Origin of the sequence: Flavobacterium sp. CBA20B-1, from assembly GCF_028473145.1 — a bacterium.
In the GTDB taxonomy this organism is placed as follows: domain Bacteria; phylum Bacteroidota; class Bacteroidia; order Flavobacteriales; family Flavobacteriaceae; genus Flavobacterium.
In genome coordinates this window covers 1,899,553-1,957,223 of the sequence record NZ_CP092370.1, presented here as the reverse complement: position 1 = coordinate 1,957,223, position 57,671 = coordinate 1,899,553, and the positions used below count along the sequence as shown (strand labels likewise).

Annotated in this window: 58 protein-coding genes and 1 tRNA gene (2 of these 59 only partly in view); 34 read left to right on the top strand and 25 right to left on the bottom strand. The window is 34.4% G+C overall.

The window, feature by feature from the left end; all coding sequences use genetic code 11:
- From MG290_RS09735 to MG290_RS09705, 7 genes are all read left to right on the top strand, one after another.
- Positions 1 to 533: the 3' portion of an OmpA family protein gene (locus MG290_RS09735; protein ID WP_264561117.1), read on the top strand. Its footprint begins 1,429 nt before the window's first position; 533 of the gene's 1,962 nt are visible here — the last part of the coding sequence; its start codon lies beyond the left edge, outside the window; it ends in the stop codon at positions 531 to 533.
- A gap of 404 nt (positions 534 to 937) precedes the next feature.
- The gene (locus tag MG290_RS09730; RefSeq protein WP_264561116.1) at positions 938 to 1,186 is read left to right on the top strand and encodes a hypothetical protein; all 249 of its coding nucleotides are present in this window, start codon (positions 938 to 940) and stop codon (positions 1,184 to 1,186) included.
- Entirely contained in the window at positions 1,162 to 1,521 is a 360-nt protein-coding gene (locus MG290_RS09725) for a helix-turn-helix domain-containing protein (protein WP_264561115.1), read from the top strand. Before MG290_RS09730 ends, MG290_RS09725 begins: the two co-directional genes overlap by 25 nt.
- A gap of 126 nt (positions 1,522 to 1,647) precedes the next feature.
- Positions 1,648 to 1,908, top strand: coding sequence for a winged helix-turn-helix transcriptional regulator (locus MG290_RS09720; protein ID WP_264561114.1), 261 nt, complete (start codon positions 1,648 to 1,650; stop codon positions 1,906 to 1,908).
- Between the two features lie 41 nt (positions 1,909 to 1,949).
- The gene (gene gltX, locus MG290_RS09715; RefSeq protein ID WP_264561113.1) at positions 1,950 to 3,464 is read left to right on the top strand and encodes a glutamate--tRNA ligase; all 1,515 of its coding nucleotides are present in this window, start codon (positions 1,950 to 1,952) and stop codon (positions 3,462 to 3,464) included.
- 203 nt (positions 3,465 to 3,667) lie between these two features.
- Positions 3,668 to 4,150, top strand: coding sequence for a hypothetical protein (locus MG290_RS09710; RefSeq protein ID WP_264561112.1), 483 nt, complete (start codon positions 3,668 to 3,670; stop codon positions 4,148 to 4,150).
- A 60-nt stretch (positions 4,151 to 4,210) separates the two neighbouring features.
- Positions 4,211 to 5,197, top strand: a complete 987-nt coding sequence (locus tag MG290_RS09705) for an SPFH domain-containing protein (RefSeq protein ID WP_264561111.1) — start codon at positions 4,211 to 4,213, stop codon at positions 5,195 to 5,197.
- Between the two features lie 25 nt (positions 5,198 to 5,222).
- Here MG290_RS09705 and MG290_RS09700 read toward each other — a convergent pair whose 3' ends face one another.
- The 3 genes from MG290_RS09700 to MG290_RS09690 are packed head-to-tail and all read right to left on the bottom strand — an operon-like array spanning position 5,223 to position 6,211.
- Positions 5,223 to 5,471, bottom strand: coding sequence for a DUF6327 family protein (locus MG290_RS09700; protein WP_264561110.1), 249 nt, complete (start codon positions 5,469 to 5,471; stop codon positions 5,223 to 5,225).
- Between the two features lie 5 nt (positions 5,472 to 5,476).
- Complete coding sequence (locus MG290_RS09695) at positions 5,477 to 5,821, bottom strand: hypothetical protein (protein WP_257500316.1); 345 nt, start codon at positions 5,819 to 5,821, stop codon at positions 5,477 to 5,479.
- A 9-nt stretch (positions 5,822 to 5,830) separates the two neighbouring features.
- Complete coding sequence (locus MG290_RS09690) at positions 5,831 to 6,211, bottom strand: YtxH domain-containing protein (protein ID WP_257500317.1); 381 nt, start codon at positions 6,209 to 6,211, stop codon at positions 5,831 to 5,833.
- Positions 6,212 to 6,369: 158 nt separating this feature from the next.
- On the opposite strand from MG290_RS09690, the gene MG290_RS09685 reads away from it, so the two are divergent.
- Together MG290_RS09685 and MG290_RS09680 are read left to right on the top strand one after the other, a co-directional pair.
- A complete protein-coding gene (locus MG290_RS09685; protein WP_264561109.1) occupies positions 6,370 to 7,806 on the top strand; it encodes a dicarboxylate/amino acid:cation symporter in 1,437 nt (478 codons plus the stop codon).
- A 12-nt stretch (positions 7,807 to 7,818) separates the two neighbouring features.
- Positions 7,819 to 8,889 (top strand): M48 family metalloprotease, encoded by a 1,071-nt coding sequence (locus MG290_RS09680; RefSeq protein WP_264561108.1) that lies wholly within the window; start codon positions 7,819 to 7,821, stop codon positions 8,887 to 8,889.
- A gap of 55 nt (positions 8,890 to 8,944) precedes the next feature.
- Here the strand turns inward: MG290_RS09680 and MG290_RS09675 are convergent, their stop codons facing one another.
- Together MG290_RS09675 and MG290_RS09670 are read right to left on the bottom strand one after the other, a co-directional pair.
- On the bottom strand, positions 8,945 to 9,298 hold the full coding sequence (locus MG290_RS09675) for a hypothetical protein (RefSeq protein ID WP_264561107.1): 354 nt from the start codon (positions 9,296 to 9,298) through the stop codon (positions 8,945 to 8,947).
- Positions 9,299 to 9,727: 429 nt separating this feature from the next.
- Positions 9,728 to 11,413 carry a glutamine--tRNA ligase/YqeY domain fusion protein gene (locus MG290_RS09670; RefSeq protein WP_264561106.1) on the bottom strand — a complete coding sequence of 562 codons (1,686 nt, stop codon included), beginning with the start codon at positions 11,411 to 11,413 and terminating at the stop codon, positions 9,728 to 9,730.
- Between the two features lie 108 nt (positions 11,414 to 11,521).
- Here MG290_RS09670 and folB point away from each other — a divergent pair, with 108 nt between their 5' ends.
- The 5 genes from folB (at position 11,522) to MG290_RS09645 (ending at position 14,661) form a co-directional block, all read left to right on the top strand.
- Positions 11,522 to 11,881: a dihydroneopterin aldolase gene (gene folB / locus MG290_RS09665; RefSeq protein WP_264561105.1), complete on the top strand. Its 360-nt coding sequence runs from the start codon at positions 11,522 to 11,524 to the stop codon at positions 11,879 to 11,881.
- Between the two features lie 62 nt (positions 11,882 to 11,943).
- Positions 11,944 to 12,014: transfer RNA gene (locus MG290_RS09660), tRNA-Cys, on the top strand.
- Positions 12,015 to 12,103: 89 nt separating this feature from the next.
- Entirely contained in the window at positions 12,104 to 12,487 is a 384-nt protein-coding gene (locus MG290_RS09655; protein WP_264561104.1) for a YbbC/YhhH family protein, read from the top strand.
- A gap of 37 nt (positions 12,488 to 12,524) precedes the next feature.
- Positions 12,525 to 13,076 (top strand): hypothetical protein, encoded by a 552-nt coding sequence (locus MG290_RS09650; protein ID WP_264561103.1) that lies wholly within the window; start codon positions 12,525 to 12,527, stop codon positions 13,074 to 13,076.
- A 112-nt stretch (positions 13,077 to 13,188) separates the two neighbouring features.
- On the top strand, positions 13,189 to 14,661 hold the full coding sequence (locus tag MG290_RS09645; RefSeq protein ID WP_264561102.1) for an amino acid permease: 1,473 nt from the start codon (positions 13,189 to 13,191) through the stop codon (positions 14,659 to 14,661).
- 179 nt (positions 14,662 to 14,840) lie between these two features.
- Here the strand turns inward: MG290_RS09645 and MG290_RS09640 are convergent, their stop codons facing one another.
- The 7 genes from MG290_RS09640 to MG290_RS09610 all read right to left on the bottom strand — a co-directional run bounded on the left by MG290_RS09640 (position 14,841) and on the right by MG290_RS09610 (position 21,183).
- Positions 14,841 to 15,359: a hypothetical protein gene (locus MG290_RS09640; protein WP_264561101.1), complete on the bottom strand. Its 519-nt coding sequence runs from the start codon at positions 15,357 to 15,359 to the stop codon at positions 14,841 to 14,843.
- Positions 15,360 to 15,465: 106 nt separating this feature from the next.
- Positions 15,466 to 16,017 carry a hypothetical protein gene (locus MG290_RS09635; protein WP_264561100.1) on the bottom strand — a complete coding sequence of 184 codons (552 nt, stop codon included), beginning with the start codon at positions 16,015 to 16,017 and terminating at the stop codon, positions 15,466 to 15,468.
- Between the two features lie 101 nt (positions 16,018 to 16,118).
- Complete coding sequence (locus MG290_RS09630; protein ID WP_264561099.1) at positions 16,119 to 16,634, bottom strand: hypothetical protein; 516 nt, start codon at positions 16,632 to 16,634, stop codon at positions 16,119 to 16,121.
- A 301-nt stretch (positions 16,635 to 16,935) separates the two neighbouring features.
- Entirely contained in the window at positions 16,936 to 18,060 is a 1,125-nt protein-coding gene (locus MG290_RS09625) for a hypothetical protein (protein WP_264561098.1), read from the bottom strand.
- A gap of 400 nt (positions 18,061 to 18,460) precedes the next feature.
- The gene (locus tag MG290_RS09620) at positions 18,461 to 19,129 is read right to left on the bottom strand and encodes a hypothetical protein (protein WP_264561097.1); all 669 of its coding nucleotides are present in this window, start codon (positions 19,127 to 19,129) and stop codon (positions 18,461 to 18,463) included.
- A gap of 36 nt (positions 19,130 to 19,165) precedes the next feature.
- Positions 19,166 to 20,146 carry an IS30 family transposase gene (locus MG290_RS09615; RefSeq protein ID WP_264561096.1) on the bottom strand — a complete coding sequence of 327 codons (981 nt, stop codon included), beginning with the start codon at positions 20,144 to 20,146 and terminating at the stop codon, positions 19,166 to 19,168.
- A gap of 446 nt (positions 20,147 to 20,592) precedes the next feature.
- Positions 20,593 to 21,183: a hypothetical protein gene (locus MG290_RS09610; RefSeq protein WP_264561095.1), complete on the bottom strand. Its 591-nt coding sequence runs from the start codon at positions 21,181 to 21,183 to the stop codon at positions 20,593 to 20,595.
- A gap of 633 nt (positions 21,184 to 21,816) precedes the next feature.
- On the opposite strand from MG290_RS09610, the gene MG290_RS09605 reads away from it, so the two are divergent.
- Complete coding sequence (locus tag MG290_RS09605) at positions 21,817 to 23,286, top strand: LPXTG cell wall anchor domain-containing protein (RefSeq protein ID WP_264561094.1); 1,470 nt, start codon at positions 21,817 to 21,819, stop codon at positions 23,284 to 23,286.
- A gap of 114 nt (positions 23,287 to 23,400) precedes the next feature.
- Here MG290_RS09605 and MG290_RS09600 read toward each other — a convergent pair whose 3' ends face one another.
- The 3 genes from MG290_RS09600 to rnr all read right to left on the bottom strand — a co-directional run bounded on the left by MG290_RS09600 (position 23,401) and on the right by rnr (position 26,875).
- Complete coding sequence (locus MG290_RS09600; protein WP_264561093.1) at positions 23,401 to 23,793, bottom strand: VCBS domain-containing protein; 393 nt, start codon at positions 23,791 to 23,793, stop codon at positions 23,401 to 23,403.
- 64 nt (positions 23,794 to 23,857) lie between these two features.
- The gene (locus MG290_RS09595; protein WP_264561092.1) at positions 23,858 to 24,529 is read right to left on the bottom strand and encodes a LysE family translocator; all 672 of its coding nucleotides are present in this window, start codon (positions 24,527 to 24,529) and stop codon (positions 23,858 to 23,860) included.
- A gap of 159 nt (positions 24,530 to 24,688) precedes the next feature.
- Positions 24,689 to 26,875: a ribonuclease R gene (rnr, locus tag MG290_RS09590; RefSeq protein ID WP_264561091.1), complete on the bottom strand. Its 2,187-nt coding sequence runs from the start codon at positions 26,873 to 26,875 to the stop codon at positions 24,689 to 24,691.
- 178 nt (positions 26,876 to 27,053) lie between these two features.
- Here rnr and rpiB point away from each other — a divergent pair, with 178 nt between their 5' ends.
- The gene (gene rpiB, locus MG290_RS09585; RefSeq protein WP_264561090.1) at positions 27,054 to 27,485 is read left to right on the top strand and encodes a ribose 5-phosphate isomerase B; all 432 of its coding nucleotides are present in this window, start codon (positions 27,054 to 27,056) and stop codon (positions 27,483 to 27,485) included.
- Complete coding sequence (locus MG290_RS09580; RefSeq protein ID WP_264561089.1) at positions 27,485 to 28,114, top strand: hypothetical protein; 630 nt, start codon at positions 27,485 to 27,487, stop codon at positions 28,112 to 28,114. The genes rpiB and MG290_RS09580 overlap by 1 nt, the downstream gene beginning before the upstream one ends.
- A 17-nt stretch (positions 28,115 to 28,131) precedes the next feature.
- On the opposite strand, the gene MG290_RS09575 is transcribed toward MG290_RS09580, so the two are convergent.
- Entirely contained in the window at positions 28,132 to 28,407 is a 276-nt protein-coding gene (locus MG290_RS09575) for a DUF1294 domain-containing protein (RefSeq protein WP_264561088.1), read from the bottom strand.
- Between the two features lie 51 nt (positions 28,408 to 28,458).
- On the opposite strand from MG290_RS09575, the gene MG290_RS09570 reads away from it, so the two are divergent.
- Positions 28,459 to 30,585 carry a Tex family protein gene (locus tag MG290_RS09570; RefSeq protein ID WP_264561087.1) on the top strand — a complete coding sequence of 709 codons (2,127 nt, stop codon included), beginning with the start codon at positions 28,459 to 28,461 and terminating at the stop codon, positions 30,583 to 30,585.
- 468 nt (positions 30,586 to 31,053) lie between these two features.
- Here the strand turns inward: MG290_RS09570 and MG290_RS09565 are convergent, their stop codons facing one another.
- Both MG290_RS09565 and MG290_RS09560 read right to left on the bottom strand, forming a co-directional pair.
- Entirely contained in the window at positions 31,054 to 31,248 is a 195-nt protein-coding gene (locus MG290_RS09565) for a twin-arginine translocase TatA/TatE family subunit (protein WP_264561086.1), read from the bottom strand.
- Between the two features lie 6 nt (positions 31,249 to 31,254).
- Positions 31,255 to 31,443 carry a twin-arginine translocase TatA/TatE family subunit gene (locus MG290_RS09560; protein ID WP_257500340.1) on the bottom strand — a complete coding sequence of 63 codons (189 nt, stop codon included), beginning with the start codon at positions 31,441 to 31,443 and terminating at the stop codon, positions 31,255 to 31,257.
- Positions 31,444 to 31,619: 176 nt separating this feature from the next.
- On the opposite strand from MG290_RS09560, the gene MG290_RS09555 reads away from it, so the two are divergent.
- The 16 genes from MG290_RS09555 to MG290_RS09480 all read left to right on the top strand — a co-directional run bounded on the left by MG290_RS09555 (position 31,620) and on the right by MG290_RS09480 (position 48,703).
- Positions 31,620 to 33,110, top strand: a complete 1,491-nt coding sequence (locus MG290_RS09555; RefSeq protein WP_264561085.1) for a GH3 auxin-responsive promoter family protein — start codon at positions 31,620 to 31,622, stop codon at positions 33,108 to 33,110.
- Positions 33,111 to 33,113: 3 nt separating this feature from the next.
- Positions 33,114 to 33,983 carry a carboxypeptidase-like regulatory domain-containing protein gene (locus MG290_RS09550; protein ID WP_264561084.1) on the top strand — a complete coding sequence of 290 codons (870 nt, stop codon included), beginning with the start codon at positions 33,114 to 33,116 and terminating at the stop codon, positions 33,981 to 33,983.
- A gap of 111 nt (positions 33,984 to 34,094) precedes the next feature.
- Entirely contained in the window at positions 34,095 to 35,780 is a 1,686-nt protein-coding gene (locus MG290_RS09545; RefSeq protein WP_264561083.1) for a DUF6909 family protein, read from the top strand.
- Positions 35,781 to 35,783: 3 nt separating this feature from the next.
- Complete coding sequence (locus MG290_RS09540) at positions 35,784 to 36,728, top strand: hypothetical protein (RefSeq protein ID WP_264561082.1); 945 nt, start codon at positions 35,784 to 35,786, stop codon at positions 36,726 to 36,728.
- 3 nt (positions 36,729 to 36,731) lie between these two features.
- Positions 36,732 to 37,934: a lipopolysaccharide biosynthesis protein gene (locus MG290_RS09535; RefSeq protein ID WP_264561081.1), complete on the top strand. Its 1,203-nt coding sequence runs from the start codon at positions 36,732 to 36,734 to the stop codon at positions 37,932 to 37,934.
- Positions 37,934 to 38,869: a glycosyltransferase family 2 protein gene (locus MG290_RS09530; protein WP_264561080.1), complete on the top strand. Its 936-nt coding sequence runs from the start codon at positions 37,934 to 37,936 to the stop codon at positions 38,867 to 38,869. Before MG290_RS09535 ends, MG290_RS09530 begins: the two co-directional genes overlap by 1 nt.
- On the top strand, positions 38,856 to 40,172 hold the full coding sequence (locus tag MG290_RS09525; protein WP_264561079.1) for a hypothetical protein: 1,317 nt from the start codon (positions 38,856 to 38,858) through the stop codon (positions 40,170 to 40,172). Before MG290_RS09530 ends, MG290_RS09525 begins: the two co-directional genes overlap by 14 nt.
- Entirely contained in the window at positions 40,153 to 41,286 is a 1,134-nt protein-coding gene (locus tag MG290_RS09520; RefSeq protein WP_264561078.1) for a glycosyltransferase family 4 protein, read from the top strand. Before MG290_RS09525 ends, MG290_RS09520 begins: the two co-directional genes overlap by 20 nt.
- Positions 41,273 to 42,511, top strand: a complete 1,239-nt coding sequence (locus MG290_RS09515) for an O-antigen ligase family protein (RefSeq protein WP_264561077.1) — start codon at positions 41,273 to 41,275, stop codon at positions 42,509 to 42,511. The genes MG290_RS09520 and MG290_RS09515 overlap by 14 nt, the downstream gene beginning before the upstream one ends.
- Positions 42,477 to 43,568: a glycosyltransferase gene (locus MG290_RS09510; RefSeq protein WP_264561076.1), complete on the top strand. Its 1,092-nt coding sequence runs from the start codon at positions 42,477 to 42,479 to the stop codon at positions 43,566 to 43,568. Before MG290_RS09515 ends, MG290_RS09510 begins: the two co-directional genes overlap by 35 nt.
- A 236-nt stretch (positions 43,569 to 43,804) precedes the next feature.
- Complete coding sequence (locus MG290_RS09505) at positions 43,805 to 44,506, top strand: CoA transferase subunit A (protein WP_264561075.1); 702 nt, start codon at positions 43,805 to 43,807, stop codon at positions 44,504 to 44,506.
- Between the two features lie 2 nt (positions 44,507 to 44,508).
- Positions 44,509 to 45,165: a CoA transferase subunit B gene (locus MG290_RS09500; protein ID WP_257500352.1), complete on the top strand. Its 657-nt coding sequence runs from the start codon at positions 44,509 to 44,511 to the stop codon at positions 45,163 to 45,165.
- A gap of 8 nt (positions 45,166 to 45,173) precedes the next feature.
- A complete protein-coding gene (locus MG290_RS09495; RefSeq protein WP_264561074.1) occupies positions 45,174 to 46,433 on the top strand; it encodes an AI-2E family transporter in 1,260 nt (419 codons plus the stop codon).
- Positions 46,434 to 46,531: 98 nt separating this feature from the next.
- Positions 46,532 to 47,701 carry a class I SAM-dependent rRNA methyltransferase gene (locus MG290_RS09490; protein WP_264561073.1) on the top strand — a complete coding sequence of 390 codons (1,170 nt, stop codon included), beginning with the start codon at positions 46,532 to 46,534 and terminating at the stop codon, positions 47,699 to 47,701.
- A gap of 103 nt (positions 47,702 to 47,804) precedes the next feature.
- Positions 47,805 to 48,212 (top strand): hypothetical protein, encoded by a 408-nt coding sequence (locus tag MG290_RS09485; protein ID WP_257500355.1) that lies wholly within the window; start codon positions 47,805 to 47,807, stop codon positions 48,210 to 48,212.
- A 113-nt stretch (positions 48,213 to 48,325) separates the two neighbouring features.
- Entirely contained in the window at positions 48,326 to 48,703 is a 378-nt protein-coding gene (locus tag MG290_RS09480) for a hypothetical protein (protein WP_264561072.1), read from the top strand.
- A gap of 88 nt (positions 48,704 to 48,791) precedes the next feature.
- On the opposite strand, the gene MG290_RS09475 is transcribed toward MG290_RS09480, so the two are convergent.
- From MG290_RS09475 to MG290_RS09445, 7 genes are all read right to left on the bottom strand, one after another.
- Positions 48,792 to 49,064 (bottom strand): hypothetical protein, encoded by a 273-nt coding sequence (locus MG290_RS09475; protein ID WP_264561071.1) that lies wholly within the window; start codon positions 49,062 to 49,064, stop codon positions 48,792 to 48,794.
- Positions 49,064 to 50,425 carry a TolC family protein gene (locus MG290_RS09470; RefSeq protein ID WP_264561070.1) on the bottom strand — a complete coding sequence of 454 codons (1,362 nt, stop codon included), beginning with the start codon at positions 50,423 to 50,425 and terminating at the stop codon, positions 49,064 to 49,066. Before MG290_RS09470 ends, MG290_RS09475 begins: the two co-directional genes overlap by 1 nt.
- A gap of 73 nt (positions 50,426 to 50,498) precedes the next feature.
- The gene (locus tag MG290_RS09465) at positions 50,499 to 51,596 is read right to left on the bottom strand and encodes an efflux RND transporter periplasmic adaptor subunit (protein WP_264561069.1); all 1,098 of its coding nucleotides are present in this window, start codon (positions 51,594 to 51,596) and stop codon (positions 50,499 to 50,501) included.
- A 75-nt stretch (positions 51,597 to 51,671) separates the two neighbouring features.
- The gene (locus tag MG290_RS09460; protein ID WP_264561068.1) at positions 51,672 to 52,940 is read right to left on the bottom strand and encodes an ABC transporter permease; all 1,269 of its coding nucleotides are present in this window, start codon (positions 52,938 to 52,940) and stop codon (positions 51,672 to 51,674) included.
- Between the two features lie 3 nt (positions 52,941 to 52,943).
- A complete protein-coding gene (locus MG290_RS09455) occupies positions 52,944 to 54,191 on the bottom strand; it encodes an ABC transporter permease (protein WP_264561067.1) in 1,248 nt (415 codons plus the stop codon).
- A complete protein-coding gene (locus tag MG290_RS09450) occupies positions 54,184 to 54,885 on the bottom strand; it encodes an ABC transporter ATP-binding protein (protein WP_257500363.1) in 702 nt (233 codons plus the stop codon). The genes MG290_RS09455 and MG290_RS09450 overlap by 8 nt, the downstream gene beginning before the upstream one ends.
- 89 nt (positions 54,886 to 54,974) lie before the next feature.
- Positions 54,975 to 57,671, bottom strand: partial view of an AAA family ATPase gene (locus tag MG290_RS09445; RefSeq protein ID WP_264561066.1) — the 3' portion only. The gene runs 342 nt beyond the window's last position; 2,697 of the gene's 3,039 nt are visible here — the last part of the coding sequence; its start codon lies beyond the right edge, outside the window; its stop codon occupies positions 54,975 to 54,977.

Below are 57,671 nucleotides of genomic sequence, written 5' to 3'. Positions count from 1 at the left end.
GTTATGTGTTCAACAACACGTTCAAATGTGGGGAAACCTACCGCTTAAAAGCGGAAAAAGAAGGCTATACGACCCAAGAAGACGTGGTGCTTTTGCCCAATGAAAGCGGTGTAACCGAGCACACCATTGTATTGGAACCGGCGAAAACCCCTGTAAAAGTAGGCGACGACTTGTTTAAAGTATTAAAACTGAATCCTATTTATTTTGATTTAGACAAATACAACATCCGTCCGGATGCAGCAGCAGAGTTGGCAAAAGTATTGGCGGTATTGGAAGAATATCCAACGATGAAAATCGATATTCGTTCGCATACCGACAGCCGTGCATCGCACAAGTACAACGACAGATTGTCTGAGAACCGCGCAAAATCGACCAGAGAATGGTTGATTGACCAAGGCATCAGTTCGTCACGATTAACCTCGAAAGGCTATGGCGAACGCCAATTAGTCAACGAATGTGCCGATGGCGTGAAATGTAGCGAAGAAGCACACCAAGCCAACCGTAGATCAGAGTTTATTATTGTGGAGATGTAAGAATTTTTTTACTTGAGTTTTTTTACTTGAGTTTTTTAACCTGAGTTAGCGTATTTTTTTAAGACTATCAAAAATGTCTGAGTTTATATCTAAGGAAAAGATAGAAAAAGAATACCTAACTCAGGTTATTTAAACAGATGAATTGTATATTTTTTCAATAAAATAAAAAAGAGATTGTTTTTTTAGTGTTTAAGATTATAGAATACCATACTATATTTTAATGAAATTCAATTTTAAGAATATAATTATAGGTCAGCTTATAGAAGCGCGTCTAAATGAATTAAATATTTCAACGGAACGGATTTGTAATTTTCTTAAATTAAAAGAACAAGATGTTTTAGAAATTTATAGAAGTTGTAGTATTAACACAGAAACACTTCTAAAGGTATCAAAGCTATTAAAGTATGACTTTTTTTAGAATTTATTCTAATCATATGGTATTGTATGCACCGCCTGCAAGTATTAATTACAAAGAAAATAATAGAAAGACAAAAGTTCTTCCAATTTTTAATAAAAACGTATATACAAGAGAACTTATTGAGTTTATAATTGATTTAGTAGAAACGGAGCAAAAAACACCAGCAGAAATCATTAAAGATTATAGAATTCCAAAAACAACATTGTTCAAATGGTTAAGAAAACACAAGAAGTAATCTCAAAACCCAATTATAGTAAGATATATCAGGATTTAATTACTAAGAGATTTCCTGAAAGATTAAAGGAATTTGATTTTTTTGGAGAAAAAGATATACTTACATCATTGGAAGTTATAGAGTTGAACGAGTTATTGTTTAATAACAATAGAACAGAACAGCATTTTTCTGAACAGCGTTATAAAGCATATGACAAACAGACTATACTCCGCATTCTAAAGTACCAGCACAAAGAAAAAATAAATAATAAGGAACTTGCTGCCCACTTTAAATTGAGTATAAATACTATAAAAAACTGGCGAAAAGTATTTGCAGCTCACTTAAATACTTTCTAGCTTTCAATACTTTTGATTACTACTATTATTAAGCTTTTTTTGGTAACAAAAAACCGCATCAGTTTTATATTTGATGCGGTTTTTAATTTATTGATAGCAGTGCTTCGCGTTTAACCTCGAAAGGCTATGGCGAGCAACCACTTCGTCAACGAATGTGCCGATGGAGTGAAGTGTAGCAAATTAAAATTCTTCTTACACCGTGAAGTGTTTGCACAAGTACCACCGAAAGGAATTTACACCTTGACGGAAAAAGGCGAAAGTTTACGACCACTTTTCAGTATGCTAAGCCAATGGGGAATTGAACAAGTTTTAGAGCCGAGAAGGAAGTCTGAAAATGAAATTTTTTTCTTAAAGCTACGAATAAAAACAAAAAACATGTACCAATAAACGCCAACAACTTTTTATCTTTGGAAAAAATTACGAAGAAGATGACAAAACCAGTACGTGTTCGATTTGCCCCAAGTCCCACCGGTCCGCTGCATATAGGCGGTGTGCGAACTGCGCTATTTAATTATTTATTTGCCAAGAAAAACCAAGGTGTTTTTTATGTGCGGATAGAAGATACCGATCAAAGCAGGTTTGTGCCAGGTGCGGAAGCATATATTTTTGAAGCTTTAAAATGGTTGGGAATTGAACCCGATGAAACCGTAGGCGTAAACGAACAATTTGGACCTTATCGCCAAAGCGATCGCAAAGATTTATACCAACAATATGCACTTGATTTAGTTCATAAAGGTTTTGCTTATTATGCTTTTGATACTTCTGAGGAATTGGACGCCCTTAGAAAAAATGCCGAAACAAACGGTAACACTTTCATTTATAATCATTCGGTTCGCGAAACTTTAAACACTTCGCTGAATATGACCAATGAAGAATTAGAAGCACGATTGTTTAACAACGATCCGTATGTGATTCGTTTTAAAATGCCCATCGATGAAAAATTAACTTTAAACGATATGATTCGGGGAGAAGTTACTTTTGATACCGGTTTGCTAGACGATAAAGTGCTTTATAAATCTGACGGTATGCCCACGTACCATTTGGCCAATATTGTGGATGATCATTTGCAACAAACATCACATGTGATTCGAGGAGAAGAATGGTTGCCTTCTTTGCCATTGCATTACTTATTGTATCGTTCTTTTGGATGGGATGCACCCGAATTTGCACATTTACCATTGATATTAAAGCCCGTAGGAAACGGCAAATTATCTAAGCGAGATGGCGATAAATTGGGATTCCCTGTTTTTCCGTTAGATTGGGAAACAGCTTCTGGCGAAAAATCAATGGGATATCGGGAACAAGGTTTCTTTCCGGAAGCAGTTGTGAATTTTTTAGCACTTTTAGGTTGGAACGATGGCACCGACAAAGAATTATTTTCAATGGATGAATTAATCAAATTGTTTGATTTATCGCGTGTAAATAAATCGGGTGCAAAGTTTGATCCTGAAAAAAACAAATGGTTCAACCATCAATACCTCATTGAAAAAGAAAACGCAGACTTATTGCCTTATTTAAAAACGGTTTTAAACGAAAAACAAATTGTAGTTGACGATCATAAAATCGAAAAAATCATTGGATTAATTAAAGATCGTGCAAATTTAACTACTGACCTGTTTCATTTAAGCGATTTTTTCTTTGTTACACCTAAAAAATACGAAGAAAAAGCAGCTAAAAATTGGAAAGAAGATACTTCTGACTTCATGCAACAAATTATTTCTGTGATAGAAAATGTTAAATTTTTTGAAGCAAAAGAAATTGAAACGGCTGTGAAAAATTGGATTCAGGAAAACGAATTAGGAATGGGCAAAATTATGCAACCTCTTCGTATAGCGATGGTTGGAGCCATGAAAGGTCCTGATTTGTTTGAAATTATTTCCTTGTTAGGTAAAGAAGAAGCTGTTCAAAGATTGCACAATGCCATCAATAATTTTAAAAAATAATAATTTTAACACTTTTGTATTTTGTAATTAAAATATTAGTTCTATCTTTGAAATGTGATTAACTAATGCCCAAGTGTTAATTACATTATGATATTTTTTTCATATCAACAACAACAATTTTTTTCTAAATTTTTCTAAATCCCATTCCCTAAAAATGGGATTTTTTTTGTTACCTTAGTTACTTCAATATAAATCAGTAAATTATGAAAAAAATCCTTTTTCTTTTTATAGCTGCTTCGGTCATTCTTTTTGCTTCTTGCGGATCCGATGATAAAAAAGAAGATCCACCAGTGAGCAGTACTCAAGGTAAATGGGAACCAACAACCATTCAATTGGTAAAAATAGCTCCTTTATATACCTTAGATTATCCACACACAGAAAGCTGTCCAAAAGACTATTTAGAGTTTACTGCAACCAGCAGTGCGGTGTTTTTTAGACACGAAACAGCAAATTGTACGGTTACAGAATATGCAAATGCTTTTCAACAAAGCGGAAACAATGTTTCACTAAACGTTTTGGGCTATCAAATAAACGGAACAATTACTGCACAAACCGATACATCAATGGAAATACAAAGTGATATTTCGGCTTATATACCGATTATAAAAGCTCAATTTCCAGATTATGAACAATATTTAAGCCTTTTAGAAGGGGGAACCGTTAAATTATCTTTTGTTAAAAAATAGCAATTATACCTCTTTGAAAAAAGAGGTTTTTTTTATATCTTCCCAAAAAAACAATTCAAAATGGATTTTACACTTTACATTATTGTTGCTGTAATTATTTTTATAATTGCATCTTCCTTATTTACTGTAAAACAGCAAACGGCTGTGATTATAGAACGTTTCGGAAAATACCAATCTATCCGAAATTCGGGTTTACAAATGAAAATCCCGGTTGTTGACCGCGTTGCAGGTCGGCTCAATTTGCGCATTCAACAATTAGACGTGATTATTGAAACCAAAACAAAAGACAATGTGTTTGTGAAAATGAAGGTTTCGGTACAATTTAAGGTGGTACAGGAACGCGTGTACGAAGCTTTTTATAAATTAGAATATCCGCATGATCAAATCACCTCATATGTTTTTGATGTGGTACGTGCTGAAGTTCCAAAATTAAAATTAGACGACGTTTTTGAGCGTAAGGATGATATCGCAATAGCTGTTAAACGCGAATTGAACGATGCCATGGTAACTTATGGTTATGATATCATTAATACGTTGATCACCGATATTGATCCGGATGTGCAAGTGAAACATGCAATGAACCGCATTAATGCTGCCGATCGTGAGAAAACAGCTGCCGAATATGAAGGAGAAGCAGAGCGTATTAGAATTGTTGCAAAAGCAAAAGCAGAAGCAGAATCGAAACGTTTGCAAGGACAAGGTATTGCAGATCAGCGCCGCGAAATTGCCCGTGGTTTGGTAGAGTCGGTTGATGTATTGAACAGAGTAGGAATCAATTCGCAAGAAGCATCGGCTTTAATTGTGGTAACGCAACATTATGATACCTTACAATCAATTGGTGCAGAAAACAATTCAAACCTTATCTTATTGCCTAATTCGCCACAAGCGGGTAGTGATATGCTCAACAATATGGTGGCATCATTCACGGCAAGTAACCAAGTAGGCGAAGCAATGAAGAAATCGTCAATGAAAGATAAAGATTATAAACCAAAAAGAAATCTTCCCCCACAGACAGATTTTCCTTCTAAATCCTCTACAGAAGAGTAAAAAATAACACCGCTGAGTAGCGGTGTTATTTTTTTAATATCTTGTTGAATAAAAATTTAAAAACTGTTGATAAAACTAAGGTTTTAATGCCTTTAGAATGCTTAACCGAATTGCCAAGTGAAGTTAAACCTTGCGTAATTAATCGATTAGGCGAAAAAAGTTCTAAAGTATTTTCTGCATTAACTCCAATCTTCCGAATGCTGATTTCGCGTTCAAGTTTAAGAATCTCTAGTTCTTTGTTAACTTCTTCGTATGAGGTGTATTTTGTTTTCATAAGCACTAGTCAAAAAAGATTTTAGAAAATTTTTTAAGAACAGGAATATCAATAATTGATTTGCGAAGATTATAAATTATAATTGCAACCAAAATATAGAATCCTCCTACAATTAAAAAACCAAATGTGTTGCTGTCTAAAGCTTTTCCAATGGCAAATGCTGCAGCAAATGACAAGAAAAACAGTGATAAAACAGCAAATAAACTTAAAGCAAAAATTTTTAAAATAAAGCCTGTAGCTTTTGCTGATACTTTGAAACCTAACAACGAATAATAATCGATATTGGTTTCTAAGTAAGCTTTCGCTTCAGACTTTATTTCATGAAGATTATTTTTTAGTTCTTCACTCAAACCCATAAATTACTTTAATTCAGACTTGATATTGTCTGCAGCCTTGTTAGTCATATCTTTTGCCTTATCAACTGCATTAGAAGCTTGTCCTTTTAATTCAGCCAACTTGCGCTCTAAACTAGCAATAACATCTTCTTTTTTGTCATCAGCTTTGTTTAATAAAGAATTGAACGACGATTCAAAATCTCCTTTTCTAGAAGAAATTAAACTCTTCACTTGATTTTTCAATTCATCCATTTTGCAATTCAAATCGTCTGTTCCTGATTTGAATCCGTCAGAGATTTTCTTTCTCGTTTTTTCACCTTGCTCAGGTGCCAATAAAACGCCTGCAACAGCGCCAACTGCTGCACCTGCTAAAATCGCTACTAATGTGTTTCCTGTTTTTCCCATAACAAATTTTATTTTTTTAATTAATGATTTATTTAGAATTAAAGTTACGCAATTTTTTTTAAAAAGCTGTTAACAACCGGTTAAAATTTAATCGCTTGTAGATTAATAACCCCAAAAAATCTATTTATATTTGCTTTTCAATATTTTACCAAACACACATGTTTAAAAGCAAATTAGGAATATTAACTACAGTTTTTGTAACGCTAGCAATAATTATTACTTTTTTATACGAATTTGATATTTTAGCCATTTCGTCCAGCTTTATGATTGCTGTTCGTTGGATAGTAGCTCTTATGCTGATATTAAATGGTTTTGCAAGAAAAAACCTCACCACATGGATTATAACATGTATGATTTTAGGGGTTTTTATTGGAATAGATTTTCCTAATGCAGCAGTAGCCTTACAGCCATTGAGCAAAGGATTTATAAAATTGGTGAAAACAATTGTAGCTCCTATTATTTTTGCAACATTGGTGTATGGAATAGCAGGACATTCCGATTTAAAACAAGTGGGAAGAATGGCATGGAAATCAATGCTTTATTTCTTTTGTGCCACATCATGCGCCATTTTTATTGGGTTGGCAGTGATTAATATTACCAAAGCAGGTGAGGGGATCGATTTGCAAAGCATGCCTCAAGAAGAACTTCCGGCAACAAAAGCACCCGATACTGCTTTAGAACATTTACCAGAAAATGTGCATGGTATATACAAATTCGCACATTTTATTTACGATTTATTTCCAGAAAACGTCGTGAAATCTATGTATGAAAACCAGGTGCTGCAAGTAGTAGTTTTTTCGGTTATTTTTGGAATTGGCTTAGCAATGGTTGAAGAAAAAAAGCGTAAACCTTTGGTTGATTTCACTGAAAGCTTGTCAGAAACCATGTTTAAATTCACCAACCTCATTATGTATTTTGCACCAATAGGTGTAGGAGCAGCAATGGCATACACGGTTGGGCATTTAGGCGTAGATATACTTAAAAACCTATTCATGCTTTTAGGTTCGCTTTATTTGGCACTGCTTCTTTTTATGTTGCTTGTTTTTGTGCCTGTGATGCTCTATTTAAAAATACCTATAAAAAAGTTTATTGCAGCCGTAAAAGAACCCGTTTCTATTGCGTTTGCCACCACAAGTTCCGATGCTGCTTTGCCAAAAGCCATGAGTGCCATGGAAAAGTTTGGTGTGCCACGAAAAATTGTATCGTTTGTAATACCTACGGGTTACAGTTTTAACTTAGATGGAACATCGCTGTATCTGTCATTGGCATCAATATTTGTGGCACAAGCCGCAGGTATGAATTTAGATATTGGGCAGCAAATAGGAATTGCCTTTACGTTAATGATCACATCAAAAGGAGTAGCAGCCGTTCCACGTGCTTCATTGATTGTGTTAATTGCCACTGCCGAACAATTTGGATTGCCGGTATTCATCATTGCCGCTATTTTAGGGATTGATGAATTAATGGATATGGCACGAACATCTGTAAACGTTATCGGTAACTGTTTGGCAACGGTTGTAATTGCCAAGTGGGAAAAAGAATTTGACGAAGAAGCTCCGTACCGATTGACAGATGAAACGTTGGATGAGTTTTAGATTGAACATTATATGAAAAACAATATATTCTGTCTATTACTTACAAGCTTTATATTCTTAAGTTGTAAGCAAGAATCCAAAGAAGGAATAAATAGTGAAACTACAAATACTTCAGAAGTAGTAGTCCAATCCAAAGTTAAAGGGTGTGGTTATACTAGTTTGGTTGAAATTGAAAAAAATTTTCTCCCGGCGGAAGATAGAGTAAATCAAATAGTTGAAAACATTGTATCTTATTCTGGTTTGCCTAATAATTTTAAGGTTTACAGAGCTGATTATATTAATAATGCTTTTGCAACAATTATAGATAATGAAAGGGTTATTGTTTACGATTCTAAGTTATTTAATGATGTTGAATGGTACTCTGATACATTTTGGACATCGGTATCAATATTGGCACATGAAATCGGACATCATTTGAGTGGTCACACAGAAGATAATTTAGGTTCTGCTCCATTAAAAGAATTAGAAGCTGACAAGTTTAGTGGTTATGTTTTATATAAAATGGGAGCAACAAAAGAGCAAGCATTAAAAGCAATGAAATTAATCGGTTCTGATAATGATTCCCAAACACATCCATCTAAAACGAAAAGGTTACTAGCAATTGAAGAAGGATGGGATAAATCAAATAATCAACGTTACAAATCAGCATTGCCCCCAGCGCCTAATGGCTTACCTAGTGATTTCTATATCTTTAAAAAGCAGATGCTAATTAATAATGATTTTTTAAAATTAAGCCCTAATTGGTTTGAAGATAATGGAGATTTATATGGTGTAATAACTGAAACAGATAGTGATTTTACAGGCTTTTCAGTAAGAATTATTAATAGTTCTGAGGAATTTAAAAAATATTTTAGAAAGATCGAAGATGAGGATTGGGGATTAAGTATTGAATCTCCTCATTTTGGCTTAAATACAGAGATGTGTAATGCTTGCGCTTCAAATTTGAGATATTTATTACAACCTGGTAGGCGAATAAAGTTTAAAATGGTTGAATCTTTGCCTGATCATGGTACGTCTCTAAATGGTGTTTGGTTTTTGACATATTTAGAAGTTTTACCAGCAAATTATTTTGATAAAAAGTAATTTTCAAGAGATGTTTTTTAGAGATAATTAAAGAATACAATCATTTATTAAACAGTTATTGTAAATTTTTGGTCAATATTTCTGTATAAGGTTGAATTGTTTTTTTTAACTCATCTAATTGAATCATTTCATTTAACATCTTGAAATTTTTAATATCCAAAATATTGTTTTGAAAATCATTCTGATTTGGATTATCAATTAAAACTATGTCTTTAAATATGTTACTAATCATTTTTTCAGTTTCATTTAACTCGACCTCTACATCAATTGATGTATTAAGAAGCTGGATTTTTTCAACGTTTAGTGAATTTACAATCTTATCAAACCAATCTTTTAAATTTGCAATAGGTAAAGTATTTATGTGATTTTGTATTATTGTATCTAAATCCGACAAGTGTTTATCTGACATTTTATCTTTTTTTCTCAAATTAAATAGTATAGAATCAAGGTCAGAATAACCTGAACATTCTAAACATATCAACACATCATCAGAATTATTATAATTTGTTTCAAAAACGCATCCATATAATGATATAATATAAAATTCTATAATTTCTATTTCTGTAACTGCAATTTTTTTTGATAGCCTTGAAACTTTTCCTGAAAAACGGGGAAATCCTAATAAAGTTTTTGATTCCCAAATTTTTTAATTCTTCTACTTCATAGCTGTAGAGGTTATTTGTAACGTAATGACCTAGCTCATGTATAAAAACTCTGTAAAACCTATTATTCATTATTCTGAAAAATTTATATCTATAATAACACAAATTATTAAATGCTAAATAAACAAAAAATCCCAACACATAGCTGGGATCTTAATTTATAATTCTAAAAAAAATTACTCTTTACTTTCAATTTTTGCCCACGTATCGCGTAAGCCAACGGTTTTGTTAAACACCAGTTTTTCTGCGGTGGAATCTTTATCAACTGCAAAATAACCCAAACGTTGAAACTGGAATTTATCGCCACTTACAGCCGTTTTTAAGCTTGGTTCTACATAGCCTGTAATCACTTTTAATGAGTCAGGGTTGATGTATTCTTTAAAATCAACTTCTTTGTTTCCATCAGGATTTTCGTGTGTAAACAAACGGTCGTAAATGCGTACTTCGGCTTCCACAGCATGCGGAATCGAAACCCAATGAATGGTTCCTTTCACCTTGCGTTTAGATGCTTCAGTACCACTTCCCGACCTAGAATCTGCATCATAGGTTACATGAATTTCGGTAATGTTTCCGTTTGCATCTTTCACAACGCTTTCACCTTGAATAATGTAAGCATTCTTTAAACGTACTTCCTTTCCTAAGGTTAAACGGAAAAATTTCTTGTCGGCATCTTCCTTAAAATCTTCACGTTCAATATATAATTCTTTTGAAAAAGGAACTTTTCTATAGGTTAATTCCTCTGCTTCTGGATTGTTTTCAGCATCTAACCATTCTTCCAGACCTTCGGGATAATTGGTGATTACTAATTTCACTGGATCTAAAACAGCCATTACGCGATCGGTGATCTTGTTTAAATCTTCACGAACGCAGAATTCCAACAACGAAACATCGATTAAATTGGTTCGTTTTGCAATTCCAATGGTACCGGCAAAGTTGCGAATGGCAGCAGGTGTGTATCCACGGCGACGCATACCAGAAATGGTGCTCATACGCGGATCGTCCCAACCGGTCACGTGTTTTTCGTTTACCAATTGCAACAATTTACGTTTAGAAACCACGGTGTGCGATAAATTTCTACGGGCAAATTCGCGTTGTTTTGGTCGAACTTTACTTTCATCATAAATCTGATCTAAAAACCAATCATACAATTCGCGGTGCGGCAAAAATTCCAACGTACAGAACGAATGGGAAATTTGTTCGATATAATCACTTTCTCCATGAGCCCAGTCATACATTGGATAAATTTTCCAATTAGATCCTGTTCTGTGGTGCGATGCATTGATGATGCGGTACATAATTGGGTCGCGCATCAGCATATTAGGTGATGCCATATCAATCTTTGCCCGCAAAATATATTCGCCTTCGGCAAACTCGCCGTTTTTCATGCGCTCGAACAAATCAAGATTCTCTTCAACCGAACGGTCGCGGTTTGGTGAATGCACTCCGGGCTGCGTGGGTGTTCCTTTTTGTTTTGCGATTTCATCTGCCGATAAATTATCAACATACGCTTTTCCTTTTTTGATTAAAAGAACCGCCCAATCATACAATTCCTGAAAATAATCAGAAGCGTATAGTTCTTTATCCCATTTAAAACCCAACCATTCCACATCGCGCTTAATGGCATCAACAAACTCTTGTTCTTCTTTTGCAGGGTTGGTATCATCGAAACGCAAATTAACAGGTGCGTTGTAATCCAATCCCAAACCAAAGTTTAAACAGATCGATGAAGCGTGCCCAATGTGCAAATATCCGTTAGGTTCGGGCGGAAAACGAAAACGTAATTTATTTGGTGGCAAACCATTTTTTAAATCTTCTTCAATAATTTGCTCTATAAAATTCAGTGATTTTTCTTTTGTTGACATCGTTTTTCTAACTTTATATGCAAAGATAGAAAATGTTTAAAGTTTTAAGTTTAAAGTTCATAAAAAAACAGATGAAAAGTTAGTAACTTTGAACCTTAAACAAATGATATGGGAATTATTCGCTTAACAAACATACGTGTTTTCACCAACCATGGCTGTTTGGTTGAAGAAGCTAAAATAGGTTCGGATTACCGAGTAGATTTAGAAATTAAAGCCGATTTGCGAAAATCTGCCGAAACAGATGAATTGGCCGATACGGTAGATTATGTGCATTTAAACCAAATTGTAAAGGAAGAAATGGCCATACGCTCTAAATTGTTAGAACATGTTGCCAAACGTATCATTGTGCGTATTTTTGACGAATTGCCCATGGTTTCGCGAATTTTGCTAGAAGTTTCAAAAATAAATCCGCCTATTGGTGGTGATGTACAGCAAGTTACTATCGTTATGGAAGAATACCGGGCATAATTTTGTGCTTTAGGTTTTGATATTTAATTTTTTGTAGTAGATTTGCAAACACATTACACAATGGCATCTTGGCCGAGTGGCTAGGCAACGGTCTGCAAAACCGTGTACAGCGGTTCGAATCCGCTAGATGCCTCTTTAAAAAACCTTCAATTTTGAAGGTTTTTTTGTTTTAGTATATTTTGTGTTTTTCAAATTGCTATATTTATCCTTAAAATTTATCCCATGAGAAAGTTAGTTATTATATTTTCTTTCGTCCTATTGAACAACTGCATAGTTAAAGCACAAGAAAATCGTGTGTATACAGGGAAAAAGTTTGCACAAAAAGAGCTTGATTTAGCATTGGCTATCGAAAAAGAGAATCCTAATTACGTTGGTGTGAAACCTTTAATTAAGAATGAAGAGATGGCAATTCAAGTAATAGAGCCAATAGTAGTTGGAAAATATGGTAAAGAGAGAATTGAATTGCAAAAACCTTATGAAGTTCATAAAATAGAACAATATTATATAATATCAGGAACTTTGCCATTTGGATCTATTGGAGGAACATTTGTAATTATTATTGACGAAACAAATGCAAGAGTATTGCATTTAACTCATTACAAATAAGTTTCAAATTGCTGTATTTATCTTTAAAAATCATACCATGAAAAAAATTGCACTATTCTTTTTACTGATAGCTATTGTTGCTTGTTCTTCAGAATCGTTATCGGTGAAAAAAGCTACCAACTTAATAGAAAGTCATACCGAAAAATATCCCTATTTTGAAACAACAAACTTTCAGCTTGGTGAACATACATTCAATATTCGGAAAGATGCTGCCGAACTATCGCAACTAAAAAGCCTAGCCGCCCAAAATTTAATTACATTGAACACCGTGAAAACCACTAAAAAATGGCTTTCTAAAGACTCGGTTTCGGTTGTAAATATTGCATTAACCGCAGAGGCATCGCCATATGTAGTGGAGCAAAAAAAGAATAGGGCAGAGGTGAAAAGCTATCTTTTTACCATTCAAGATGATTCGGATGTGCAACTGAAATTGAACAACAAAACAAAAGCAACTGCCACAGCAAAGCTTATAAAAACTGCGACGCCATTTGCCACAGCTCAAGCAGACAGCAACCCGAATGCTGTATTTATTACCAAAAAATTCACTTTAAAATATGCAAAAGATACCGGTTGGTATGTGGTAAAGTAATTCAAAAACGGCTGGTAAACTTAATTAAACAGTTGAGCCATTCTACAATTCCACAAAAAATATTTATATTTGGTTTTAAGTAAATTTTAACAAATAAAAAAAATACCGATATATGGGAGTGTTTTCAAAAAAATCAATAGCATTATTAACCGCAGAAGCCAACGAACAAGGCGAAGGAACGCTGAAAAAAACATTAGGTTCTTGGGGGTTGGTGGCATTGGGCGTGGGTGCCATTATTGGTGCTGGTTTGTTTTCTTTAACGGGGATTGCTGCTGCCGATAATGCCGGTCCTGCCGTTGCTATTTCGTTTGTAATTGCCGCTTTAGGTTGCGCATTTGCAGGCTTGTGTTATGCCGAGTTTGCATCGATGTTGCCAGTGGCGGGTAGTGCATACACGTATTCGTATGCTACCATGGGCGAATTCATTGCTTGGATTATTGGTTGGGATTTAGTGTTGGAATATGCCTTGGCAAGTGCCACCGTTGCGGTTAGTTGGTCGCAATATTTTAATGAATTGCTCAAAATATTTCATTTAGAATTGCCTATGCAGTTTCTCAAGGGACCTTTTGAAGGCGGAATGATCAATGTACCTGCCATAGTAATTGTGTGTTTGCTATCGCTTTTGCTTATGCGCGGAACGCAAGAATCGGCAAGGGTAAACAATATTTTAGTTATCTTAAAAGTATCTGTAGTTATTATTTTTATCGCATTGGGTTGGCAATTTATAGATCCAGCCAATCATCAACCTTTCATTCCTACAAATGTGGGTGAAGAAATGGTTAAAAGCGGGCAACTTTCGTTTTCGGAGTTTTTGTCGAGCGAATATTTTGGGCAATACGGCTGGAGTGGCATCATGCGTGCAGCAGGTGTAGTGTTTTTTGCTTTTATTGGATTTGATGCCGTAAGTACTGCGGCGCAAGAAGCTAAAAATCCTAAAAAAGGAATGCCATTTGGAATCATAGGTTCTTTGGTGATTTGTACGTTGTTATACGTTTTGTTTGCGTATGTTTTAACAGGTTTAGAGAACTATTTACTATTTAAAAACGATGCAAAACCCGTAGCAACAGCTTTTGCAAAAACGGGGTATCACTTTTTAAACACTGCATTAATTGTAACCATTATTGCCGGATACACATCGGTGATTTTAGTAATGTTATTAGGACAAAGCCGCGTGTTTTATTCAATGAGTAAAGACGGTTTATTGCCAAAAATGTTTTCAGAATTATCAAAAAGGCAAACTCCTTGGAAAACCAATTTAATTTTTATGGTATTTGTAAGCATTTTTGCAGGTTTTGTACCCGTTTCCGATTTAGGACACATGGTAAGTATCGGAACCTTGTTTGCATTTACTTTGGTTTGTATTGGAATTTTGGTTCTGCGCAAAACTCAACCCAATATTGAACGCCCTTTCAAAACACCGTTTGTGCCCGTAGTGCCTATTTTAGGAATTATTGTGTGTTTGGTAATGATGGCATCGTTGCCTATAGAAAGCTGGGAACGTTTAGCCATTTGGTTAGGCTTAGGGCTAATCATCTATTTTGCATACAGCAAAAAACACAGTAAACTGAATAGCAGTAACACCTAACAATATGTTTAATAATTTAAAAATGCCTGTTTTCTTTTTTGAAAACAGGCATTTTAATTAACTGTAAATAATGCTAATTACAATTAAAAAGATGCCTAAAATGGCTAATACGTAAGGTAGGATTTTTTTCATTTTGATGTTGTGAAAAGTTTATTGTTATTGAAAGCTTCTTATATTATTTACCATTTATCATATTCTATACCTAAGCCTTTAACAGGTACATTTATTTTACCATTGGTTAAATGTATGGGAGTAGAATCATCCATTCTACCATAATATAAATACCCTTCAAAATTGGCAGTTAACCAATTGGTTTCCGGATTATAAGTTACATTACTATAAACCATTGGGTTTTCCTCGTACGAATAGTGATATCCCGATCCCGATCCGTTTTCAACAGGGTAAAATATCATTTCTAAATGGTCTAATTCTTTATCTTTAGTCAAAAACGCATATACTTTAATATGATAAAAATTCATATCATCTTTATTCATACGAGCTACATAAGTATATGCAACTGTATCGTTTGTTTGGTTTGTAACGATACCATTGTATGACTTATAACCAAAATTTAATTTTTCGCCTTTAAAATCAACTTCAATAGTACCACGGTTTACTTCTTCTTTAGGCTCAAAATCGTCAGAGGTACAGCTAATTAGCACAAGGCTACTCATTAAAAGGATAAATATCTTTTTCATATTTTATAAATTTAAAGAAACATTCTGCAAATGTAATGCAGAATGTTTAATTTGTAACTATTTTTTTGTTTCTTACTATCTTCCTACTTTGAGCAAAATGAGTATATCATTCTCTTTTCAATTCTGAAATTGTAGGCTGTGAAGCGCGAGCGTGTGTATAGTTTTGCGGTATATCCAATCCTTTTAAAGGCACACTTATTTTACCGTCTTTTAAAAAAACCTTAATATCGTCTAAAGTGTTGGCACGGTATAAATATCCTTCAAAATTGGCTGTTAACCATCCTGTTTGTTGATTATAGTTAACATTACTAATCACTAATGGATTTCCTGGATAATTGTAGTTATAAGTTGTTCCTATACCATTGCGTAACGCCGTATAAATAATCCTTAAACTATCAATAGCACCGTTTTCTCTTAAATAGCCATATACTTCAAGTTGATCATAATTCTGATAATCCTTAGAAATTCGTGTTTCATAGAAGTAACCAATAGTATCAGGAGTTGAACTTGTTATTCTTAGTATTGCATCTGCATACGATTTTTCGCCAAATTTAAACTTTTCACCTTCGATTTCTACTTCAATAGTACCACGGTTTACTTCTTCCACTAAATCATCTTTCTCGCAGCTAACGAATACTATACTAACTAGTATAAGCAATAATCTATACATATTTTTTAATTTTTTAATTTTGAAAAACCATAGTTATCAAGGGAGCTTTATTATTATTTTCTAATTTATAAAAACGCTTCTTGTATTACTTACCATTTATCATATTCTATGCCTAAGCCCTTAACAGGTACATTTATTTTACCATTGGTTAAATGTACAGGTTCGGTTTCTTCCCATCCATAATATAAATACCCTTCAAAATTGGCAGTTAACCAATTGGTTTCCGGATTATAAGTTACATTACTATAAACCATTGGGTTTTCATCGTATGTATAGGAATAATGCCAACCTGAACCGTTTTCAACAGGAATAAATTTCATTTCTAAATGGTCTAATTCTTTATCTTTAGTCAAAAACGCATATACTTTAATATCATAATAATTCTTATCGTCTTTGTCTAATCTAGCAAAATAGGTGTATGCAACTGTATCGTTTGTTTGGTTTGTAACGATACCATTGTATGACTTATAGCCAAAATTTAATTTTTCGCCTTTAAAATCAACTTCAATAGTACCACGGTTTACTTCTTCTTTAGGCTCAAAATCGTCAGAGGTACAGCTAATTAGCACAAGGCTACTCATTAAAAGGATAAATATCTTTTTCATATTTTATAAATTTAAAGAAACATTCTGCAAATGTAATGCAGAATGTTTTATTTCTGAATAATTAATTTTGTACACGTTTCGGTGCTAAACTAAAGTCAATGGTCCCCGATGTCGCGGATTTGCAATCCGTGACTTTATCTATACAATTTTACTGTTTTTAAGGTTATAAAATATGCACTGCTACTATCGGTTGCTTTATATTTTTTTTAGCGCACGGATTGCAAATCCGCGCGATCGGTGTTACAATTAAAAAGATGCCTAAAATGGCTTATACATAGGGTAGGATTTTTTTTCATTTTTATTATTCTTGTAAATTAATAATCTCAGGAAGTTTCCAGAATTCATCTTTGTAAATACTGCCTTTACTATACAAAGTTTCATTATTAAGTGTTTTAGTTATATTTGGTTTTGAAGAATTAGTTTCAGCATTTAAAACATAAAAATATACCTGATTATGTACTTTTACGTCTTTCATTTTTGCTAATTTTGAACTAGTAACCATTTCAATTGTACGTGTAGTATAGCTTGGATAATAGAAATTATCGCCAATAATATATTTTGATTGAAATTGTTGTTCGTCAATTTTTATCTTTCCAATAATAAGATTCATTGTGGTGTTGTGTTTTTTCTTTTCGGGGTCAAAAGCGTAATTGGTTTCGTAAATTAATTTCTTTTCTGCATCAAATGAAAAATAAGCTTTTTTTAAATGTCTTTTTTTACTTTTCTCTTTTGGGCTAATATAACAAGTATGTATGGTTTTATCACCAACTTGTTTAGCTGTAACACTAATGTCGTAATTTTTTTTATCTTTAATTAAACCAAGAATTCTTTTAAAACGCATTGATCCTTCAACAACTTCTTTTGGGCTTGATATAATATCTCTATTAAAATCATTAACCTCTACGAAATTTTCAGATCTAGTTTGTTTGGCTATTTGTAAAACATTTTTTGTTTCTTTATCAATAAAAAAATCAACCATTCCTTCAGAAAAACTAGCTATTTCATTATTTTCATAATAGTTTTCTCGGTAATATGACTCTAACGAAGCGTCGGTACTAAATGATTTGATAGAATTATTTATAATCTCTTCTAAATAACCTCTTACATCACTGAAAATAATAATTTCTTCCAATGTTTCAGAATTTGGTGTAAGCTCCCAAACAAAATCTTGCATCTTTGTGAATTTGTTTTCACTAAAAGTGTATTGATAATCATCTACAAACAATTTTTGGTTCAGTATTTTTTCTGGTAAAACCACCTCTCCTTTTTCATTACTCGTTACAAAAAAAGTTTGATCAGCATTAACAATAGTAATTTGACTGATTGGCTCGTTGGTTTCACTATTTTTTATAACTACTTTGAAGGTTTGGGCAAAAGAATATAATTGGCAAAAAAAAGCTAATAGTAAAAGGATATAATTTTTCATTATTATAATTTATGTAAAAATAGTTAATAAAAACGCTACCATTTATTTGATAGCGTTTTATTAAAAATAAGAATTTAACTTTTTGTAATCTTATTATAATTTATGGCATAATAAATACCTACAATTTCAATAAGAACACCTATTAATAAAAGTGTGTTTGCAAATTCTTCTTTTGTTATTTTAGTTATTAATCCATAAATTGACTATGAGATAAACAGATACTATTATTAAAAGTGCGAGATAATTTCTTTTATTCTTCTTCTCATAAGATATAAAAAATAAAAATATACCTAAAATTAGTAAAATAGTACTCACGAAAGGATTTGATAGATTATAAACAGATATAAAGACAGTTAAAAAAATGGAAATTAACAATAAAAATATTGGTAAAATGTTTTTTTTATTTTCCATCTAAACAATCTTCATAATTTGCTATACACATTGCATGACCTGCTGCTTGCGCTAAATATGCCCCAGTGTGACAACCTAATAAAGCACTAGCTCCTAAAGTTTCAACATCTAATGCTAAACATGCAGTTTGCGCCATTAAAGCAGCGCCTACAACCCCTACATCACACCAATTTTTTTTAGCTTTACAAGTCATAAAAGTTGTGTTTTCAGGATGTTCCGAAGGAATTTGATATTTAATCAAACCATTGTTAATAACTTCTAACTTTATACTGTCTGCTAGTTTGAAAAATCCATATTTTTCATCTAATCTTTTCAATCGAAGATTTTGTTTTTTGCGATAATCAAAAAATTCTTCTTTATCTGAATAGCCAAATGCTTCAATCACAATATTAGTATTAGATTCGTTTATTTCTACACCCTTGAAAAGTACTATTTTCTCATTGTCTAACCTTTCCATAGCAGAAAATCCTTCGAAAAGAAAATTTTTAAAATCAAGATCGTTTATGATAGCTGAGTTATAGCCATCTTTAGCAGCCATTCCTTTCTGCTCTGTAGAAGAGTTTGTCGTCGTTTCATTATCATTACTACAAGCATATAAACCTAATGATAAAATTGTTGCTCCTAAAAGCCCTAATGTAAAATTTTTAATTTTTTTCATGTTAAATAAAATTTAAGCAGTTTTGTTTTCGTGGATTCAAGTTTTAAATGCAACTCGTCTATTTTCGTTCATTTTTAGAGCAAAAACTTCGTTAGGCGTTTTGAAACCAAATCTTTTTCGTGGTCTGTTGTTTAAAATATTAATAACTCTATTAATTTGATCTTGGGTTATCGATTCAAAGTTAGAACTTTTGGGAAAATATTGTCTTACTAAACCATTTAAATTTTCATTAGCACCTCTTTCCCAACTATGATATGGCTTTGCAAAAAAGTAATCAATAGCGAGCTTTTCTGAGAGTTGCTCGTGGTTGGCAAATTCCTTTCCATTGTCTGATGTAATGGTGTATAATAAAGGTTTCCAGTCTTTTAAAAGTTCTATTGTTTTGGTTTCTACGGCTTTTGCTTCTTTGCTGTCAATTTTTCCCATAAAAAGTAATCCTGTGGCACGGTCGTTAATAGTTAATAGTGCACCTTTATGATCTTTACCAATAACTAAATCTATTTCTAGATCTCCAAATCGTTCTTTTTTCTCCACAATTTGCGGTCGTTTGCTGATATCTACCCTATTGGCTATCAATCCTCTATTGTCTTTTGAACTAGCTCTTTTGCGGTATTTTTTACCTTTGGTTCTCAAATGTTTGTATAGGTTGCCACCGGCTCGCTTATCTTTCCAGATATACTGATAAATACGTTCGTGAGAAACCATTTTTTTTCCTTCTAAAACGGCTCTTCCTACCATTTGCTCCGGACTGAAATCTTGCTCTAAATACTGTTTTACATTGCTTATAACCTCTGGAGTGAATGTAAGTTTTTTAGGCTTGATTTGATGCCTTTTTTGGGCTTTTCGATGTGCTAAACTGGCTTTATAAATTCCGTTTCTGCCATCAGAATTTCTCTTGATTTCTCTAGAAACAACCGATTTGTCTCTCCCGATATAGTCGGCAATTTCAATAATTCGTTTACCTAAGCTGTGGTAAGTTTCAATTTTGTATCTTTGTTCAAGCGTTAAATGTCCCATCTTTATTTTGTAGTGTCGGAACCACAAAGTAAGGTGTTTTTTCGCCAACAGGGGGAACATTTTAGCCCCGCGGGGCTAAAATGTTCCCCCTGTTTTTTTTATGCGGTTGCATTTATTAGTTGAATCTAAGTTTTATTGTTTTATAAACTGCGGATTAATTTGTTTAATTTTTTGGCAAATGCCATTTGTTTTTGTTTCGGTGCAAACGGTTTATGTCACTGTCGCTACGTTTACTGGTGTTTTTATTTGCCTTTTTTTGCTGTTTTTTGTTTTTAAGGTTTAAAAATTTATTTGGTTCTCAATAAGATCGAACGAACAAAATTTCGACATCTTATCATTTGTTTTCGTAAAACCGGTATTCGCGACTACCGGCTCTCCGAAACAAACTTTTATAACGGTTTGGTTATTTTTTAACTCTGTCAGCGTTTTAAACGCTGAGTTTGTCATTATCTTTTTATAAGCTCTATTGCCCCTGCATACAGCACCGCTTGGGTAAAACTGTATTGTGCGCCATAGGCAAAAGCAATACTACGGTTATCATTTAATTTATCATCATCACCATTGCCGTTGCTGTGCAATGCAGCTAAAGTTTCTACTAAGCGGCGTTCTTTTTGGTTGGTTATTAACCGTAAGGTTTCGCTGTTAAAATTGTTACCCACTATGTCGTGAATTGCCTGCTTGGTTGCTTTGGTATAAGCCAGTTGTTCTATAAAATAGGCATCGGCTTGTTCTAATACCAACAATTGTTCGGTGTTTATTTTTTCATACCCATCTGTTTCTTGTGTTACGTAATTAAGCATTTGCTGGTTTACGTGCGCTTCAAACAGCAACACATTGTCCTGATAGGTTTGTTCATTGTTATATACAAAGCTGTTTAAAATGCTTTGATAGATTTGGTAATCGTTTGCCTCAACACCTTTTGCGTGATGCATGGCATTCGGTTGGTTGTTTGTTTCTGTTGCGAATGTTTCGTCTTCTGTTTCGCACGAGCTGCATAAAGCAGTAATTGCTACAGCATATAAAAAAAATCGTTTCATTGTTTTCGGAGTTTTTTAATAACGCTGCCCGGGTAGCTTTTGTTTCGTTTACAAATATGAAACGATTTTCAAACAACAAGGGAGTAAATAGTCCAGATTTGCCCAATTGGATAATTTATTCCCTCTTTTGGACGATTTATTCCCTCGTTGGATAATTTTTCCATCTCTAAAAAGATTGTTTTGTTGTTTTATATATTTGATAATCAATATTTTATTTGGTTTTTGGATAATAGCTGTATTTTTTTGTATTTTTGTTTGGTTAGAAAAAAAGCACACATGTTTTTAAAAAAGTTGGACAATTTATTCCCTCAATTGGATAATTTATTCCCTTTCTGGATTATTTTTCTGTTGCCGTTTTGCTCATTGGGGCAAACAACCGCCGATTCCTATAAAAACTCTTTGGGAAGTAATTGAAAATGATAGCACTTCCAACGAAAAAAAAGTAGATTATTTAGAAGTATATTATCAAAAAGCCCGAAATGAAAACAACCGTTTAGAACAATACCGTGCCTTAGATAAAAAAACGTATTTGGTTTCGTTTGCCGAAGCTACTATACTGCTGCACCAAATGCACCCTTTGGTGCAAAAAATAAACAACGACAGTATAAAAGGAGATTTTCTAAACGGAGTACTGTGTTTTACTATAAGCAACGCGATTTTAAAAATGCGTTGTACTATGCCATAGAGTCGGAAGCTTTTAACGAGGAAATAAATAATTTGTATAATTTGAATGCGGTCATTATTACAATAGGTAATATTTATAGTCATACACGGTATTACGGCAAAGCGGTTACTTATTTTACCCAAGCAAAAGACTATTACCAATCTAAAAAAGAGTACAACCACCAAAGAAGTTACGTTGTTACCTTATATTGTTTAGGTAAAACCTATTGGCAATTAAAAGATATAAACAAACTAAGCGCTACAATACAAGAAAGTGAACAGGCTATTCCACTTTTAAAATCGAAACACCAAAAATTAGAAAACGCTTATTTAGAATATATAAAAGGAGGTTCAGCTTTTTTGCAGAAAAATAATGTGGCTGCCAATGAGCATTTTACAAATGCACTAACCGTTATTAAACAAAACGGCGATTTTACCAACGAACACGTTATATATTTGTATTTGGGAAAAATGTTGTGGGAACAAAACCAGAAAGCCGAAGCTATGGCATATTTCACAAAAATAGACACCCTTTTTCAGGAGAAAAACTTCTTAAACTATGAGTTGCGTGAAGCCTATGATTATTTAATAGCCTATTACAATGAAACCAATCAACCGCAGCTGCAATTAAATGCTACAAATAGCCTTACGGCATTAAACCAACAATTTGAAAAGGAACAGCAAAGCATTACAAGTGTTTTACACCAAGATTTAGAAGAAAAAAAAATAAGCTCGCAATGGCAAAAGCTTGTAAATAAATACAATTTATGGATCAGTGTTTTAGGAGGTGTTTTAATACTAATCGCTGGTTATTTGTTTTGGAAAAGAAAAAATAGAAAAGAACAGCAACCAAATGAAAGCCCAATGCATGCAAAAGAGCATGAAGCAATTACTGCTGAAGATATTGTGGAAGTTGATGACAAGGCACTGCCAGAGCAACAAGTTGTTGAAGAAATAGAAATAGAAAAAGAAGCAGCTGCTACCGATAACGAAACCACACATCCAATAGAAGAAATACCGGCTTTCGATGAAGCTACACCAGAAATAACCGAAGCAGCACCAATAGCGAAAACACCTATTGTTTTATCGCCAACCGAACAGCGATTGCTAGAAGGCTTAGAGCGTTTTGAAAAGGAAAAAGGTTTTTTAAAAGTAATAAATTTAGACGGCTTGGCGAAAGAACTGAAAACCACCCGCAGCACCCTTTCGCCTCTTTTGAATGAGCATAAAAAGGGTTATAATGCTTATATAAACAGCTTGCGCATAGAACAAGCAATTACCGATTTAAAAGTAGATAAAGAACTACGAAAAAAAACGGTCAAAGAACTGTCGGTTATCTATGGTAATTTGCACCCCAAAACATTTGCCAGTTTGTTTAAGGTAATTTCAGGTAAAACGCCTGCTTTGTTTATTGAAAACTTGGACAAAGAAGAGGAATAGGTGTGTTTGTTATGTAAAAAGTAAAAAGTGAAAAGCTCGTCAGTTTAAGGTTATCGAAAAGATATAACGAAACTTAGCTGAAAGAGCAAAAAAATCAGCTTAAAAGCTGACTTTTTAGTTTTTAGTACCTGTCCAGGTGCCTTCTATATCATCTAATTGACTTTCCCATGTACCCGCTGCAGTTGATTCATTCATCATGCCTTCCATAGTTCCCACTTGGGTGCTTCCGCTGGTATATGTTGCGTTTATTTCTCCTTCTTTATCCACCTGCCCGATTAAATCAAAAGTAAGATTGCCTGAAAATAACTTTCCGGTTGCTTTTCCGGTTTCGTCGATAGTTGCATTCCAAGTACCTTCGTCTTCCCCCGTGAATGTTCCGGTCCATGTTCCTTTAAATTTTTCTAATTGGCTTTCCTGATGCACATGATTGTCGTCATTTGAGCTGCACGAAATGACTCCAAAAAATAAAATACCTGCAAGGCATAACTTTGTTACACTTTTTTTCATTGAAAATCTGTTTTATAAGTAAGACGTAATTTTAGGAGAAAAGGTTGGAATAATAAGGAAAAAATTAAGGAGTAGCGATAGGAATGTTGTTTTTAATAAAATCGGGTTCGTTTTTTATGAACGATTTAGACATGATGACTGTTCCGAAAATAATTAAAATAATACAACTGATTTTTTTAACTTTTAAAATGTTTTTTGGCGTTAGTTTGTTTTTTAACTGTTTGGCTAAAAGCATTTTAAAGATGTCTGTAAGTAAATATGCACCAATTACAAAAGCAAAGAAATTAATCATTTTTCCATGGTTCATTTCCAATTGTGGTCCAATGGTGATAATAATTGCCAACCAAAAGCCCAACACACCAACGTTTATGAAATTCAATAAAAATCCTTTGGCAAACAACGAAAAGTAATTGTTTTTGTAGTTAGTAGCTTCAATATGAATTTCGGCTTTTTTTAATTTTTGCAATCGAACAAAAGAGATTATTCCATAGGTAATCATAATCATTCCTCCAAAAAGAAAAAGTGCCGGATCGTCTTTTATTCGGTTAATTAATTGAAAACTACTGAAATAGGCGATTAAAATAAAACAAATATCGGCAATAATCACGCCGGCATCAAACGTTAACGCCGCTTTAAATCCTTTGGTGATGCTGGTTTCAATCAAAATAAAAAAAACAGGCCCAATCATGAAACTGAGAAAAAAACCAAGCGATATTCCTGTTAAAAAATTGTCCATTTAGTTAAAAAAAAATGCCAATTAAGGTATTGGCATTTTAAGTAGCTGTTAAGGCAAATTTACAATAAAATTATTTAATAAGATGCGAATTGGCTGTAAAGGTTATGATTTTGGCTGTACCGCAAATGAAACTTACAAGCAATAATGCTGGTTTGAAACTTATTCTGCATGTACCTTTTTAATAAACGTAAAATCTAATTGTTTTTTAACCAAATCGGCATTTTTTACTTTCACAATCACTTCGTCGCCCAATTGCAATAGGTTCTTGGTCACTTCGCCCACCAAAGCATATTGCTGTTCATCAAATGTATAATAATCGTCTTTAATTTCTCGAATACGCACCATTCCTTCGCATTTGTTCTCTACGATTTCCACATAAATTCCCCATTCGGTAACGCCCGAAATCACACCCAAAAACTCTTGGTCTTTATGGTCTTGCATGTATTTTACCTGCATGTATTTAATGCTGTCGCGTTCGGCATTTGCAGCCAAATTTTCCATTTGCGAGCAATGTACCGATTTTTCTTCATACACTTCTTCGTCTGCCGATTTTGCTCCGTCTAAATAACTTTGCAACAATCGGTGCACCATAACGTCTGGATAACGACGAATAGGCGATGTAAAGTGCGAATAATAATCGAACGCCAAACCGTAATGACCAATGTTTTCAGTAGAATACGCGGCTTTGCTCATACTGCGAATTGCCAGTGTATCTACCAAATTTTGTTCTTTTTTTCCTTGCACATCGCTTAACAGTTTATTTAGCGATTGCGAAATATCTTTTTTCGATTTAAAATTGATGCCGTAACCGAATTTTGAAATAACCGATTGCAAATTGAACAATTTATCCTGATCGGGTTCATCGTGTACACGGTAAATAAAGGTTTTTTTCTGTTTGCCCACAAATTCGGATACTTTGCGGTTTGCCAACAACATGAATTCTTCAATTAAATGATTGGCATCTTTTGAAACCTTGAAATAAACGCCTGTTGGTTCATCGTTTTCATCTAAATGAAATTTTACTTCAACCTTATCAAACGAAATAGCACCTGCAGCCATGCGTTTAGCACGCATTTTTTTAGCCAGATCGTCCATTGTTAAAATTGCATCGACAATTGGTTTTTCTATGGTTTGATCTTGGTTGGTCAACGATATTTCGGCAGGAATTGTATTCGCTTTGGTTTCAATAATAACCTGCGCTTCTTCGTAAGCAAAACGTTTATCTGAATAAATTACGGTTCTGCCAAACCACGAATTTACAATTTCGGCTTTTTTGTTTAATTCAAAAACGGCTGAAAAGGTGTATTTTTCTTCATTTGGTCGTAACGAACACGCAAAGTTTGATAATACTTCGGGAAGCATCGGCACCACACGATCCACCAAATAAATTGATGTGGCACGGTTATAAGCTTCTTCATCTAGAATGGTTCCTTCTTGCACATAATGCGAAACATCGGCAATATGAACGCCAATTTCGTAATTTCCATTTTCTAAAACCTGATAAGATAAGGCGTCATCAAAATCTTTTGCATCGCGCGGATCAATCGTAAATGTTAACACATCACGCATATCGCGGCGTTTGGCAATTTCTTCTTCGGTAATCGAAGTATCTAATTTTTGCGCAAAAGCTTCAACTTCTACAGGGAAATCGGTCGGTAAACCGTATTCAGCCAAAATAGCGTGCATTTCGGTATTGTGTTCGCCCGGTTTTCCTAAAACTTTAACCACTTCACCGTACGGATTGTTTGCTTTCTCGGGCCAATCGTTCATTTTAACCAAAACCACATCGCCGTTTTCGGCACCTCCAAATTTTTCTTTCGGAATAAACAAATCCACATACATTTTTGGGTTTGCCGTTACAACGAAAGCAAATGTGCCGTTTATCTGAATTACACCAACAAATTCATCTTTTTTACGCTCTAAAATCTCAATAACTTCGGCTTCGGGTTTTTTGCCTTTACGCTTGTTGTAAACATAAGCTTTTACCTTATCGCCATGAAGCGCTTTGTTGAGGTTGTTTGTAGGAATAAATGGATCTTCATCGAATTCGTCACAAACAAAATAAGCCGCTTTTCGAGCCGTCATATCAATGGTTCCTTCAAAATAGCTCGATTGTTCCACAATGCGGTATTTGCCCCGATCCACTTCCTCGATTTTTTGTTTAGAAACTAGATATTTTAATTCTTTAATAATTTCGTTTCGTCCTTTGGTATCGGTAACTTCAAAAACAGCAGCTATTTGTTTATAGTTGAATATTTTAGAACTGTTTTGAGCCAATAATTTTAAAATTTTTCCAGAGAAGTCTTTGCCTGGTTTTTTATGGAATTTTTTAATTTTCTTTGTCATATATTATTTTTATTAAGCACAATGGGCTTAAAATACTTATTAAAGATATAAAAAATATTGGTGATGAAGTGTGAAATTTGTATTAAATGATGATTTTCGTTTCTGGATCTATCTTATAAAGATGTTCTTCCAATCATTCAAAATAAGTATCTTTGCACAAACAATACAACTAAACGATATGAAAATTGCAATAGGAAACGATCACGCAGGTCCGGAATATAAAAAAGCGTTGGTGCAAATGCTTCAGGACAAAGGAATTGAAGTGGTAAATTACGGAACCGACACGTTTGATTCTGTTGATTATCCGGATTTTGGACATAAAGTAGCCCAAGATGTTGAAGACAACAAGGTAGATTATGGAATTGTAATCTGTGGTTCGGGTAACGGAATTGCCATGAGTGCAAACAAACATCAGGGTGTTCGTTGTGCCTTGTGTTGGACAAAAGAAATTGCCGTTTTGGCTCGCCAGCATAACAACGCAAACGTTATTTCTATTCCGGCTCGCTTTACAGCTATTCCGCAAGTTTTAGAAATGGTTGATGCTTTTTTAACCACTGAATTTGAAGGCGGACGCCACGAAACCCGTGTAAATAAAATTGCTTGTAGTTAATGAAAAATTGTATTGTATTAATCTTCTTGTTTTGTTCTTTTTCAGGTTTCTGTCAGAAATTTTCTGAAAGTGAAAGATCATATCTTTCTACATTAGAAAAAATACTAAAGGTTGATACAATACCATTTTTTAAAAATGAAATTCGTGTTTATAAGAAACATGAGATTTCAACAGGTTTAGAATTGTTCAGAATTTATTATGATGAACAGAAGAAAGAATATAAAGCTGATTTTTATTATACGTTTGCTAGAAAAACTTTGAATGATTCACCTGAAATTATAATCAAACATTTTGAATTAAAATCATTTTACAATTTGGAGTATGTTGTTCTAAAGCTTTTGAATACATATATTCAACATATACCAACATCTTCCGCTATTAGTTATAAGATGAAGTCTAAATCTGAAATATTTTTAGAAAAGGGTGAATTTTATAATTCCCAGACATCAAGTACTACAATTGATGGTGTAAGTTATTACATTCAAGTTAGTGAAGGAAAAATCTTTAATGAAATAAGTTACAATAATCCAGAAACCTGCTTAAGTAAATATCCTACAGTTGATGAATTGATTTCGGTTAATGAATTTTTAGATATTATAAAGAAAGACTTCAATATTTTTAAAGATTAAAGAACATCAGTCTTAAATCAAATAAAAAACCTTTTCTTATAAATAGCAAAAAAGAAGATAATCTGTAAAATTAAAATACCGTAAAACCACAATTGAAAACTCAGTTTTTTGGTTTTGTGTCGGTATTTCTGCATGCCAATATAAGCACCCAAAGTTCCACCAAACGCAGCAATAGTTAACAGGTTTTTTTCAGAAATACGCTGTTTGCCCTTAATTGCCCGCTGCTTGTCTAAATGGTACAAGCTAAAGGCAATGTAGTTTACAATAATTAAGTATATAAATACAAATTTCATACGGTAGTAATTGGTGCAAAGGTAGTATTTTTGCAGTTCAAAATTCATGCAATGAACACTATTCAATACATAAAGGAAAAAGTTACCGTTTCCGATAAATCCATACAAAACACCTTAGAATTATTAGCTCAAGATTGCACCATTCCGTTTATCGCAAGGTATAGAAAAGATGCTACGGGCAATTTAGATGAAGTTCAAATTGAACAAATTGCCAAACTTTCTAATCAGTTTGAAACAATTATCAAACGGAAAGAAGCCGTTTTGGCATCGATAGAAGAACAAGGTCAGTTAACCGATTTTTTGAAAGATAAAATTCAGCAGTCTTTTGATTTGGTCGAAATTGAAGATTTATATCTTCCCTTTAAAAAGAAAAGGAAAACCAAAGCCGACACTGCTCGTGAAGCCGGATTAGAACCCTTGGCAAAAATGATCATGTCGCAAAATGTAGATGATCTGGAATACACTGCCGAAAGATATTTAAACAGTAAAGTTTTTTCTTCTGAAGATGCTTTGCAAGGTGCTAGAGATATTATTGCCGAATGGATCAACGAAAATATTTTTGTTCGAAAAGCACTTCGACGCAAGTTTCAGCGCCATGCAGAAATTTCGACAAAAGTTGTGAAAACTAAGAAAGACGAAGATGCCGCAAAGAAATTTGAACAGTATTTTGATTGGAACGAACCTTTGTTTAAAGCACCCGCCCACCGATTATTGGCAATGTTGCGCGCCAATAACGAAGGTTTTGTAAAGCTTGATGTAAGCATTGATAAAACCGAAGCCATTACATTTATAGAAGATGCCGTAATTAAAAACAAAAACCACGAAACAGCTGCTGAAATTTCCAAAGCAGTTGCCGATTCGTACAAGCGTTTGTTAGAACCGGCGTTGTCTAACGAAGTGTTGCAGGAATACAAGCTAAAAGCCGATTTACAGTCGATCGGTGTTTTTTCAGAGAATTTATCGCAGTTGTTATTGTCGGCACCATTAGGTGAAAAACGTGTCATGGGAATCGACCCTGGATTTAAAACCGGCTGTAAAGTTGTGTGTATCGATGAAAACGGAAATCTGTTGTACAACGAAACCATATTTCCCCACGCACCACAAAAAGATATTGCCATGGCTACCAAAAAAGTACGTTCAATGGCAAATTCGTATAAAATTGATGCTATTGCCATTGGCAACGGAACGGCGAGTCGCGAAACAGAATTCTTTATTAAAAAAGTAGCGTTTGATAAGCCTTTGCAAGTTTTTGTGGTGAGTGAAGCAGGCGCATCGGTTTATTCGGCATCAAAAATTGCTCGTGAGGAATTTCCAAATTATGATGTTACTGTTCGCGGTGCTGTTTCTATTGGTCGCAGATTGCAAGATCCGTTGGCAGAATTGGTAAAAATCGATCCAAAGTCAATAGGAGTAGGGCAGTATCAACACGATGTGGATCAAACTTTGTTGAAAGAAGAATTGGATCAGGTGGTGGTTCGATGCGTTAATAAAATCGGAATCAACTTAAATACGGCAAGTAAATCGCTGTTGAGTTACGTTTCAGGTATCGGTGAAAAATTGGCAGAAAAGATTGTTGCCTACCGAGCAGAAAATGGAGCTTTTACCAATAGAAAAGAGTTGAAAAACGTACCGCGTTTGGGCGAAAAAGCGTATCAGCAAGCAGCAGCTTTTGTTAGAATTGTAAACGGAGATTTTGTGCTGGATAATTCGGCAGTGCATCCGGAAGCTTACAATTTGGTTGAAAAAATGGCAAAAGATTTAAAAATTAATGCCAATGAATTAATCGGAAATAAATCAGCTATCGAAAAGATCAATCCATCAAACTATATTTCAGAGCAATTTGGAATGCATTATATAAACGATTTGTTGAAAGAATTGGAAAAACCGGGATTAGATCCACGCAAAAAAGCAAAAGTTTTGGAATTTGATGCTTCTTTAAAATCGATAAACGATGTTGAGGTGGGCAAAGTGTACAACGGCATTATTAACAATATCACCAATTTTGGTTGTTTTGTAGATATCGGTATTAAAGAAAGCGGTTTGGTGCATATCTCACAGTTGAAAGAAGGTTTTGTTTCGGATGTAAACGAGGTGGTGAAACTACACGAACATGTGCAGGTAAAAGTATTGGAAGTAGATCAGCAGAAAAAGCGTTTGCAGCTTAGCATGATTCTTTAAAAACGATAGAAATGATAAAATAGTGGAAATATTACTCAATTCGGGAAAAAAAAACATAGTTTTGTAACAAATTTGTGTTATATTTGAAAAATAAATAATTTTATTTATTCTTATATAATTTGTTGAATATCAGTTGTTTGAATTAATTATTTGTTTTTTTTGATTATAAATGTGGTTTTGGTCTTTCATTTGTAATATACTTTATGAAAAAGAAAATAACCTTATAAACAAAAATTGTTCAAAAAAAGAATTGTTATGAGAAAGAGAGCAGTCGCTCTATACGGCTGCAGAATTAAAAGAAAGTAGTGTTTTTATTATGTTTTATAAGGGATACCCGTCTGAAGCTTTTCAGGCGGGTATTTAATTTGTGCGAATTGCTAAACTGTAATGATAAGCAAAAACTCGTTAATTCAAGTTCATTTGGAATTATTTGCAAATAAAAAAAGATGCTAAAAAGCATCTTTACATTTATTCTGATTTTGTTTCTGAATCGTTCTTTTTATTCGAATTTGTAGTTGCTCCGCTATTGTCTTTGGTAGCATCTTTAAATTCTTTAATCCCCGAACCTAATCCTTTCATCAATTCTGGAATCTTTTTTCCGCCGAAAAGTAATAATAAAACAGCTACTATTAATATTATTTCTGTTGCACCAAATCTTCCCATTGTGTACTATTCTTTTTTAGATTGATCTTTGTTTTCGTCATCTTTTGTAGCGTCTTTAAACTCTTTAATCCCAGAACCTAAACCACGCATCAATTCCGGAATTTTTCGTCCACCAAACATTAATAAAATCACAGCAACAATTAAAATTATTTGCCACGGACTAACCATTCCTAAAAACACTGCTAAAAAATTCATTATATTTAATTATAATTAATTATAAGCAAAGATATAACTTTTTAAACCGAACTTATTTTTTTATTTTGTAATTTTTAACACCGCATACTGTTAATATTTTGAATTGAAACTTTTTTGCACAGTTTATTGTTTTATTCAAGCAGTAAATACGATTTTTGTAATAAAAAAAACAAACCATGTCTTTAAAATCATTTTTTGCCAAGATATTCGCCAACATTGTTGTTATGCAACAGCAAAAATGGATGATAAAACCTGTTGAAACGCAGCAGAAAATTTTTCATTCACTCATTCAGCAAGCAAAACACACACAGTTTGGAAAAGACCATTTGTTTTATGCCATAAAATCGTACGAAGATTTTGCGAAATATGTTCCCGTGCGCGATTACGAAGCCCTAAAACCGTATGTGGATAAAGTAGTTGCCGGTGAAAAAAACGTTTTATGGAAGGGCAAACCGCTTTATTTTGCAAAAACATCGGGTACCACATCCGGTGCAAAGTATATCCCCATTACTAAAGAATCCATGCCTTATCATATCGAAGCGGCTCGAAATGCCATTTTATTTTATATCCAAGAAACCAAAAAAGTCGCTTTTGTTGATGGTAAAATGATCTTTTTACAGGGAAGTCCCGAAATGACGGAGAAAAACGGAGTGAAAGTCGGACGATTATCAGGTATTGCCGCGCATTACGTTCCGAAATACCTGCAAAAAAACCGCTTGCCAAGTTGGGAAACAAATTGTATCGATGATTGGGAAACAAAGGTGGATGCGATTGTGCAAGAAACCAAAAATCAAAACATGACAGTTATCTCTGGAATTCCTTCTTGGGTGCAAATGTATTTCGATCTATTGATTCAGGTTTCAAATAAAAAAGTAGGCGATTTGTTTAAAAATTTCAACTTGTTTATTTATGGCGGCGTGAATTATGAACCTTATCGCAAAAAATTTGAACAATTAATTGGCAGAAAAGTAGATAGTATTGAACTGTATCCGGCATCCGAAGGATTTTTTGCCTATCAAGATTCGCAAAAAGCAAAAGGAATGTTGTTGCTTTTAAACGCAGGTATTTTTTACGAGTTTATTAAAGCCGATGAATTTTATACCGAAAATCCCAAACGTAACACAATAGGTGAAGTGGAATTAAACGTTAATTATGTAATCATTATTAGCACAAATGCCGGTTTGTGGGCCTATAATATTGGCGATACGGTGATGTTTACAAGTTTAAAACCCTATAGAATTGTGGTAACTGGACGCATAAAACACTATATTTCGGCTTTCGGCGAACACGTAATTGGCAAAGAAGTAGAGGAAGCAATGCAGCAAGCTTTAAACGAAACAGATGCTACTGTTACCGAATTTACTGTTGCGCCTCAAATTAACCCCGAAAGTGGACTGCCTTACCATGAATGGTTGGTAGAATTTGAAAAAGAACCAACAAATCTGGACGATTTCGCTTTAAAGATCGATGCTGCGTTAAGAAAACAAAATGTTTATTATGATGATTTAATTGTTGGTAGTATTTTGCGTACTTTAGTAATTACCAAAGTTCCAAATGGAGGTTTTAACGAATACATGAAATCAGAAGGAAAATTGGGCGGACAAAACAAATTGCCGCGTTTGGCAAACGACCGTAAAATTGCCGATTTTATTCACAAATTAAAATAGCGTATGAAAAAGTTGCTGTTTCTTTTATTAATAACTCCAATGTGTGTGTTTGCACAGATTAGCGGCAAGGTGGTGAACACCGAAAACAAACCGTTGCCACTGACAAATATTTGGGTTTTAGATGGAAGCGACGGCGCTACAACCGATTCGTTGGGTATGTTCTATATACCGTCGGCATTGGCAACAGACACGTTGATTTTCAATGCTTCGGGACACACAATCTTTAAAGAAGAAGCATCAAAAACCACAAATGTAATATTAGAAGCTTACGAAATTCCACAGCCTGCATTGCTGGTTTTGCCCGAAAAATCGTTTCATCACACCATTGGCAATGCACATTATGAAAACATGTATTTCACGCCAGGAAATGTACCGTATATGTATGGTCGGTTTTTTGAAAACAATGCCGAAATAAAATCAGTTCAATATATTGATAAAGTAATTGTTTATACCAAAAGCGCCGTGGCTGCAGCCACCATCAAAATTCGGTTTTTACGAATGAATGAATACGGTTGTCCAAGCGATGATTTATTGGTTGATCCTATCATTGCAACAGTTAAACGCGGCACTAAGAAAAATTTAATCAACGTTTTAAAACACAATATTAAAATTCCAAAAAATGGTATTTTTGTGGCAGTAGAATGGTTAATAACCGAAAACAATCAATTTAGAGCAGCAAATTTTGTAAAAGGCGACCAATTGTTTGAAGATTTTCGTTACCAGCCCGATGTGATGAACAATAAAGTAGAAAAAACGGCTTCGTTTCGGTACATGCACGGCGAATGGTTTCCAAACGATCAGTTTCAGCCAAGAAATCCAAATGCACCAAAAGAAATTGTTGATCCTGCAATTGGATTGATTTTATCAAATTAGTTTATGGTTGTATAATTGTAGAAATGTATATTGTAGATATGTATATTGTAGATATGTATGTTGTGGAATTGATGCTATAAGAATATTAAACCTGAAACCTGAAACAAAAAAATGACAGAAATAAAATACATAACAAGAACACGAGCACAAGAATCATCGGCAGCGGTTGAGCGCTTGTACATCACCATGCGCCATTTGTTTAACCGCGGATTTTACAAACCAATGGGGGTTTCGGGCGAAACCTTGCGCGAGGCTTTATTGCTTTTACGACCAGAAATTTATGGATCAATCGCCGATGAAAAAGTAGAACTAAACGGTTTGCTTTATGTAATAGAGCGTTTACCTGTGGGAATTGAAGAGTGTCGATACATCAACCTAACATCAGACGAAGGTTATTCACAATCGCACTTTAAAGCCATTGTGCCGCCAAAACGCCGTCGTAATTGCTACCGGATCGACAAAGAACAGATGAATATCGAAATCACCCGTGGACGATCGGATATTTATGATGTGTTAACGCACCTCACCTTTATGTTTGTAGAATCACACAAAATTAAAGACCGTATTTTAATTGACGATGACGACAATGTTTCACGCGATTGGTTAAAATTGCAAGAGGCTGTGCTAAAAGCCGAGCCATTAGAGCGCAACGAACGTGAAATTGCCATTTCGCATACCTCTATAATTTTAGGAAGAACTTTTGCCGAAATAAACGCTATTTATGATGCATTTGCCACCGATGAAAATCTGGATCGGTTTTTACATGTAATTTATTGGTTGGGGAAAATTGCTTTGGAAGAAGTGTTGGATAACAACAAAAGAACCATTACTTTTAGCCCAATTTTGCGCGAGCGTTTGGGGCATCATATTTACGGAGAAATTTGGGCAACCAAAATAAAAACCGAATTGCAACGTTTACAGTTATTAAACCGTCCGTTGCACATTATTAGTGCGAATATGCACAGTGTAATGAATTCGATTTTTGCCGAAAATGTGCTGCAACAAAAGTTGAAAGGTAAAAACCAAAACGAAATTTTTGAAGAATTAAGTAAAAAAGGAAACAGTGATTTGCGCGCTTTAGTAGCCGAACGTGCCACGAATCAAGGAATGCTATTTTTGCCAGACACTTCGGGAACCAATATTGACGTGCAGATTTTTGATACCGCTAAAATAAAGTTTGAACAAACAGCGTTTCAAAAATATAAGGTTCCAGAAAACAATGATGAAAAGCCCGTTTTGATTGTAATGGATTATGCATTTGGCGAGCAAGCTTATGAAACCATAGACGAATTACTGAAACCTTTTCAAAAAGATGTACATTTGAACGTAGAATCGGTTTCTATAATGGGCAAAGCTGGAATTTTGGTGGGCAATAAAGGCGATATTATGATTCCTACGGCGCATATCAACGAAGGAACAGGCGATAATTACCCGTTTGAAAACGAGTTGACCGTAGAAATGTTTGAAGGAAACAACATTCCAGTTTTCGGAGGGTCAATGATTACCGTTTTGGGAACATCGTTGCAAAACAAAGATTTATTAAAGTTTTTTCACGATTCCACATGGCGCGTGATTGGTTTAGAAATGGAAGGAGCACATTATCAAAAAGCCATACAATCGGCATCAAAAATTCGCAAAAGCATCAACCCCAACGTAAAAGTTAGGTATGCTTATTACGCATCGGATAATCCGTTGGAAACAGGCAGCACTTTGGCATCGGGCGGATTAGGCGCATCGGGCGTTAAACCCACATACTTGATAACCCTAAAAATATTAGAACAAATTTTTAATTGTTAATATATGAATCAACAAGCTAATAAAGACGCATCTTTTGAAGAAAAAGAGGTAGATGTAAAATATATGGCAAACAGAGCGGGTAATTTCTACAATAAAATGCTATATAGCATTTACCGCTTACTGCGTTTTGTTAAGAAAAGATGGTACGTTTTTTTAGTGCTCATTGCTGTGGGAGTGGGGTTAGGTATTTATATGAACGCATCCAAATCAAGCAGATTGCGGCATGAATTAATAGTGGTTCCTAATTTTGGAAGTATCGACTATCTAAACCAAAAGATTAAAGATTATGACCGTTTAAAATTAAATAAAGAACTTATTTCGTTGAATGCCGGCAATGAAGTATATGATCTTAAAATAGAGCCTATCTACGATGCATATAATTACATTTTAACAGACCCGGTTCATTTTGAAGCTTTTAAAGTGTTAAGCGACCGCGCAATTGACATGGAGAAGTACTCTAAAAGTAAATTGGCTTCTAAAAATTATAAATACCATGTATTAACGGTTTATACCGATGGTTTAGGAAATACCGATTTAACAATTGATAAAGTGCTGGAAGATTTGAATAGCGATACCTATTTTAATCAAAGAAAGAACATAGAAAAAGCAAATACGTTAGCAAAACGCACCGAAATTTCAAGGTCTATTGAACAAGTAAATGGATTGTTTGAACGTTTAGGTAGCGAAAATAAAGTGAATGATATAACAATGAATGCATATCCTGAATTGGCAGATATGTTAACAGCAAAAGAAGCATTGCTAAAGCAATTAAACGCTGTGGATGTGCAATTGATTGAGCAAGAGCAAGTAGTGTATCTGGCAACAAAAATGATGAACATTCCCGTTCGCCCGTTTTTGCCGTATTTTATAACACTGCCGTTTTTGTTTGTGGTTTGTTATATATTAATTGCGTATTTTAATTCAAAAATAAAAAGTTTTAAAGCCTGATTTTTGAATAAAACTCAATCAATACAAAATCTTTTTACCTATGGTGCTAGTCAAATTATAAGTTTGCTGGCACCGTTTTTAGTTGGCTTTTATGTGATTCCGATTTTTGGTATTGCCAAATGGGGTGTAATTGGTGTTGCAACTTCTTTATACATTGTTATTGGTATTTTGATTGAGTTTGGTGCTAATTTAGTGGGCGTAAAAGAGTTGAGTGCGCATCGATTAAAATACTATTACAAAAAAAGATATATTGGTTTAAACTATACATTTAGACTGTATTGCACTGTTTTTATAACTCTTTTGTTAATAATATGTTTTGTATTATTTAACGCAGATACCGCTTTTTATTGGGGATTAACATGGATGTTGGCTTGGTATTTTAATCCTTTGTGGGTGTATCAGGCAAATGAAAATTTTAAAATAATCAACTTTATCACCATAGCCACAAAAATCATTTACATAGTGGTGGTGTATTTATTTATAAAACAACCACAGCATTACATATACATCGTTGGCTTATTGGGTTTTTGCAACGCTTTGTTTTATGCCTTTTTTTATTTTAAAATACCGAAAACAATCACAAATATTAAACGCGTCTGGCTGTTTGTGAACCAGAATAAAGCAATTGTACTGTCGAACTTTAGCATTACGGCGTACACTCAAGCACCCATTTTTATTATTGATGCCCTTTTAGGAAATACCGCTTCGGGTATTTACAAAGTGATTGATTTGTTTTTAACCGCTTACCGCAGTTACTTGGGAGTTTTTTTTAATGTTACTTTTCCAAGATTTTGCTTTGAAGCTCAACAAAATTTGAAAGCAGCTAAGACTTATGTTAGTAAAATGCTTTTTCTAAATGTATTTTTATTAACACTGTCAGCTCTTTTTATTTTTATCGCAATGCCTTATGTAACCCAATATTTCAATGTTCCAGAAAACGTTCAAAAAGGATTGCATTTAAGTAGATTTTTACTTTTTTTACCTGTAATTATTGCATTAAACATCCCCTTTTATCAAGCATTGATTTATAATTCACAAAATATAAGTATCGCATTCATATCAATAGGCGGACTTTTATTAACATTATTATCAGTCGGTTTGTTGACCTATTTTTTTAATTTAAGTGGATCATTTGCAGCGCTTTATATAGTAGAGCTTTTTATTACATTGTGTTTGTTTGCCAAAGGATCAAAATATTTAAAATAATGAAAGAAGAAGTATATATTGTTTTGCTAAATTACAACGGTGCTTCAGATACTATGGCATGTATCCATTCATTATTGCAGCTACAAACAGCCAGTAGTTTTAAAATTGTTGTTGTGGATAATTCCGAAACAATGAACAACTTTGAATTATTACAACAATTTGCTTTCGAAAATAATTTGCGCAGCATCTCTTTTATTGAAGAGAACCAAAGTACGTATCAAAACGAAGAATTAATCCTTATAAAAAGTAGAAAAAATCAGGGTTTTGCTGCGGGAAATAACATAGGGATTAGGTTTAGTTTGCAGCAGAAAAATTGTGCCTATCTTTGGATTTTAAACAATGACACTGTTGTAACACCAAATAGTTTAGAAGCATTACTCAGTTATCATAAAGCACATCCCACCGCTATCTTAGGTTCAAAATTATTGTATTTTAACCAGCCGGATACCATTCAGGCGGTAGGCGGAATATTCAATGAGCGCTATTTTATCAGTGAACATGTTGGGGAAGGTTTACCAAAAGATACACAGAAAAAATCATTGCCAAAGATTGATTATCCCATTGGGGCAGCAATCTTTGTGAGCCGTTTGTTTATTGAAAAAGTGGGATTGCTAAACGAAACATATTTTTTATACTACGAAGAATTGGATTGGGTGAAAAGCGCCAAAAAATTCGGCTTCATTGCTGATTGGTGTGAAGAAAGCGTGGTATATCATAAAGAAGGTGCTTCTATTGGATCATCATACAAGAATGAAAAGAGCTATTTTTCTGAAATAGAATTGTTTAAAAGCAGAAAAAAATTTGTGGCAAACCACTATCGGTTAAATATGCGATTTTATTTTTCAAGTATTTTACTTATTTTGAATCGATTGCGAAAAGGAAAGTTTAAATTAGCGAATGCTTTATTAAAAATAACCATAAATGACCTTAAATAAGCAAGTAATTATATATTTAATAGTGTTTTTTGCAGCTATTTACCAAGATTTTCCTTTATACAACTATGTGGGCGAAATTGGTAGATCGCCCATTGTGTTGCTATCGCCTTTTATGCTTGCTTATATCCTTTCAAACAAACATATTATTGTAAGCAAGTATGTAGAAGCCTTTATCAAGTTTTTGCTCTATTGCTTCCTTATATCGGTTGTTTTTATAACTGTTACTTACATTCATTATGAAACATTTGTTATTTTAGAGGAAAATATTATCCTAAAAACATTGAAAATGAGTGTTTATCCTATTGTAATACTCATTACTTATCAGTTTTTTTATTCGTACTTAAGCAATAACTTTCATTCGTTAAATAATTTATTTTCTGCGGTTTATCTCACACAACTTTTTTTGGTGGCGTTTATTGCTTTAGAAATCTATTACCTAGGTAATCCAAAAGCCTTTTTTCCGCTGTTTCATACATTGCCTGAGAAATATTGGCGCGTACGGTTATTAACTCCCGAAGAAAGCTGGACAGGAACCATTCTGGTAATTTTTATGTTTTTACCCGTTTTTTTAATTCACTATTTAAAAATAAAAGGGGTTTGGCGCTGGTTGGTTTATTTTCAAAGTGCTTTTTTGTTTTTTTCTTATGCATTTGTAAGTCAGTCCAAAGGATTTCTGCTTTTAGTGTTAATTTCTGTACTTCCATTAACATTGGCCTATTTAAAACGCAATAAATATTTGCGGAATATTTTTATCATAACTTTAATAATCACCGTTGCGGTAGGCGGGTTCTTAGGCTTTGTTCTGCGCGAAATTATTATAGAGCAAATTACAACAAGTGGAACCTTCGGCACCCGTTTTTCTTCAATAACGGCTTCGTTGTTGCTATTTGTGCTATGTCCGATTGGAGTGGGGTGGAGTGGTTTTGTTACCTATTTTCCACAGGTTTTAGAATACATTTTAGAATCGAGTATAGTTGATGAATTTAATTTACAAGAAGTTCGCGGATATTTATCAACTACAAAAGCGCTATCAACCAAGACTGCTTTTTTTGATGAATTGATGTACGGAGGAATATTTTTCTTAATTTTCTTTTACCAATTCTTTATAAAGCGTTATTTTAACCTGAATAAAATTAAAAATATTGATTTTTATTTTTTAAAGATTCCATTAGCATTCACCATTATGGCCGGTGTAATTTATATCACTTATCACGTGAAATATGATGTATGGATTTTTTTGGCATTGACCAATGTTTTTGAGTACAAATACAATTCAAACAAAAATGAAGATAGCAGTAGTTAGTGGATTTATACCTTTCCCGCCCATTTTTGGAGGAGCTATTGATATTTGGGAACGAATAAAAGGGTTGCACGCATTGGGGCATGAAGTTGATTTAATTGCCACCGACAAGATCAACCCTACAAAAGAGCAAATAGATGAAATGGCATTGTACACCAAGCGATTCTTTTTTGCGCGCAGGCAAAATAAACTGTACCAACTATTCAGCAACCAACCCCTGCAAATGCTTAGTCGCAAGGCATTAAAAAATATTCAAGTTCATCAATCATATGATTTAATTATCTTAGAGAGCGAATTTTGCTGGCCGTTTTTATTAAATCGGTCGGTATCATATAAAAACAGTGTGGTTCGGGTTCATAATATCGAGCATCATTATTTTAAGGTACTTGGGGAAAGTGCAACTAGCCTTAAAGAGAAATGTTATTACAAAATCGAAGCATCGAAAATAAAGCAACTGTCCAATTTGGTTTTTAGTAAAGTAAATAAACTGTGGTTTATTTCAAAAGACGATTTAACACAAGTAAATTTACTGGAAAAGAGCACGTTTATGCCGTTTCCTATCAATGAAAATTTCATACATCCAACCAAAAAGACAGGAAACAATGTGGTTTTTATGGGTTCGCTTTTTATGCAAAATAATATTTTTGGATTGGATTGGTTTTTAAAAAACGTGCATCCATTATTGCAAAAGGAACTACCCAATTATCATTTTTATATCGTTGGTTCATTAAAAGAAAACCATCAAGAGGTGCAGAGAAAATACAGTAATTTGGCAAACGTATCTTTTATTGTAAATACACCTTGTTTAAAAGAGTATTACCAAAAAGCGAATGTGTTTGTAAACCCAATGTTTCATGGCAGTGGCGTAAAGGTAAAATCGGTAAATGCTTTGGTTAATGGAATTCCATTGGTAAGTACATCCATTGGTGCAGAAGGCATAGGTTTAACAGATGAAATGTTTTTTCATGCAGAAACAGCCGCCGCGTTTAAGCAACAAATCATAAACGTACTTCAAAACCCCGAACAAGCCCTAAACAAAACACTTTGTGCACAAGCTTATTTAAAAGAAACTAACTATCTTCATATTTTAAAAAATGAATTAGATGCGTTTAGCTAAAATTTTTTATGCATGTACTTGCGCCTTGGGACTGTTTCCTTTGCTTAAACTGAATCATTTTTCGCTGTTAATGATCATTTGGTTTGTTTTGGCAATGGCTAATGCGTGGAAGAACAACACGTTTACATTTTTAAAACTACACACATTCACCTTTCTTATTCTTTCTTTTTTCTGTATAATGTATTTGTTGTACATTCCATTTACTACTGATTTTAAAGAGCTTAGCAAATCAATCATAAAAAGTTTACCTTTTCTAATTTTTCCGTTGGGGTTTCTTGTAAATAAGCAACTTATTACCAAAAAGTTTATACAGACTTTTGGACTGCTTTATACTCTGTCGGTTTTTATTTTGAATGGTTTAGGATGGAATCAATTGTTTAATTTTGGCTGGAACAAAGCTTGGAAACAAAACGATTTTTACCACCCTATTTTTAGAAATATGTTCCACGAAGCAACAACTTTGCATTTACCATATTTAGGGTTACTAACTATTTTTGCGGCTTTGTGGCTTACTCATAAAATAGTTGATGCTAAAAAAATAAGCGTTTTAAACCTTTTTGGAGTGAGCTTTTTGTTATTTTCGGCTTATATCTATTCAGCACGAATGGCATTGGTTTGCTATTTAATAGGCTTGTTGTTCATCCTTTTTAAATCCATAAAAAAAACACGAGTAAAGTGGAGTGTTTTGATGATTTTACCCTTGGTTGCATGGGCTTTGTTGTGGTTTTCTCCCATAAAAGAGCGCTATATAAAAGTAGTTGAAAAAGAATGGATACTGCCAAATCATAAGCAAAAGCCCCATGAGGTAAATTACAGATACGGAATTTGGCATTGTGCCACGCACTTAATCGCAAATAATTGGCTGTTGGGTGTTGGTGCAGATAAGGTGCAAGAACAATTAAACAAATGCTATGATGGTTTTTCGTACAAATCCTATGAAGATTTTAAAAAAGTTACCTACAACACCCACAATCAGTATTTAGACCAACTGCTTAAATTCGGAATTTTAGGGTTGATATTATTCGTTTGGATGTTGCTCTATTTTTTCCCCAATTCTTCGGTTTTGTATCAAACTTTTTTGCTAATTGTAGCCATAAGTTTTTTAACCGAGAATATTTTAGACCGGCAAATAGGCGTTGTATTTATTTCCTTATTAAATACTATTTTTGTAATCTATAAAATAAATACTCTTGAAAAAAGCATTAGTAGTAGATTGGTTAGATAAATATGGAGGTGCCGAAAAAGTAATTCAAGCATTAGAACACGCGTTGCAGTTCCATGAAGTGCATGCTTTAGTAAATGTAATGCAAACAGCTGCGTTAAAACAAATGTTTCCAAAACAGCAAAAAATAAGAACTACCTTCTTGCAGGTTTTAGGAAAAAAATTTCGCTTCTCTTACCCTTTCTTTTTTTTCGGAATAAAGAAAATAATGATTTCAAATGATGTAGATTTAATTATTTCCAGCTCACATTCCGTAGCAAAAGGTGTTCAAAAAACCAATAAAAACCAAATTCATATCAGCTATTTTCAGGCTCCTAATTCTAATTATATTTGGCAAGATGCACCTTTGTATTTTAAAAAAGCCTATCCTTTAATAAAATGGCTCTTACCCATATTTAGAAAATGGGACTTTAAACAAGCGCAAAACCCCGATTTTATTATTTGCAATTCTAAATTTGTGCAAAATTGGGTGCAGCTAAATTATCAACGCAAAGCCACGGTAATTTACCCGCCCGTAAACCTAAGTGCTTTTCCTCTTAAAACTATTAAGCAAGATTTTTACGTGATTGCAGGCAGAATAGCAACGATAAAACGCTTTGATTTAGTGATTGAAGCATTCAATACAAATGGAAAAAGGCTAATCGTAATTGGCGATGGCGATCAGTTGAATCATTTAAAAAGTAAAGCTGTTTCTTCACAGATTGAATTTTTGGGATTTCAAAACGCAGCCGTTTTATCGCACTATTTACAAAATGCCAAAGCACTCATACAAATGGGTGTAGAAGGATTTGGTATTGCAGCAATTGAAGCCAACTCCTGTGGCACGCCTGTCATTTGTTATGAAAAAGGGGGGATTACAGAAACAGTACTCAACCATCAAACCGGGTTGTTTTTTAAAGAGCAAAGTGCACAAGCTTTAAACGCATGCATTGCAACATTCGAAACTAAAGATTGGAACTACCAAGCCATACATGAACATGCACAACAATTTTCTGCGGAACAATTTGAAAAACAAATTATTGCATTTGTAGAGAAGCACACCAACAATAAGCAGTACTAAGTGATTTTGCTTTACAGCTCAAACGACAAATTCAAGAAAAAGAACATTGCTTTTATTTCAGAAGATTCAGTATCTAGAAGGTGTTTGATACATTCTTTGCTGTCATGAACAAACCAATAAAATTTCTTTTAAATAGAAATAGAACCAACAATTAATAAAATTTCAAAAAAGATGGTTAGTTGTTGCGAAACGGCATCTTTTTCCCTATTTTTATACCACAAACAATCTAAAAAATTATGATTAATAAAAAGGTTGCAAATGCACAAGAAGCGTTACACGATGTGCAAGATAATCAAACCATTATGGTTGGAGGATTTGGCTTAAGTGGAATCCCGGAAAATTCCATTGCCGAACTGGTTCGCAAGAACGTAACAGGTTTAACTTGTATTTCAAATAATGCAGGTGTTGACGATTTTGGATTAGGCTTGCTGTTGCAAAAACGTCAGGTAAAAAAAATGATTGCATCATACGTGGGCGAAAATGCCGAATTTGAACGCCAAATGCTAAGTGGCGAGTTAGACGTTGAACTCACACCTCAAGGCACATTGGCTGAAAAATGCCGAGCTGCTCAAGCAGGTATTCCCGCATTTTTTACGCCAGCTGGTTACGGAACAGAAGTGGCCGAAGGTAAAGAAACACGTGAATTCAATGGAAAAATGTATGTAATGGAAGAAGCTTATCAAGCCGATTTTGCCATCGTAAAAGCATGGAAAGGCGATGAAGCCGGAAATTTAATTTTCAGAGGCACTGCCCGTAATTTCAATGCGTGTATGGCAGGTGCCGGCAAAATTACCATTGCCGAAGTAGAAGAATTGGTACCCGCTGGCGAATTGGATCCAAACCAAATACACATTCCGGGGATTTATGTAAAACGCATTTTTCAAGGAGCGAACTACGAAAAAAGAATTGAACAACGAACTGTACGCAAAAGAGATTAATTATGGCATTAGATAAAATTGGAATTGCAAAGCGAATTGCTAAAGAATTGCAAGACGGATATTACGTGAATTTAGGAATCGGAATTCCCACATTGGTTGCAAATTATGTTCCTGATGGCATGAATGTAGAATTTCAATCAGAAAATGGTGTGTTGGGCATGGGGCCTTTCCCTTTTGAAGGAGAAGAAGACGCAGACATCATCAACGCAGGTAAACAAACAATCACTACTTTGCCAGGAGCTGTTTTTTTTGATTCGGCTACAAGTTTTGGTATGATTCGCTCGCAACATGTAGATTTAACCATTTTAGGAGCAATGGAAGTTTCTGAAAACGGAGATATTGCCAATTGGAAAATACCCGGAAAAATGGTAAAAGGTATGGGCGGAGCTATGGATTTGGTTGCTTCGGCAGAAAACATCATCGTAGCCATGATGCACGTGAACAAAGCCGGTGAATCAAAAATATTAAAAAAATGTACACTACCACTCACAGGTGTTGGTTGTGTAAAAAAAGTGGTAACCGAATTGGCTGTTTTAGAAGTAACACCAAACGGTTTTAAACTCTTAGAGCGTGCTCCGGGCGTTTCGGTAGAAGATATCGTGAAAGCAACCGAAGCCAACTTGATTATTGAAGGAACAATTCCTGAAATGGTTATTTAATAAAAGCTATGAAAAAAGAAAATCACGAAGAAAACGACCATTTTGCCTATACAAACGAACCACCCAAACAAAAAGTTGCTTTTGTAATTCGGTTGGCTTGTGTTTTGTTTAGTTTAATCGCTATTGTGTATATTTGTATTCTGGGAAAATCGGTTTTAGTACCTTTGGTAATTGGTTTTTTGGTATCTATGCTGCTGTTGCCATTGGCCAATTTTCAAGAGCGGAAATTAAAATTTCCTCGGATTTTATCGTCCTTGGTATCACCCATATTGTTTAGTTTAGCAGTTTTGGGCGTGATTTATTTTATAGGCACGCAAATGGCGCAATTCACCGAAGATTTACCAGAGTTTCAAGAACAAATTACCGATTTGTTTCATAAAGCGCAAACGTTTGTGTATGATCGCTTTGGAGTTTCAGAAGAAGAACAAATCAATTATATCGAAAAAAATGCCGAAGAAGTTTTAAAACGGGGATCAGGAGTGGTGGGCACAGCAGTAACATCGGTAACATCAATGCTGGCTTCCTCTACATTTGTGTTTTTGGCAATTTTCTTCTTTTTATTGTACCGAAGCCATTTGGTGAAGTTTTTAATCTGGAGTTTTCCACCCAAATACAATAAAAAAGTAAAAGAAGTAGTCACCGAAATTCAATCAATCATTAAACAGTACATTTTTGGATTGTTGATACAGGTAATTGCCATATCGGCGCTCATGTTTATTGCATACAGTATTATTGGAATTAAATATGCATTGCTGTTTGCCGTTTTGTGCGGAGTTTTGAACTTGATACCTTATATAGGAATTTTCACTGCAACAGTCCTAGCAGCTATTGTAACCTTGGCAACTGGCGAACCCATTCAAGCTTTGTGGGTGATTGTAGCGGTAATTGTGGTGAATTCGATCGATGGAAACATCATTACACCTAAAATAATCGGTTCAAAAGTAGCACTAAACTCTTTTGTGGTTTTATTTGGAATCGTAATTGCCGAATCAATTTGGGGAATTGCGGGTATGTTTTTAGCGATTCCTATTTTGGCCATATTAAAAATTATTTTTGATAATGTGGAAGGATTGCGCCCCTATGGATTTGTTTTAGGCGAAGACAACGCTTCAACACCTCTTTTCGAAAAATATTACAACAGATACCTTTATCGAAAGAAACCAAAAGATAGTGAGTTGCCAAAAGAATTGCAAACCGAACAGCAAAATCATGAAGAAGGCAGCGATGCAGCTTCTGAAAATAGCGCTACAAATGAACCTGAAAAATAGATATAAATCTCGGAAATTCCGGGATTTTTTTGATTTAATAAATGGCACATTCTCCCCAAGAAAGCAATGTATTTAGTATTTTTGTAAAAAATAATTCAATGGAATTTGCAAAAGTTATATTAAAACAAGGAAAAGAGAAATCGGTTTTGCGCAAGCATCCGTGGGTTTTTAGCGGAGCCGTTTTTGGGGTAAGTGATGAATTGGAAGACGGACAAACAGTTGATGTAACCACTTACGATGGCAAACATTTAGCAACAGGGTTTTATAGCGATAAAGGCAGTATAGCAATTCGAATATTAACGTTTGCCGATGAGGATTTTTCTGAGGATTTTTGGCAAATTCGCTTCCAAGCAGCTTGGGAATTGCGCTTAAAACTTATAGATATAGAGCAAACAAACGCCTTTCGATTGATTCATGGCGAAGGCGATGGTATTCCGGGTTTAATCATCGATTATTACAATAAAAATTTCGTGGTACAAGCACACTCCACAGGAATTTATCTAAATATGCAAAAAATTTCTGAAGCCATTCAAAAGTGCTTTCCTAATTTTTGCGAAACCATTTATTGCAAAAGTGCGCAAACATTGCCACAAACCGGAACCGATTTTCATTTGTTTGGAACCAACGACCAAACAATAGCCAAAGAAAACAGCATACAATTTCATGTGAATTGGGTAGAAGGTCAAAAAACGGGATTCTTTTTAGATCAGCGCGAAAATAGAAAATTATTACAACGTTATTCTAAAGGTAAGAAAGTTTTAAACACTTTTTGTTATACCGGTGGATTCTCTATTTATGCCATGCATGCAGGCGCACAATTAGTTACATCGGTTGATATTTCAGAAAAAGCTGTGAAACTGGCAGCACAAAATATGGAATTAAACTTTCCGGCGAGCAACCACCAAGCAATTGCATCAGATGTTTTTGAATTCTTGAAAGAAAACAAGCACCAATATGAAGTTATTGTGTTAGATCCGCCTGCATTTGCAAAAAACATTAAAAGCAAGCACACCGCCACACAAGCTTACAAACGATTAAATAGTGCAGGTTTAAAAACAATTGCCAAAGGTGGCTTCTTATTTACCTTTTCATGTTCGCAAGTAATAGATGATGTACTTTTCTACCATACGGTTGCTGCTGCAGCTATAGAGTCGGGCAGAAAAGTACGAGTTCTGCACAAGCTTTCGCAAGGACCAGACCATCCTGTAAACATGTTTCACCCCGAAGGATCTTATCTCAAAGGACTTGTTTTGTATGTGGAAGAGTAGAATTTTATAGGGTTTTAGAATATTTATTAAAAAATAGCATTAAAAAGCTATCTATGTTTAAAAAAAAAAAATTACATTTGATTAAACAATTAAAATTTCGTATATGAAAAAACTAGTGTTATCAGCAGTGTTCGCATCAGCTATGTTAGTAGTATCTTGTGATGAAAAAAAAGCTGCAGTTGAAGAAACAACAACAACAGAAACAGAAACAACTGTAGATCCTGCAACAGAAACGCAAACTACAACAACTACTACTGAAACAACTTTAGAAGTTCCTAAATTTAGTTCTCCTGAAGCTCAAAAAATGGCAGAAGAATATACTGCATTTATAAAAGAGCAAATGGATGCAGCTAAATCTGGAGACGCAGCTAAAATTACAGAATTACAAGCGAAAGCTACTGAGTGGAGTAAAAAACAAGCTGAATTAGCTGGAAAATTAACAGCTGAGGATGTAAAATTATGGCAAGAGTATGTTACTAAATTAAGCGAGCAATTAGCTAAAGGAATGTAATATACCCTCAAAACAAATTATTTTAAAAGACATGGCTTCAACGCTGTGTCTTTTTTTTTCTAATGCATGTATTTTTTTAGTATATTTATTGTATCATAAAAAATTGGAAAATCATGAAAAAGTTAATTTATCCATTATTAGTAGTAGCTGTTTTTGCTGCTTGTAAAAAAGAAGAGAATAAAGTGCAAGAGCCAATGGTTGATCCGCCGGTAGAAAGTGTAAATAATGTGCCAGAACCACCAACGGATGAGCCAATAAATGTACCATCGTTTCAGTATGTAGAAGCAGATCAATTTGCAAAGGAATACAGTAATTTTATACAAGATTATCGCACTGCAACTGCAAATAATGATTCGCAAGCGCTAGAAAAACTAGGACCAAAGCTAAATGATTATCAAGAAAGAGCTGTTGAGTTGGCTAAACGAGTTCCGCAGGATGAAGCTGTGGCGTTTCAAGACTTTATTAATCGATTGGAAATGTATATTAGATAAAGATCGCAAACACGGAAACATTCCGTTGTAGTTTGTTAGCAACTTGATATTAGAACCTGCAAGGTCTGCATGACCTTGTAGGTTTTCCTTAATTTGAAATAGCCATAACAAACGCAGCCATTAAAAAAGATAAAGTAAATACTATTAAACTTTTGTTATGAATATTAGCTTTAAAATGATGTAGTATAAAACGTATAATAATGCCACCAAAAAAAGTATAAACTATAAGCTGAGCAACAACTAAAAGAAAATCAGCTAAATTCACTATTTGTGTGATTCCAGTTTGACCTTCAGCATACGATTTATTACAAAAAAGAAGCAAAAGAAAAAACAAAGTTAATGCTCCTAATTTATTCTTCATTATTCTGAGTCATTTGGTATGATTGGAATTCCAAAGTAAAATTCTAATATACGGGTGCGAAATAAATAGTCGTATTTGGTGCGTAATAAATCAGATTGTGTGTTCACCAAAAGCGTTTGCGATTGGTTGTAATCAAAAGCTGTTGCCATACCATTTTCGTAGCGTTCTTGTGTATAGCGAAATGCCTCCTCGCGCGATTTAAGCATTTCTCGGGTTGCTAGATAGGTTTCTAACGCACCTTTTGCATCGGCATAAGCAGTATAAATGTTTCGCTCTAAATCTAATTCGGTTTGTTCTAAAGCCAAACGCGATTTTTCAAGGTTTACTTTTGTTCGTTCTATATTGTTTCGCGCCGAAAATCCATTGAAAATAGGAATATTCAGTTGCAGACCAAAATTATGACCTTTAAACATATCTAATTGTTCAAAAAATGGTGGTGGTGCCATCACGCCGCCTAATCCATTGGGCACATTGGCATAGGAAACACGTGAACTGAAGCTATAAAAACCAACCAATGAAGGCAAGCGAGCACCTTTGGCAATGTCAACATCTTTTTCGGCAATTTTCACATTGTTTTCGGCAATTTTTAGTTCGGTACGTTCTTGTTTTGCCTGTTGATAGATCGATTCGGGCGTTTCAAAGAAAATAGAATTGGGTTGAAATTCATATTCCACATCGGCAATATCAAACGCTTTAAAATCTTCCATTTGCAGCAGTTGTGCCAAACTCATTTTAGAAACCAATAACGCATATTCTGCTTGGATGATTCGCTGTTTTCCGGTGGCTAAAGTTGCTTTCATATCATATAAATCGCCACTGGGAATCATTCCTGCATCAACCAAAGCTTGCGAACGCACCAATTGCAAACTATCGGCACTGAATTGTTGCTTTTGAACTTTAATATTTTCTTTGTTAAACAATATCTGCAAATACGCATTTACCACGTTTAAAGCCACATCTTCTTCCATTTTTAAATGTTGGTATTGCGAGGAAATCACAGCCAATTTTGATCTGCGAAAGCGGTTTTGATTTTGCAATCCACGAAAAAGGTCAACACCAGCTGTGGCACCAACCGACGTAAACTGGGTAGTTTGGTTTTCTAGCAAACCCGTGGTGATGTTTGTGTTTAAACCAATGTTCCATGAATGGGATGCTGAGGCGTTTAAGGTGGGTAAAAAACTTCCATAAGCATCTTTTTCATCAATATTTGCCAGCTGGTTGTCTAATTCAATTTGTTTAATAGACACGTTGTTTTCCATGGCGTGCCTTACGCATTCGTCTAACGTCCATTTTTTTTGGGCAAACGAATTTCCTGTCCAAAATACACAAATTGCAATAATTATTTTTGATAGTATTTTCATGCTTTCATATTGTTTAGTTGTTTAACTGTGATTTGTTTAACCGATTAATAAATATAACAAATCAACGATTCAACTACTTTTTAACCTGATTCCAGACTTTTATTTTATCGTTTTTGGTGATTCCTTTCTTAATTTGCACATAAATGCCATCGCTCACTCCTAATTCTACATTTCTACGTTCAAATTTTTGATCTGCAACCATAACTTCCACAAATGATTTTTTGGTTTTCTCATCGTATTGCACCAAACCTTCTTTAATTGCCAACACATCATCTGCCTTTGATAGGATAATCGAAGCATTTGCACTTAATCCAGAACGAATAAAAGTCGTGTCTTTATTAACCAAAGTACCTTTTATGGGAAACTGCATTGCCCCGTTTTCATTCACGCCTTTTGGAGCAATATAATCTAAAACTGCATCAAACTTTTTATTTTCAATGGCACCCACCGTAATTTCTAGTGGAAGTCCTAATTTGATTTTACCTACTTCCGATTCGTCTAATTTTCCTTCAAAAATCATGTTGCTCACATCTGCCAAACTTGCAATGGTGGTTCCTTCGTTGAAATTGTTCGCTTCTATTACTTGATTTCCTTTTTTAACAGGCACATCAAGCACCATACCCGAAACAGTTGATCTAATTAAGGTTTGTGCAATATTGCTCATACCTTTGGTGGTTCCTGTTCGAATGATTTCTGCATTTTGAACAGTAGCGCTATACGATTGTTGGGCTTGTTTATAAGCTGTTTCGGCATTATCGAAATCATTTGCAGAAATAACCCCTTTATTAAACAAGGTTTTTTGGCGCTCGTAGATTCTTTTTTGATTTTCTAAATCGATTTTTGCTGTTTGAATTTGATTGTTTGCCGAGTTTAAGCTTGATACATTGGGTACTACTTTAATTTTTGCAATTAAATCGCCATTTTTAATATAGTCACCAGCTTCTACATATACTTCTTCTATAATTCCGGATATGTTTGGTTTAATCAACACTTCTTCTTTTGGGTTGATGTTTCCAGTGGCAACTGTACTTTTAGAGATAGAGCGTATTTCGGCTTTTTCGGTTTCATACACCACTGGCGGTTGTGCGTTTTTTTGATACAACCAAAATAATGCACCTGCAAAAGCTATTGCTAAAAAAACTAAAATGGAAATGGTACAACCTTTTTTCATATCTATTTTTTATTTGTTTATTCGTTGATTTGTTTAATTGTTGATCTGTTTATTAGAATACTCTTCTATTCTCTTTTACTCTGTTCTTAATGCATCAATTGGTTTTACTTTAATGGCTGTAATCGCTGGGATTAATCCTGCTAAAAGTCCGGCAACTACTAATATTAACAATGCAATTACCACTACGCCTAAATGTACGCTTGGGTTTACAATTGGTATTTGATCGCTGTTTGGTGCGTTTTCTAAACCTAAATTAATGAGTGCCAGCACCACCGATGCAAAAATGATTCCTGCCATACCAGCAATGAGCGATAAAACTACCGATTCGGTAAGAATTTGTTTGATAATTACAGCAGGTGTGGCGCCTAATGCTCTGCGGATGCCAATTTCTTGGGTGCGTTCTTTTACAATAATCAGCATAATGTTTACAATACCAATAATGCCTGAACCCAATATGAAAATTCCTACAATGTATGAAACCGCTGTTAAAATGGAAAACAACCCATTTATCTTTTTAAATTCTTGATACAAATCAAAATGTCCAATGGCTCTTTCATCGGCGGGATCAATGGTGTGGCGGTTTTTCAACAAGTCAAAAATAGTAGCTTTAATATCGGTAATAGGTGTTTGATCATCGGCAGTAATTGCCATCCATCCCACTACATCGCCATAATTAAATGCTTGCTGAAAGGTGGTAAAAGGCATAAAAAGTTGTTTTTGACTTTCCTCTGCATCGCCTCCCATATTCGAAATGCTTTTATATATTCCTACAACTAAAAAATTTACACCTTGCACTTTTATGTACGAGCCTAAAACTTCTTCGCCCGGTTCATATAATTCCCGAATAACGCCTTCCCCAATCACGGTTACTTTTCGTTTGTTTGCAATATCTCCATAATTAATAAATCGCCCTTTAAGAATGTCCATTGGTTGTTGCAAAATAAACTCTGGGTAATCACCATACACGTTATAAGCACCTGTTTTAGTGCCGCGAACAACGTTGTTGCTTCCTCTAAACCCTCCTAACTGGTTGCGGGGAGAAACATAGAGCAGCCCATTGATATTTCTTTTAATAGCATCCACATCACCGTTTTTAAAGTTGAAATTTCTGCCTTGCGGCAAGCCTTTAAAAGGTTTTGATGTAGCTTGTGTCCACATAAACATGGTGTTGGTAGATAAACCACCCATTTGCCTTTTGATCCCATTTTGCAAACCCTGACTTGCAGAAAGCAGAATTACCAAAATAAAAATACCCCAAAACACACCAAACGCTGTGATGAGTGTTCTAAAAGGGTTGGCTGAAAGCGCCTCAATGATTTCATTCCATTTATCTCGGTTAAACATAATTTATTCTCCTCTTAATGCAACAATAGGTCTAATTTTTGCAGCTTTATATGCAGGAACAAACCCTGCAAAAGCTCCGGCAACAATCAATATAATCAATGTGGTTATGGCTACGTTAAAATCCACTTCTGGGCGGGTAAAAAAGTCGGCTTCTACATACGGGCCAATGAGTTCCCAAACCAACAAACCTGCTATTAATCCAGAAAAACCAGCAATAACGGTGATAAAAACCGCTTCGTGCAAAATCATGGTTATGATAGAAAATGGCGAAGCTCCCAAGGCTTTTCTAATTCCGATTTCTTTTGTTCGTTCCTTCACAATAATCAGCATGATATTGCCCACACCAACCACACCGGCAATGATGGTACAAATACCCACAAACCAGAAAAAGGCTTTCACCCCGCCGGTAACAATGTAAATGTTTTTGGCTTGTTCTAACGAATTGTTTATCACCAATGCACCTTCATCGTCGGGTGCTATATTGTGGCGCGCTTTTAAAAACGTGCTAAGTTCATTGGTAAAAGCTTGTGATTCTGCTACAGCGTTATCAAAATCGGCACCTTTTCTAAGTGTAAATGCCATGCTGCGAATACTGTCGCCGGCACTATAAGCTTTTTGGGCAGTAGCAATAGGGATAAACACGCGGCTTTCTTCGCGTTCGCCGCCCGGATCGGTATAAACACCAACAACTTTATAAATCATTCCCGAAACATTGAGCTCTTTCCCCAAAGGATTTTCTCCTTTTTTAAAAAGATCCGATGCCACTTTTTGTCCAATGATGATATTTTTTTCAAAGTTGGAAATATCGTTTTGATTGATGAATCGCCCTATTGTAATTGACGCATTTTCGATAAACTGATAATCAGGGTGCACCCCTTCTACCCGATAGTTTCCGGCTTCTTCTTTATACACAATGTTTCCATTCCAAACCGAAAAAACAGCCGATTTTCTATCGATATAATCCTTAAATAAACGGGTGGTATATTCATAATCGGAATTGCGAAGCTGCACATTTCTGCCCACGCCCAAACCCTTGTGTTCTTTTTGAGTTACGCCCGCCCAAACGCTGATTCGGTTTACAGCATCTTGTTCAAACTGTTTTTGAATGCCGTTTTGAATACCATTTCCAGCACCCAACAAAATTACGAGGATAAAAATACCCGAAGCCACAGAAACGCCCGTAAGCACCGTTCGCAGCTTGTTTTTAGCTAATCCTTCGAATATTTCTTGCCAGCGTTCAATACTAAACATATTGCGATGCTCTTACTTGGTTAACAATTTTATCAGATTCTATTTGTCCGTCTTTTAAAAAAACAATCCGCTTGGTCATATCGGCAATATCGGGTTCGTGGGTTACCACCAAAACGGTTTTTCCTTCATCGTTTATCTGTTGGATCAAATCCATAACTTCATACGATGTTTTGGTGTCTAAAGCCCCAGTTGGCTCATCTGCAAGCAATACTTTTGGGTTGGAAGCCAACGCACGGGCAATTGCCACACGTTGTTTTTGTCCGCCCGATAATTCATTGGGTAAATGTTTTGCCCAATTTGCCAAGCCCACTTTCTCTAAATAATGCATAGAACGCTCCATGCGTTCTTTTCGGGCCATACCTTGATAATACAAAGGAAGAGCCACATTATCCAATGCTGTTTTGTAATTAATTAAATTAAATGATTGAAAAACAAAACCTAAAAATTGATTGCGGTATTGCGATGCAATGGTTTCGTTGAGGTTTTTAATGGGCACACCGTCTAAGATGTATGAGCCTTCATCGGCTTCATCTAAAATTCCGATGATATTCAACAGTGTTGATTTACCCGAACCCGAACTTCCCATAATAGAAACAAATTCACCTTCTTTTACATTAAAATTGATTCCTTTAAGAACATGTAATGCGTTTTTACCCATTTGGTAGGATTTGTGAAGCTCTTTAATTTCTATCATGATGCTGCTGTTTTTAAGTGTTGTTTGTTAGTGAGTATGGTTTTTTCGGAATTGTTACAAATGCTTAGTGTTTTTTTAAACTACCTCTTTCACAAAACTGCAATCTCGCTGCCGTTTTCAGCAGATTTTGTGATTTGCAAAGCAATAGGAATGCGTTCTTTCAGCTCTTCAACGTGCGAAATAATCCCCACAATACGATTTTCTTTGTGCAGGTTATTCAGCGTTTCAAACACAATATTCACCGATTCGGCATCTTGCGTTCCAAAACCTTCATCGATAAAGAAAAAGTTTTTATTTGCTAAAGAATTAGTCTGAACGCTTTCTGCCAACGCCAACGCTAAACTCAACGAAACTTGAAACGATTGTCCGCCTGAAAGTGTTTTCACACTGCGCGTTCTGCCTTCGTTTAAATAATCAATCACTTCAAAATCGTTTGTTTCGTTAACCTGTAAACTCAATTGGTTTCGCGTCATTTTACGGAAACGCACATTGGCATTTTCGCACAATTGTTTCAAATAAATCGACGATACATATTGAACAAACCCTGCAGCTTTAAACAAATTGCCCATGGTTTTTAAGTTTTCTGCTCGTTTTTTAAGTTGATCTAATGCTGTTAACAATTCCTTTTTCTGATGGAACGCTTCGGTTAAACGACTAATTTCCGCATTGGTTTTAGTAACATTTTCGGTTGCGATTTTTAATTCAAAATCTGCAGTTTCAAACGCCTTTTCGAGTTGCAGATAGTCGTTTTCATTGAAAAATTCGTCTTTTAACTTTGCTTCTAATTCCTGAATTTGATTTTTCAGTATTTCATATGCAATGGTAAAATCTTCAATTTCTTTTCGAACTGCTTCTACATTCCAATTCAAATCAAGTATTTCAACAACTTTTTCTTTGTTTTCAATGTTTTGATCGACTAAATTCTTATTGAACAAATCATTTAATTCCGCTAGATTTTTATTCAAATCGAACAATTGTTTTTCAGTTGATGCAATTGAGTTTTTTTGAACCTGAATTTGCGTGTTTAACTGATGAAACTGCTGATTGAACAAAGTAAAATCATTTTCTGTTTTTTGATTAAACGCTTTTAAATCTCGTAATTTTTGTTCTATTTCTTCAACAGAAAACGCAGTAAAATCTGTAAAAGCAAGCACTTTTAAATTGCTTAAATTTTGATTGATTTGTGCTTGTTTTTCTGCTTCTTCTAACTTGAATTTTTCTAAAGCTTTTCTATATTTTTCTACTGTTTCCTGCTGACTTTCTAAACTTATTCTTTGTTCTGAAATGAATTTGTTTTTAAGTTCGATTTGTTTGGTTACATCAATCGAAACTTGTTTTTTCTGTTGAAAATCTTCAAAGTCATCTGCATTAAAATCTGTCCAAATAAAAGTAGTGTTATGCTGAACAATCTGATTTTTTAAATCTTCTAAACGATTATTCTCGCTAGAAAATTGCTCTTGAAGCATGGAAAACTTCTGAATTTTTTGTCGGATTTTATTCGCGAATTCTACAGCATTATTCTGCTTTTCTTCCATTAAATTTATTTCGTTCTGAACATCATTTATATGTAAAGTAACATCGTTCAACGTTAAAATCTCGGGATGTTCCAACGAACCACAAAGCGGACACGCCTCGCCGCTGTGCAAGTTGTGCGCAAAATGTGCCAACTCTTGCTGCACTTGAAACGATTGCATTTTAGCATTCAATTCCTTTTTTTGTTGCGAAAAAGTATCGTTTACAATTTTTACATCATTTTCAAAAGTAGAGATATCAATTTTATCACTGATTAATTCCTTTTCAATTAATTGAATTTCGCTTCTTAATTGATTGCTTTTTTCTTGTTGCAGATTCAGTTCTTTTACTAAATGTTGCTTTTTGCTAAACCAATCACCTATATGGATTAAAACATCGGTTTCAATCTGATTTTCAGTAAGATCAATTATTTCTTTTTCGGTTTCTTTTATGGTTTGATGTATTTTTTGAACTGTTTGTTCCACTTCACGAACCTTCACTTCGCCATTAACTGTTCGGTTTTTTAGTTCCACAACATCAGTTGAAAACTTAAGAATTTTAGCAATAAAATCTAAATCGTTTTCCTGTAAACGCTTGTTGGGCAAATCATCAACATAAGGTTTTATTTCGGTAATTGCCGCTTCAATTTGAAGCAATTCTGCTTCTGAATTTTGCAAAAGTGATTTTTCTTTTAGCAACAGATTTGATTGCTGTTCAATATCCTTTTCATTTTTTTTACCATCAATCAACAGCTGATTAAACGTTTTATTAACACGTTCGTAAACCTCCAGTTGCGTTTTCTTTTGATCGATTTCCGGTTTTTGATTCGTCAGTTCTGCAAACTGTTTTTTCTTGTTTTGCAACGATTCAAAATCGGTTTTTAACGATTTTAAATGCTGTAATTTATCGTTAATCGTTTTAAAAATCGTTTGCTTTTCATTTGCAATTTCAGTTTCACTGGCAAGTTTATCTTTTAGAACAGCAATGTTTTCTTCGGAAACTTCATCGTAACCCGACAATTTTCCTTCTAGTTGATTTAATTCCGTTAGATTTTTACTGTTTAAAACCGAAACTTTATCAGCTAAATCAAATCGATGCAGTTTAAAAATCTCTTTCATCATTTGGGTTCTGTCTTTTGCACCCAATTCAATAAACTCTTTAAACTTGCCTTGCGGAATGATGATTGTTCGTTTAAAATTATCGTAACTCAACCCAACAATTACTTGTGCATTGCTATGATTTAACGGAATCCAATGGTCGTTTATCCATTCATA

Excerpts from the sequence above, each read along its gene's own strand:
- MG290_RS09690 (WP_257500317.1), bottom strand. The coding sequence starts at position 6,211 with ATGGGAAAAACAGGAAACACATTAGTAGCGATTTTAGCAGGTGCAGCA.
- MG290_RS09650 (WP_264561103.1), top strand. The coding sequence starts at position 12,525 with ATGAAAAAAATTGCACTATTCTTTTTACTGATAGCTATTGTTGCTTGT.
- MG290_RS09620 (WP_264561097.1), bottom strand. The coding sequence starts at position 19,129 with ATGAAAAAAATTAAAAATTTTACATTAGGGCTTTTAGGAGCAACAATT.
- MG290_RS09580 (WP_264561089.1), top strand. The coding sequence starts at position 27,485 with ATGAAAAATTGTATTGTATTAATCTTCTTGTTTTGTTCTTTTTCAGGT.
- MG290_RS09570 (WP_264561087.1), top strand. The coding sequence starts at position 28,459 with ATGAACACTATTCAATACATAAAGGAAAAAGTTACCGTTTCCGATAAA.
- MG290_RS09685 (WP_264561109.1), top strand. The coding sequence starts at position 6,370 with ATGTTTAAAAGCAAATTAGGAATATTAACTACAGTTTTTGTAACGCTA.
- MG290_RS09645 (WP_264561102.1), top strand. The coding sequence starts at position 13,189 with ATGGGAGTGTTTTCAAAAAAATCAATAGCATTATTAACCGCAGAAGCC.
- MG290_RS09705 (WP_264561111.1), top strand. The coding sequence starts at position 4,211 with ATGGATTTTACACTTTACATTATTGTTGCTGTAATTATTTTTATAATT.
- MG290_RS09710 (WP_264561112.1), top strand. The coding sequence starts at position 3,668 with ATGAAAAAAATCCTTTTTCTTTTTATAGCTGCTTCGGTCATTCTTTTT.
- MG290_RS09675 (WP_264561107.1), bottom strand. The coding sequence starts at position 9,298 with ATGTCAGATAAACACTTGTCGGATTTAGATACAATAATACAAAATCAC.
- MG290_RS09465 (WP_264561069.1), bottom strand. The coding sequence starts at position 51,596 with ATGAAAAAAGGTTGTACCATTTCCATTTTAGTTTTTTTAGCAATAGCT.
- MG290_RS09560 (WP_257500340.1), bottom strand. The coding sequence starts at position 31,443 with ATGAATTTTTTAGCAGTGTTTTTAGGAATGGTTAGTCCGTGGCAAATA.
- MG290_RS09470 (WP_264561070.1), bottom strand. The coding sequence starts at position 50,425 with ATGAAAATACTATCAAAAATAATTATTGCAATTTGTGTATTTTGGACA.
- MG290_RS09485 (WP_257500355.1), top strand. The coding sequence starts at position 47,805 with ATGAAAAAACTAGTGTTATCAGCAGTGTTCGCATCAGCTATGTTAGTA.
- MG290_RS09475 (WP_264561071.1), bottom strand. The coding sequence starts at position 49,064 with ATGAAGAATAAATTAGGAGCATTAACTTTGTTTTTTCTTTTGCTTCTT.
- MG290_RS09615 (WP_264561096.1), bottom strand. The coding sequence starts at position 20,146 with ATGGGACATTTAACGCTTGAACAAAGATACAAAATTGAAACTTACCAC.
- MG290_RS09455 (WP_264561067.1), bottom strand. The coding sequence starts at position 54,191 with ATGTTTAGTATTGAACGCTGGCAAGAAATATTCGAAGGATTAGCTAAA.
- MG290_RS09595 (WP_264561092.1), bottom strand. The coding sequence starts at position 24,529 with ATGGACAATTTTTTAACAGGAATATCGCTTGGTTTTTTTCTCAGTTTC.
- MG290_RS09610 (WP_264561095.1), bottom strand. The coding sequence starts at position 21,183 with ATGAAACGATTTTTTTTATATGCTGTAGCAATTACTGCTTTATGCAGC.
- MG290_RS09625 (WP_264561098.1), bottom strand. The coding sequence starts at position 18,060 with ATGAAAAATTATATCCTTTTACTATTAGCTTTTTTTTGCCAATTATAT.
- MG290_RS09680 (WP_264561108.1), top strand. The coding sequence starts at position 7,819 with ATGAAAAACAATATATTCTGTCTATTACTTACAAGCTTTATATTCTTA.
- MG290_RS09495 (WP_264561074.1), top strand. The coding sequence starts at position 45,174 with ATGAAAAAAGAAAATCACGAAGAAAACGACCATTTTGCCTATACAAAC.
- MG290_RS09600 (WP_264561093.1), bottom strand. The coding sequence starts at position 23,793 with ATGAAAAAAAGTGTAACAAAGTTATGCCTTGCAGGTATTTTATTTTTT.
- MG290_RS09630 (WP_264561099.1), bottom strand. The coding sequence starts at position 16,634 with ATGAAAAAGATATTTATCCTTTTAATGAGTAGCCTTGTGCTAATTAGC.
- MG290_RS09555 (WP_264561085.1), top strand. The coding sequence starts at position 31,620 with ATGTCTTTAAAATCATTTTTTGCCAAGATATTCGCCAACATTGTTGTT.
- MG290_RS09480 (WP_264561072.1), top strand. The coding sequence starts at position 48,326 with ATGAAAAAGTTAATTTATCCATTATTAGTAGTAGCTGTTTTTGCTGCT.
- MG290_RS09460 (WP_264561068.1), bottom strand. The coding sequence starts at position 52,940 with ATGTTTAACCGAGATAAATGGAATGAAATCATTGAGGCGCTTTCAGCC.
- MG290_RS09730 (WP_264561116.1), top strand. The coding sequence starts at position 938 with ATGACTTTTTTTAGAATTTATTCTAATCATATGGTATTGTATGCACCG.
- MG290_RS09575 (WP_264561088.1), bottom strand. The coding sequence starts at position 28,407 with ATGAAATTTGTATTTATATACTTAATTATTGTAAACTACATTGCCTTT.
- MG290_RS09515 (WP_264561077.1), top strand. The coding sequence starts at position 41,273 with ATGCGTTTAGCTAAAATTTTTTATGCATGTACTTGCGCCTTGGGACTG.
- MG290_RS09700 (WP_264561110.1), bottom strand. The coding sequence starts at position 5,471 with ATGAAAACAAAATACACCTCATACGAAGAAGTTAACAAAGAACTAGAG.
- MG290_RS09720 (WP_264561114.1), top strand. The coding sequence starts at position 1,648 with ATGGCGAGCAACCACTTCGTCAACGAATGTGCCGATGGAGTGAAGTGT.
- MG290_RS09520 (WP_264561078.1), top strand. The coding sequence starts at position 40,153 with ATGAAGATAGCAGTAGTTAGTGGATTTATACCTTTCCCGCCCATTTTT.
- MG290_RS09530 (WP_264561080.1), top strand. The coding sequence starts at position 37,934 with ATGAAAGAAGAAGTATATATTGTTTTGCTAAATTACAACGGTGCTTCA.
- rnr (WP_264561091.1), bottom strand. The coding sequence starts at position 26,875 with ATGACAAAGAAAATTAAAAAATTCCATAAAAAACCAGGCAAAGACTTC.
- gltX (WP_264561113.1), top strand. The coding sequence starts at position 1,950 with ATGACAAAACCAGTACGTGTTCGATTTGCCCCAAGTCCCACCGGTCCG.
- MG290_RS09545 (WP_264561083.1), top strand. The coding sequence starts at position 34,095 with ATGACAGAAATAAAATACATAACAAGAACACGAGCACAAGAATCATCG.
- MG290_RS09655 (WP_264561104.1), top strand. The coding sequence starts at position 12,104 with ATGAGAAAGTTAGTTATTATATTTTCTTTCGTCCTATTGAACAACTGC.
- MG290_RS09565 (WP_264561086.1), bottom strand. The coding sequence starts at position 31,248 with ATGGGAAGATTTGGTGCAACAGAAATAATATTAATAGTAGCTGTTTTA.
- MG290_RS09670 (WP_264561106.1), bottom strand. The coding sequence starts at position 11,413 with ATGTCAACAAAAGAAAAATCACTGAATTTTATAGAGCAAATTATTGAA.
- MG290_RS09525 (WP_264561079.1), top strand. The coding sequence starts at position 38,856 with ATGACCTTAAATAAGCAAGTAATTATATATTTAATAGTGTTTTTTGCA.
- MG290_RS09725 (WP_264561115.1), top strand. The coding sequence starts at position 1,162 with ATGGTTAAGAAAACACAAGAAGTAATCTCAAAACCCAATTATAGTAAG.
- MG290_RS09640 (WP_264561101.1), bottom strand. The coding sequence starts at position 15,359 with ATGAAAAAGATATTTATCCTTTTAATGAGTAGCCTTGTGCTAATTAGC.
- rpiB (WP_264561090.1), top strand. The coding sequence starts at position 27,054 with ATGAAAATTGCAATAGGAAACGATCACGCAGGTCCGGAATATAAAAAA.
- MG290_RS09500 (WP_257500352.1), top strand. The coding sequence starts at position 44,509 with ATGGCATTAGATAAAATTGGAATTGCAAAGCGAATTGCTAAAGAATTG.
- MG290_RS09505 (WP_264561075.1), top strand. The coding sequence starts at position 43,805 with ATGATTAATAAAAAGGTTGCAAATGCACAAGAAGCGTTACACGATGTG.
- MG290_RS09450 (WP_257500363.1), bottom strand. The coding sequence starts at position 54,885 with ATGATAGAAATTAAAGAGCTTCACAAATCCTACCAAATGGGTAAAAAC.
- MG290_RS09490 (WP_264561073.1), top strand. The coding sequence starts at position 46,532 with ATGGAATTTGCAAAAGTTATATTAAAACAAGGAAAAGAGAAATCGGTT.
- MG290_RS09540 (WP_264561082.1), top strand. The coding sequence starts at position 35,784 with ATGAATCAACAAGCTAATAAAGACGCATCTTTTGAAGAAAAAGAGGTA.
- MG290_RS09550 (WP_264561084.1), top strand. The coding sequence starts at position 33,114 with ATGAAAAAGTTGCTGTTTCTTTTATTAATAACTCCAATGTGTGTGTTT.
- folB (WP_264561105.1), top strand. The coding sequence starts at position 11,522 with ATGGGAATTATTCGCTTAACAAACATACGTGTTTTCACCAACCATGGC.